Source organism: Allobosea thiooxidans (assembly GCF_900168195.1).
Lineage (GTDB): Bacteria > Pseudomonadota > Alphaproteobacteria > Rhizobiales > Beijerinckiaceae > Allobosea > Allobosea thiooxidans.
In genome coordinates, this window is record NZ_FUYX01000021.1 from 1 (window position 1) to 56,215 (window position 56,215).

Annotated in this window: 51 protein-coding genes (1 of these 51 cut by a window edge); 39 read left to right on the top strand and 12 right to left on the bottom strand. The window is 69.0% G+C overall.

Annotated elements, in window-relative coordinates; genetic code table 11:
* Positions 1 to 1,046 (bottom strand): HAMP domain-containing protein (locus B5Y19_RS23885; RefSeq protein ID WP_176168713.1); only part of this gene is annotated, 1,046 nt, incomplete at its 3' end.
* Between the two features lie 262 nt (positions 1,047 to 1,308).
* Between B5Y19_RS23885 and hslV the strand changes: the two genes are divergently transcribed.
* The 17 genes from hslV (at position 1,309) to trmB (ending at position 17,970) form a co-directional block, all read left to right on the top strand.
* Positions 1,309 to 1,878, top strand: a complete 570-nt coding sequence (hslV, locus tag B5Y19_RS23890) for an ATP-dependent protease subunit HslV (protein WP_176168714.1) — start codon at positions 1,309 to 1,311, stop codon at positions 1,876 to 1,878.
* A 39-nt stretch (positions 1,879 to 1,917) separates the two neighbouring features.
* Complete coding sequence (gene hslU, locus B5Y19_RS23895) at positions 1,918 to 3,228, top strand: ATP-dependent protease ATPase subunit HslU (protein WP_055730312.1); 1,311 nt, start codon at positions 1,918 to 1,920, stop codon at positions 3,226 to 3,228.
* Positions 3,228 to 4,799, top strand: coding sequence for a murein biosynthesis integral membrane protein MurJ (murJ, locus tag B5Y19_RS23900; RefSeq protein WP_055730313.1), 1,572 nt, complete (start codon positions 3,228 to 3,230; stop codon positions 4,797 to 4,799). The genes hslU and murJ overlap by 1 nt, the downstream gene beginning before the upstream one ends.
* Positions 4,800 to 4,845: 46 nt before the next feature.
* Positions 4,846 to 5,892: a tryptophan--tRNA ligase gene (trpS, locus tag B5Y19_RS23905; protein WP_055730314.1), complete on the top strand. Its 1,047-nt coding sequence runs from the start codon at positions 4,846 to 4,848 to the stop codon at positions 5,890 to 5,892.
* 81 nt (positions 5,893 to 5,973) lie between these two features.
* Positions 5,974 to 6,468, top strand: coding sequence for a universal stress protein (locus tag B5Y19_RS23910; RefSeq protein ID WP_055730315.1), 495 nt, complete (start codon positions 5,974 to 5,976; stop codon positions 6,466 to 6,468).
* 140 nt (positions 6,469 to 6,608) lie between these two features.
* Positions 6,609 to 7,169 carry a NifU family protein gene (locus tag B5Y19_RS23915; protein ID WP_079592245.1) on the top strand — a complete coding sequence of 187 codons (561 nt, stop codon included), beginning with the start codon at positions 6,609 to 6,611 and terminating at the stop codon, positions 7,167 to 7,169.
* Between the two features lie 55 nt (positions 7,170 to 7,224).
* Entirely contained in the window at positions 7,225 to 7,908 is a 684-nt protein-coding gene (gene tsaB, locus B5Y19_RS23920) for a tRNA (adenosine(37)-N6)-threonylcarbamoyltransferase complex dimerization subunit type 1 TsaB (protein WP_055730317.1), read from the top strand.
* Positions 7,909 to 7,961: 53 nt separating this feature from the next.
* Positions 7,962 to 8,456, top strand: coding sequence for a GNAT family N-acetyltransferase (locus tag B5Y19_RS23925; protein ID WP_079592247.1), 495 nt, complete (start codon positions 7,962 to 7,964; stop codon positions 8,454 to 8,456).
* Between the two features lie 80 nt (positions 8,457 to 8,536).
* Positions 8,537 to 9,337 carry a lysophospholipid acyltransferase family protein gene (locus B5Y19_RS23930; RefSeq protein WP_055730329.1) on the top strand — a complete coding sequence of 267 codons (801 nt, stop codon included), beginning with the start codon at positions 8,537 to 8,539 and terminating at the stop codon, positions 9,335 to 9,337.
* An 82-nt stretch (positions 9,338 to 9,419) separates the two neighbouring features.
* The gene (gene miaB / locus B5Y19_RS23935; protein ID WP_055730318.1) at positions 9,420 to 10,790 is read left to right on the top strand and encodes a tRNA (N6-isopentenyl adenosine(37)-C2)-methylthiotransferase MiaB; all 1,371 of its coding nucleotides are present in this window, start codon (positions 9,420 to 9,422) and stop codon (positions 10,788 to 10,790) included.
* A 196-nt stretch (positions 10,791 to 10,986) separates the two neighbouring features.
* Positions 10,987 to 12,105, top strand: a complete 1,119-nt coding sequence (locus B5Y19_RS23940; protein ID WP_079592249.1) for a PhoH family protein — start codon at positions 10,987 to 10,989, stop codon at positions 12,103 to 12,105.
* Positions 12,102 to 12,686 carry an rRNA maturation RNase YbeY gene (ybeY, locus tag B5Y19_RS23945; protein WP_055730319.1) on the top strand — a complete coding sequence of 195 codons (585 nt, stop codon included), beginning with the start codon at positions 12,102 to 12,104 and terminating at the stop codon, positions 12,684 to 12,686. Before B5Y19_RS23940 ends, ybeY begins: the two co-directional genes overlap by 4 nt.
* The gene (locus B5Y19_RS23950) at positions 12,683 to 13,672 is read left to right on the top strand and encodes a hemolysin family protein (RefSeq protein WP_055730320.1); all 990 of its coding nucleotides are present in this window, start codon (positions 12,683 to 12,685) and stop codon (positions 13,670 to 13,672) included. Before ybeY ends, B5Y19_RS23950 begins: the two co-directional genes overlap by 4 nt.
* Entirely contained in the window at positions 13,672 to 15,264 is a 1,593-nt protein-coding gene (gene lnt / locus B5Y19_RS23955; RefSeq protein ID WP_176168715.1) for an apolipoprotein N-acyltransferase, read from the top strand. Before B5Y19_RS23950 ends, lnt begins: the two co-directional genes overlap by 1 nt.
* 127 nt (positions 15,265 to 15,391) lie before the next feature.
* A complete protein-coding gene (locus tag B5Y19_RS23960; RefSeq protein WP_055730321.1) occupies positions 15,392 to 15,805 on the top strand; it encodes a helix-turn-helix domain-containing protein in 414 nt (137 codons plus the stop codon).
* Positions 15,806 to 15,959: 154 nt separating this feature from the next.
* Entirely contained in the window at positions 15,960 to 17,165 is a 1,206-nt protein-coding gene (gene metK / locus B5Y19_RS23965) for a methionine adenosyltransferase (RefSeq protein WP_055730322.1), read from the top strand.
* A 112-nt stretch (positions 17,166 to 17,277) separates the two neighbouring features.
* Positions 17,278 to 17,970 (top strand): tRNA (guanine(46)-N(7))-methyltransferase TrmB, encoded by a 693-nt coding sequence (trmB, locus tag B5Y19_RS23970; protein WP_055730323.1) that lies wholly within the window; start codon positions 17,278 to 17,280, stop codon positions 17,968 to 17,970.
* Here trmB and B5Y19_RS23975 read toward each other — a convergent pair.
* Positions 17,945 to 19,033, bottom strand: a complete 1,089-nt coding sequence (locus tag B5Y19_RS23975) for a DUF2336 domain-containing protein (protein WP_055730324.1) — start codon at positions 19,031 to 19,033, stop codon at positions 17,945 to 17,947. The two genes, trmB and B5Y19_RS23975, sit on opposite strands and share 26 nt — an antisense overlap.
* A gap of 219 nt (positions 19,034 to 19,252) precedes the next feature.
* Between B5Y19_RS23975 and rimP the strand changes: the two genes are divergently transcribed.
* From rimP to B5Y19_RS24010, 7 genes are all read left to right on the top strand, one after another.
* On the top strand, positions 19,253 to 19,948 hold the full coding sequence (rimP, locus tag B5Y19_RS23980) for a ribosome maturation factor RimP (protein ID WP_079592251.1): 696 nt from the start codon (positions 19,253 to 19,255) through the stop codon (positions 19,946 to 19,948).
* A 5-nt stretch (positions 19,949 to 19,953) separates the two neighbouring features.
* Positions 19,954 to 21,546 carry a transcription termination factor NusA gene (nusA, locus tag B5Y19_RS23985; protein ID WP_055730325.1) on the top strand — a complete coding sequence of 531 codons (1,593 nt, stop codon included), beginning with the start codon at positions 19,954 to 19,956 and terminating at the stop codon, positions 21,544 to 21,546.
* Between the two features lie 14 nt (positions 21,547 to 21,560).
* On the top strand, positions 21,561 to 22,253 hold the full coding sequence (locus tag B5Y19_RS23990) for an RNA-binding protein (protein WP_055730326.1): 693 nt from the start codon (positions 21,561 to 21,563) through the stop codon (positions 22,251 to 22,253).
* Positions 22,250 to 25,075, top strand: coding sequence for a translation initiation factor IF-2 (infB, locus tag B5Y19_RS23995; protein WP_079592255.1), 2,826 nt, complete (start codon positions 22,250 to 22,252; stop codon positions 25,073 to 25,075). Before B5Y19_RS23990 ends, infB begins: the two co-directional genes overlap by 4 nt.
* A gap of 152 nt (positions 25,076 to 25,227) precedes the next feature.
* Complete coding sequence (rbfA, locus tag B5Y19_RS24000; protein WP_055729149.1) at positions 25,228 to 25,662, top strand: 30S ribosome-binding factor RbfA; 435 nt, start codon at positions 25,228 to 25,230, stop codon at positions 25,660 to 25,662.
* The gene (truB, locus tag B5Y19_RS24005) at positions 25,652 to 26,599 is read left to right on the top strand and encodes a tRNA pseudouridine(55) synthase TruB (protein WP_055729150.1); all 948 of its coding nucleotides are present in this window, start codon (positions 25,652 to 25,654) and stop codon (positions 26,597 to 26,599) included. The genes rbfA and truB overlap by 11 nt, the downstream gene beginning before the upstream one ends.
* A gap of 6 nt (positions 26,600 to 26,605) precedes the next feature.
* Positions 26,606 to 27,067, top strand: a complete 462-nt coding sequence (locus B5Y19_RS24010) for a DUF3592 domain-containing protein (RefSeq protein WP_055729151.1) — start codon at positions 26,606 to 26,608, stop codon at positions 27,065 to 27,067.
* Between the two features lie 6 nt (positions 27,068 to 27,073).
* Here the strand turns inward: B5Y19_RS24010 and hemA are convergent, their stop codons facing one another.
* The 3 genes from hemA to B5Y19_RS24025 form a co-directional block, all read right to left on the bottom strand.
* A complete protein-coding gene (gene hemA, locus B5Y19_RS24015; RefSeq protein WP_055729152.1) occupies positions 27,074 to 28,285 on the bottom strand; it encodes a 5-aminolevulinate synthase in 1,212 nt (403 codons plus the stop codon).
* Between the two features lie 81 nt (positions 28,286 to 28,366).
* Entirely contained in the window at positions 28,367 to 29,626 is a 1,260-nt protein-coding gene (locus B5Y19_RS24020) for an allantoate amidohydrolase (RefSeq protein WP_055729153.1), read from the bottom strand.
* Positions 29,627 to 29,736: 110 nt separating this feature from the next.
* The gene (locus B5Y19_RS24025) at positions 29,737 to 30,483 is read right to left on the bottom strand and encodes an SDR family NAD(P)-dependent oxidoreductase (protein WP_055729154.1); all 747 of its coding nucleotides are present in this window, start codon (positions 30,481 to 30,483) and stop codon (positions 29,737 to 29,739) included.
* Between the two features lie 255 nt (positions 30,484 to 30,738).
* On the opposite strand from B5Y19_RS24025, the gene B5Y19_RS24030 reads away from it, so the two are divergent.
* Together B5Y19_RS24030 and B5Y19_RS24035 are read left to right on the top strand one after the other, a co-directional pair.
* Complete coding sequence (locus B5Y19_RS24030) at positions 30,739 to 31,530, top strand: WecB/TagA/CpsF family glycosyltransferase (protein WP_244555710.1); 792 nt, start codon at positions 30,739 to 30,741, stop codon at positions 31,528 to 31,530.
* 10 nt (positions 31,531 to 31,540) lie between these two features.
* Positions 31,541 to 32,443, top strand: a complete 903-nt coding sequence (locus B5Y19_RS24035) for a DUF6492 family protein (RefSeq protein WP_244555715.1) — start codon at positions 31,541 to 31,543, stop codon at positions 32,441 to 32,443.
* On the opposite strand, the gene B5Y19_RS24040 is transcribed toward B5Y19_RS24035, so the two are convergent.
* The gene (locus B5Y19_RS24040) at positions 32,435 to 33,679 is read right to left on the bottom strand and encodes a lipopolysaccharide biosynthesis protein (protein ID WP_055729156.1); all 1,245 of its coding nucleotides are present in this window, start codon (positions 33,677 to 33,679) and stop codon (positions 32,435 to 32,437) included. The genes B5Y19_RS24035 and B5Y19_RS24040 overlap by 9 nt on opposite strands.
* A gap of 108 nt (positions 33,680 to 33,787) precedes the next feature.
* Here B5Y19_RS24040 and B5Y19_RS24045 point away from each other — a divergent pair, with 108 nt between their 5' ends.
* Together B5Y19_RS24045 and B5Y19_RS24050 are read left to right on the top strand one after the other, a co-directional pair.
* Positions 33,788 to 34,882, top strand: a complete 1,095-nt coding sequence (locus B5Y19_RS24045) for an endo-1,4-beta-xylanase (protein WP_055729157.1) — start codon at positions 33,788 to 33,790, stop codon at positions 34,880 to 34,882.
* A gap of 24 nt (positions 34,883 to 34,906) precedes the next feature.
* Positions 34,907 to 37,282, top strand: a complete 2,376-nt coding sequence (locus B5Y19_RS24050) for an exopolysaccharide transport family protein (protein ID WP_055729158.1) — start codon at positions 34,907 to 34,909, stop codon at positions 37,280 to 37,282.
* Between the two features lie 2 nt (positions 37,283 to 37,284).
* On the opposite strand, the gene B5Y19_RS24055 is transcribed toward B5Y19_RS24050, so the two are convergent.
* Positions 37,285 to 38,337, bottom strand: coding sequence for a glycosyltransferase family 2 protein (locus B5Y19_RS24055; RefSeq protein WP_244555711.1), 1,053 nt, complete (start codon positions 38,335 to 38,337; stop codon positions 37,285 to 37,287).
* A 148-nt stretch (positions 38,338 to 38,485) separates the two neighbouring features.
* On the opposite strand from B5Y19_RS24055, the gene B5Y19_RS24060 reads away from it, so the two are divergent.
* On the top strand, positions 38,486 to 39,655 hold the full coding sequence (locus tag B5Y19_RS24060; protein ID WP_176168716.1) for a glycosyltransferase: 1,170 nt from the start codon (positions 38,486 to 38,488) through the stop codon (positions 39,653 to 39,655).
* Positions 39,656 to 39,662: 7 nt separating this feature from the next.
* Here the strand turns inward: B5Y19_RS24060 and B5Y19_RS24065 are convergent, their stop codons facing one another.
* A complete protein-coding gene (locus B5Y19_RS24065; protein ID WP_244555712.1) occupies positions 39,663 to 40,775 on the bottom strand; it encodes an AbrB family protein in 1,113 nt (370 codons plus the stop codon).
* Between the two features lie 328 nt (positions 40,776 to 41,103).
* Here B5Y19_RS24065 and B5Y19_RS24070 point away from each other — a divergent pair, with 328 nt between their 5' ends.
* Entirely contained in the window at positions 41,104 to 42,114 is a 1,011-nt protein-coding gene (locus B5Y19_RS24070; RefSeq protein ID WP_176168717.1) for a DMT family transporter, read from the top strand.
* A gap of 140 nt (positions 42,115 to 42,254) precedes the next feature.
* Complete coding sequence (locus B5Y19_RS24075) at positions 42,255 to 43,298, top strand: GMP reductase (protein ID WP_055729199.1); 1,044 nt, start codon at positions 42,255 to 42,257, stop codon at positions 43,296 to 43,298.
* Positions 43,299 to 43,319: 21 nt separating this feature from the next.
* On the opposite strand, the gene B5Y19_RS24080 is transcribed toward B5Y19_RS24075, so the two are convergent.
* A complete protein-coding gene (locus tag B5Y19_RS24080; protein WP_055729162.1) occupies positions 43,320 to 44,540 on the bottom strand; it encodes an MFS transporter in 1,221 nt (406 codons plus the stop codon).
* A 99-nt stretch (positions 44,541 to 44,639) separates the two neighbouring features.
* Between B5Y19_RS24080 and B5Y19_RS24085 the strand changes: the two genes are divergently transcribed.
* From B5Y19_RS24085 to B5Y19_RS24100, 4 genes are all read left to right on the top strand, one after another.
* Positions 44,640 to 45,515 (top strand): LysR substrate-binding domain-containing protein, encoded by an 876-nt coding sequence (locus B5Y19_RS24085; RefSeq protein WP_055729163.1) that lies wholly within the window; start codon positions 44,640 to 44,642, stop codon positions 45,513 to 45,515.
* A gap of 127 nt (positions 45,516 to 45,642) precedes the next feature.
* Positions 45,643 to 46,674, top strand: coding sequence for an amino acid ABC transporter substrate-binding protein (locus B5Y19_RS24090; RefSeq protein WP_079592257.1), 1,032 nt, complete (start codon positions 45,643 to 45,645; stop codon positions 46,672 to 46,674).
* Between the two features lie 119 nt (positions 46,675 to 46,793).
* Positions 46,794 to 47,957, top strand: a complete 1,164-nt coding sequence (locus B5Y19_RS24095; RefSeq protein ID WP_244555713.1) for an amino acid ABC transporter permease — start codon at positions 46,794 to 46,796, stop codon at positions 47,955 to 47,957.
* Positions 47,954 to 48,997 carry an amino acid ABC transporter permease gene (locus B5Y19_RS24100; protein WP_055729166.1) on the top strand — a complete coding sequence of 348 codons (1,044 nt, stop codon included), beginning with the start codon at positions 47,954 to 47,956 and terminating at the stop codon, positions 48,995 to 48,997. The genes B5Y19_RS24095 and B5Y19_RS24100 overlap by 4 nt, the downstream gene beginning before the upstream one ends.
* Positions 48,998 to 49,184: 187 nt before the next feature.
* Here B5Y19_RS24100 and B5Y19_RS24105 read toward each other — a convergent pair whose 3' ends face one another.
* Positions 49,185 to 49,727: a GcrA family cell cycle regulator gene (locus B5Y19_RS24105; RefSeq protein WP_055729200.1), complete on the bottom strand. Its 543-nt coding sequence runs from the start codon at positions 49,725 to 49,727 to the stop codon at positions 49,185 to 49,187.
* Between the two features lie 540 nt (positions 49,728 to 50,267).
* Between B5Y19_RS24105 and B5Y19_RS24110 the strand changes: the two genes are divergently transcribed.
* Genes B5Y19_RS24110 through B5Y19_RS24120 form a run of 3 tightly spaced genes read left to right on the top strand, consistent with a single transcriptional unit; the run spans position 50,268 to position 53,451 of the window.
* On the top strand, positions 50,268 to 51,488 hold the full coding sequence (locus B5Y19_RS24110; protein WP_055729167.1) for an aspartate aminotransferase family protein: 1,221 nt from the start codon (positions 50,268 to 50,270) through the stop codon (positions 51,486 to 51,488).
* Positions 51,489 to 51,526: 38 nt separating this feature from the next.
* On the top strand, positions 51,527 to 52,447 hold the full coding sequence (argF, locus tag B5Y19_RS24115; RefSeq protein ID WP_055729168.1) for an ornithine carbamoyltransferase: 921 nt from the start codon (positions 51,527 to 51,529) through the stop codon (positions 52,445 to 52,447).
* On the top strand, positions 52,447 to 53,451 hold the full coding sequence (locus B5Y19_RS24120) for an Hsp33 family molecular chaperone (protein WP_055729169.1): 1,005 nt from the start codon (positions 52,447 to 52,449) through the stop codon (positions 53,449 to 53,451). Before argF ends, B5Y19_RS24120 begins: the two co-directional genes overlap by 1 nt.
* Positions 53,452 to 53,639: 188 nt before the next feature.
* On the opposite strand, the gene argE is transcribed toward B5Y19_RS24120, so the two are convergent.
* The gene (argE, locus tag B5Y19_RS24125; protein ID WP_055729201.1) at positions 53,640 to 54,770 is read right to left on the bottom strand and encodes an acetylornithine deacetylase; all 1,131 of its coding nucleotides are present in this window, start codon (positions 54,768 to 54,770) and stop codon (positions 53,640 to 53,642) included.
* 41 nt (positions 54,771 to 54,811) lie between these two features.
* Entirely contained in the window at positions 54,812 to 55,204 is a 393-nt protein-coding gene (apaG, locus tag B5Y19_RS24130) for a Co2+/Mg2+ efflux facilitator ApaG/CorD (RefSeq protein ID WP_055729170.1), read from the bottom strand.
* 201 nt (positions 55,205 to 55,405) lie between these two features.
* On the opposite strand from apaG, the gene B5Y19_RS24135 reads away from it, so the two are divergent.
* Positions 55,406 to 56,215, top strand: partial view of a 2'-deoxycytidine 5'-triphosphate deaminase gene (locus B5Y19_RS24135; protein WP_055729202.1) — the 5' portion only. It continues 279 nt past the right edge of the window; only the first 810 of its 1,089 coding nucleotides appear in the window; its start codon is at positions 55,406 to 55,408; the stop codon falls past the right edge of the window.

Consider the following 56,215-nt stretch of genomic DNA (forward strand, 5'->3'; position numbering starts at 1 on the left):
ACCCGCCGCGTCAGGTCACCGCCCGCAATCGCCGACAGCGCCCCGGCAAACTCCGTCGTCGCCGTGTCCACAACAACGTTGATCTCGTTGATGCCGGCCACCAGGCGCTGCATCTGTTCGTCGGCGTCGTCGATCTGCAGACGGGCCGAGAAATCGCCGGAGGCGGCCGCCGCGACCACCTCGCCGACATCGGAGACGACCGCTTCCATCGACTGCGCCCGGGCGAGGCGCGCCGCGGCTGCGGCGCGCTCCTGCTCCTGCAGCAGCGCGACCTGCTCGGTGCTCTGGCGCAGCACCGCGACGGAACGCGCCATCGCGCCGATCTCGTCCTGCCGCTCGACATGCGGGACATCGATGTGCGTGTCACCCGCGGTAAGCTTCTCCATCACGCCGCTGAGATCGAGGATCGGGCTGGTGAGCGAGCGCCGGGAGAAGACGAGCGCGATACCGAAGGAAACAAGCAGGCTCGCGAGCAGCAGGACGGGCAGGAGCCACTGGATCTGGCGGGTGAAGGCGCTCGCCTCGTCGCCCGCATCGGCCGCAGCCTTCTCGATGCGCTGGCTGAAGCCGATGAGGAGGTCGTTCAAGGCCTTGCGGTTGGCGCGATTCTGCTCGTTGTTGCCCTGGTCATTGGCCGCGTCCGGCGACACCTCGCGCCCGAGGCGTGCCGTTTCGGTGCGGAAGACGATGAAATCCTCGACGCTCTTGGCGATCTTGCCGATGGTCTCGCGCTCCTCGGCCGGCGCGATCTTCTCGAGATCGGCGACGAAGCCGCGCAGGGTCGGGAAGCGGTCGACGATGCCCTTGGCGAAAGGCTCGGCCTCCTTGCTCGACTTCGCCATGTAGACCCCGCGCGAATCCATCACCACGGCGGTGACGACGCCGTTGATCCGCTGGGTCAGGAGCGCGATGTTCGCCTGGACATCGGAGCGTGCGTTCAGCGCATCGGTCCTGTACAGGCCGTAGAGACTGACGATCGCAGACAGTATGGCCCCGCCGGCGACGATGGCCAGCATGGCGAGAATCTTCAGGCGAATGGATTTCATGAGGATATGTCCGAGGCTGCTTCCGAACAATGGAAGCCGTTGCAGCATCGATCCTTTCGCCATTAACGATAAAGAACTGCTTAAAAGTTGAGCCGACCAAACGGAAGGTCGCTCGCAAACTCTGTGGGCAGCAACGCAGGCGGTCCGCCAGCCATGCCGGGCGGCCCCACCGCATTCGCCATCTTCGAGCTTGCCCCTTGATAGAGCGGCTTCGCCTGAACATCTTGGCATCTTCCGCCGTCAGTTTCCGGTTAGCCTGCCTATGTCCGAACAAAGCCAAGCTCCCGTCATGCACGCCACCACCATCCTGATGGTGCGCAAGGGCGGACGCGTCGTCATCGGCGGCGACGGCCAGGTCTCGCTCGGCCAGACCATCATGAAGGGCAATGCGAGGAAGGTCCGCCGCCTGGCGAAGGGCCAGGTCATCGCCGGTTTCGCCGGCGCGACCGCCGATGCCTTCACCCTGTTCGAACGGCTGGAGAGCAAGCTCGAGCAATATCCGACGCAGCTCCTGCGCGCCTGCGTCGAGCTCGCCAAGGACTGGCGCACCGACCGCTATCTGCGCCGGCTGGAGGCGATGCTGCTCGTCGCCGACAAGGAGGTCTCGCTGCTGATCTCGGGCACCGGCGACGTTCTGGAGCCCGAAGCGAGCGAGCATGGCGCGGTGATGGCGATCGGCTCCGGCGGTAACTATGCCCTGTCGGCCGCGCGCGCCCTGATCGATGTCGAGCCCGATGCCGAGGCGATCGTGCGCAAGGCGATGAAGATCGCCGGCGACATCTGCGTATACACCAATCATTCGCTTGTCATCGAGACGCTGGAAGCGGCCTGACCCCTGCCGCCGCCATTTCACCCGGAATACAGTAGGATCATGACCAGTTTCTCCCCCCGCGAGATTGTTTCCGAGCTCGACCGCTTCATCGTCGGCCAGAAGGACGCCAAGCGCGCCGTCGCCATCGCCCTGCGCAACCGCTGGCGCCGCCAGCAGCTCGAAGGGCCGCTGCGCGAGGAGGTCTCGCCGAAGAACATCCTGATGATCGGGCCGACCGGCTGCGGCAAGACCGAGATCGCGCGCCGCCTCGCCAAGCTCGCCAACGCGCCCTTCCTCAAGGTCGAGGCGACCAAGTTCACCGAGGTCGGCTATGTCGGCCGCGATGTCGAATCGATCGTGCGCGATCTCCTCGAGATCGCGATCGCGCTGGTGCGCGAGAGCCGCCGCAAGGACGTCGAGGCCAAGGCCCATCTCGCCGCCGAGGAACGGGTGCTCGATGCCCTGGTCGGCGTCAACGCCAGCCAGGCGACGCGCGATTCCTTCCGCCGCAAGCTGCGCAACAACGAGCTCGACGAGAAGGAGATCGAGGTCGAGATCGCCGCCGGCGCCGGGGCGGCCACGCCGATGTTCGAGCTGCCGGGCATGCCCGGCGCCTCGATCGGCGCGATCAATCTCGGCGACATGCTCGGCAAGGCCTTCGGCCAGAAGGGCAAGCCCAAGCGCGTGCTGGTCAAGGACGCCTATCAGCCGCTGCTGGCCGAGGAGAGCGACAAGCTGATCGACCAGGACGCGATCGTGCAGACCGCCATCCGCGAGGTCGAGAACAACGGCATCGTCTTCCTCGACGAGATCGACAAGATCTGCGCTCGTGAGGGCAAGGGCGGGGCCGACGTCTCGCGCGAGGGGGTTCAGCGCGACCTGCTGCCGCTGATCGAGGGCACGACGGTCGCCACCAAGCACGGCGCGGTGAAGAGCGACCATATCCTGTTCATCGCCTCGGGCGCCTTCCATGTCTCGCGCCCGTCCGATCTGCTGCCGGAGCTGCAGGGCCGCCTGCCGATCCGGGTCGAGCTCAACCCGCTCGACATCGAGGACTTCAAGCGCATCCTGACCGAGACGGAGGCGAGCCTGATCAAGCAGTCGGTCGCGCTAATGGCGACCGAGGAGGTCGCGATCGAGTTTCGGCCGGATGCGATCGACGCGATCGCGCGCATTGCGGTCGACGTGAACTCCACGGTCGAGAACATCGGCGCCCGCCGGCTCCAGACCGTGATCGAGCGCATCCTCGACGAGATCTCCTTCACCGCGCCCGACCGCTCGGGCGAGACCGTCGTCATCGATGCGGCCTATGTCGAGGCGCGCATCGGCGACCTCGCCAAGAATGCCGATCTGAGCCGGTTCATCCTCTGATGGGCGAACCGGCGGCAGCTGCCCCGGAAGCGTCCCGCCTCGCGCGCGATTCGGCCGTTGTCGGCGCCGCCACGGTCGCCTCGCGTCTGCTCGGCTTCGCCCGCGACGTGCTGATCGCGCGCCTCCTCGGCGGCGGGCCGGTCGCCGATGCCTTCCTCGCCGCGCTGCGCCTGCCGAATCTGGTCCGGCGCGTGCTCGGTGAGGGCGGCCTCAACGCACCTTTCGTGCCGCTTTACCTAGCCATCAAGAAGGACCGGGGCGAGGAGGCCGCGCTGCGCTTCGCCGGCGAGGCGGCCGGCCAACTCGGCCTGCTGCTGCTCGTCGTCGTCGCGCTCGGCGAGCTGTTCGCGCCTTGGCTGGTGCTCGGCCTGGCCGGCGGCTTCGCCGACGAGCCCGAAACGCTGGCCCTGGCGGCATCCTACACCCGGCTGATGCTGCCCTTCCTGCTGCTGACGACGCTCGCGGCCATGCTGGCGGCGCTCCTGAATGCCGAGAAGCGCTTCGCCGTGGCGGCGCTGGCGCCGGCGCTGATGAACGCGATCCTGCTCGCGCTGCTCCTGCTGCTGCATCTCGGCAGTGCGCAGCCGGAGGCGGGCGCGCGCTGGCTCGCGCTTTGCACCAGCCTGACCGGCCTCGCCCATCTCGCCATGATCCTGCTGGCGCTGCGCGGGCGCGGCCTGCCACGCCTCAGCCTGCGCTGGTCGCCGGACATGACCCGCCTCGTCCGCACCGGCGGAGCGACGCTGCTCGCCGCCTCCGCCGCGCAGCTTGTCCTGCTGGTCGCCACGCAGATCGCCTCGGCCGAAGCCGGGGCCGTCGCGGCGCTGTACTATGCCGACCGCGTCTTCCAGCTGCCGCTCGGCTTCGTCGGGGTCGCGATGGGGACCGTGGTGCTGTCCGACATGGCGGCGGCTGCGGATCGCAACGGCCCCGACGCCACACTGGGCCGTGCGCTGGCGCTCGGCCTCGCGCTCGCCTTGCCGGCTGCGGCGGCGCTCGTCGCTTTGGCCGAGCCGATCGTCTCGGTGCTGTTCGAGCATGGTCGCTTCGGCGCCGGGGACCGCGAACGCACCGCGGCGGCGCTGGCCGCCTTCGGCTGCGGCCTGCCCTTTGCCGTTGCGGCCAAGGTCTTCGGCCAGGTCTATTTCGCCCGCCGCCTGCCGCGCCTGCCGCTGGCCAGCGGCTGCCTCGCGGTGCTCGTCGCCGTGCTCGCGGGGCTTGCGCTCGCTGATGCGGGCGATGCCGCCCGGAATGCGGCGCTGGCGGCGACGCTCGCCTTCGGCGTCCAGGCGCTGCTGCTCGGCGCCATGCTGCTGCGCGACGGCATCTGGCGCCCCGGCTTCGGCAATCTCCGCCCGATTGCGGCGAGCCTCCTCGCCAGTGCGATCATGCTCGTCGTGCTGGGCCTGCTGCTGCGGTGGCTCGCCATGCCTCTGGCCCCGGACCAGCCGATCCTCCACCGCATCGGCGCGCTCGGCCTGCTCTGCTCCGGGGGGCTGGCGGCCTATGCTCTGGCGGGCTGGCCGCTCGGGGCTTTCGGCGCTCTCCCCTTGCGCAACCGGCGGGGTTGAGCCAGAAGCGCCGCTTCCTCCCTCCATCGTGACGACGGAGTGCCCCATGTCGGGTTTTCATCAGCGCGTATTCTCAGGCATGCAGCCGACCTCGACGCTGCATCTCGGCAACTATCTCGGCGCGCTGACCAACTGGGTGGCGATGCAGAAGACGCATGAATGCGTGTTCTGCGTCGTCGACATGCACGCGATCACGATGTGGCAGGACCCCGCCGACCTGAAGCGCGCCATCCGCGAGGTCACCGCCGCCTATATCGCCGCCGGCATCGATCCCAAGAAGAGCATCATCTTCAACCAGAGCCAGGTGCCGGGCCATGCCGAGCTCGCCTGGATCTGCAACTGCGTCGCGCGGCTGGGCTGGATGAACCGGATGACCCAGTTCAAGGAGAAGGCCGGCAAGGACCGCGAGAACGCCTCGCTCGGCCTCTACGCCTATCCGAGCCTGATGGCGGCCGATATCCTGCTCTACAAGGCGACGCATGTGCCAGTCGGCGAGGACCAGAAGCAGCATCTGGAGCTCACCCGCGACATCGCCCAGAAGTTCAACAACGACTTCGCGCCGCAGATCGCCGAGCTCGGCCTGGGCACCGGCGAGCTCGGCTTCTTCCCGCTGCCGGAACCGATGATCATGGGGCCGGCCCAGCGTGTGATGAGCCTGCGCGACGGCACCAAGAAGATGTCGAAGTCGGACGCCTCCGACTATTCGCGCATCAACCTGACCGACGATGCCGACGCCATCGCGCAGAAGATCCGCAAGGCGAAGACCGATCCCGAAGCGCTTCCCTCCGAGGCGAAGGGGCTCGAGGGCCGGCCGGAGGCCGAGAACCTCGTCGGCATCTATGCCGGGCTGTCAGGCATCGCGAAGGCGGAGGTGCTGCAGCAGTTCGGCGGCGGCCAGTTCTCCGGCTTCAAGGCCGCGCTGGTCGATCTCGCGGTCGAGAAGCTTGCTCCGATCGCCGGCGAGATGCGCCGCCTGCTGGCCGAGCCGAAGCATATCGACGCCATCCTCGGCGAGGGCGCGGCACAGGCCGACGCCATCGCCGCGCCGATCATGCGCGAGGTCAAGGACATCGTCGGCTTCGTCCGAAGCTGAGGCAGGACCGCAGGATGGGCTTGCGCCGGTGCGCCGGGACGGGCCACCATGCGCCTCCCTGAAGCGGCGGCAGGACAGTTCATGGTCAAGAGACGCCGGTCCTACGAGACAGGCCATCGCCCGAAATTTCTCGCGGTGGTCGATGACAGCGAGGAATGCGCCAAGGCGATTCGCTTCGCCGCGCGCCGTTGCGCGCGCGTCGGCGCCTCGATCGTGCTGCTCGGCGTCGCCACGCCGCCCGAGCACGAGACCTGGCTCGGCGTCGGCGAGGTGATGCAGGCGGAAGCCGAGGCCGAGGCCGAGAAGCGGCTCGACGTCGCGGCTGCCGCCGTGCGCTCGCTCGCCGGCCTCGAGCCCGAGAAGGTGGTACGCACCGGCGACAAGGCCGACGAACTGGTCAAGCTGATCGAGGAGGACGAGGACATCTCGCTTCTCGTTCTGGCCGCCGGCACCGGCCGTGAGGGCCCCGGCCCCCTGGTCAGCGCGCTCGCGGGCAAGTCCTCCGCCAGCTTCCCGATCCCCGTCGCCATCGTGCCGGGTCATCTCGAGGATGAGGAAATCGACGCGCTCGCCTGAACGGAAAGAGCGGCGTGGAGTCTGGGCCTGTCCCCGCGCAGCGGATGCCACGGCCGCGCTTCGCGCTGGAATGATTCCAGCGACGCGCCTATATCGAGACCAGGAACGGCGACCTTGAATCGCCGGTACCGGAGGTATCCATGTTCATCCAGACCGAAGCGACGCCGAATCCGGCGACCTTGAAATTCCTGCCGGGCCGCATCGTCATGGGCAGCGGCACGCTCGACCTGCGCGATGCCGACGACGCCGTGCGCTCGCCTCTAGCCCAGCGCCTGTTCGGCGTTTCCGGCGTTTCCGGCGTCTTTCTCGGCTCCGATTTCATCACCGTCACCAAATCGGACGGGGAATGGCCGCATCTGAAGCCGGCGATCCTCGGCGCGATCATGGAGCATTTCATGTCCGGCGCCCCGGTGCTGGCCGAGAATTCCGCCGCCGACCTGGAGGATGAGGGCGAGTTCTTCGCGCCCGAGGATGCCCAGACGGTGGAAACCATCAAGGATCTGCTCGAGACGCGGATCCGCCCGGCCGTGGCCGGAGACGGCGGCGACATCACCTTCCGTGGCTATCGCGACGGCACGGTCTATCTCGTGATGAAGGGCGCCTGCTCGGGCTGCCCGTCCTCGACCGCGACGCTGAAGCACGGCATCCAGAACCTGCTGCGCCACTTCCTGCCGGAAGTGCGCGAGGTCGAAGCGGTCTGAACCGGACGGAGGCTGTGGGTGACGACGGGCCGGGCTTTCGCGGAATGAAGACCTGATGCGCATTCTCGCGATCGATACCGCCCTCGGCGCCTGCTCGGCCTGCGTTCTGGAAGCCGGCGCAGCCGCGCCGCTCGCGCAGGAGCAGCTCGCCATGGAGCGCGGCCATGCCGAGGCGCTGATGCCGCTGGTCGAGCGCGTTATGAAGGGCGTCGAAGGCGGCTTCGGTTCGCTCGGTCGCGTCGCCGTCACCGTCGGTCCGGGCAGCTATACCGGCTTGCGTGTCGGGGTCAGCGCCGCCCGGGCGATCGCCTTCGCCGCCGGCATCCCCGCTGTCGGCGTCACCACCGTCGCCGCCTGCGCCGCCCCGTTGATCGGGCGCGAATCGGGGCGGGTCATCGCCGCGGCGCTCGACGCCCGCCACGGGCAGGTCTGGTTCCAGGCGCTGACGGCGGAGGGCAAGCCACTCGTCTCGCTGCGCCAGGTCAGCTATCGCGATGCCGCCCGCGCCATCGGCGCCGGGCCCGTCAGCCTCGTCGGCTCCGCCGCGCTGCCGGTCGCCAACGAGGCCTGGGCGATCGGGCTCGATGCGCTGGTCGTCGATGACGCGAAGGCACCGGACATCGCCTGGGTCGCGCGCCTCGGCCTCATCGCCGATCCGCAGAGCGCCCCGCCGCGCCCCCTCTACCTGAAGGCGCCGGAGACGACGCCGCAGGACAAAGCGCGCCTGCCGCGCCGGTGAGCGCCTCACCCAAATGGTGGTTGCCGCTGCCGGAATCCGTGCGAACAAGCGGAATGGACTGGCTTCGCAAGATCCTTCATCCCGACGCGGCGCCCGCCCGCACGATGCGGCTCGATACGAGCCATGCCCGCCATGTCGCCGGCCTGCATCACCAGGGCGGCTTCGCGCGCGGCTGGGAAGTGGCGGAATGCGGCGCGTTGATCGCCGATCGCGCGGTCGTTGCCGATGGCGTGTTCGGCAGCGCCCAGCATCCCCTCGGCTTCGCCATGTCTCGCAAGGCGGTCGACGAGGCCGAGGTTCTGAGCATCGTGGTCGCCCCCGGCAGCCGTGGTGGTGGCCTGGGCTGCGCGCTTCTGGCGGCGCATCTGGCCCGGCTCGCCGAGGAGGGCGTGGCCCGCGTCTTCCTCGAGGTCGAGGACGGCAATCTGCCGGCGGAGCGGCTCTATCGCCATTTCGGCTTCCGCGAGGTCGGCCGCCGCAAGGGCTATTACCCGAAGCCCGATGGCAGCCGTGCCGCGGCGATCGCGATGCGTCTCGATCTCGCGTGACATTGCCGCGCAATCGCGCCATTGACGGCATCCCCGAAGCCAGCGAGACACCCCGCCCCGATGTCCGGACCCGCCAGCGCATGAACGGATTACGCGTCGGCGCGGTGCTGCGCCTCGCCATGCTCATCGGTGGCACGCTCGGGCTCGTCCTGCTGCAGCTCGTGGTCATGCGGCTCGCGCCGAAACGGGGCGGCGCCATGCCGCTGCGCTTTCACCGCCTCACCTGCTGGTGCCTCGGCGTGCGGCGCCGAGTCAGGGGCGAGCCGCCTCCGGACGGAACCGGCGGGCTGATCGTCGCCAATCACGTCTCCTGGCTCGATATCGGCGTCATCGGCGCCGAGCGCTATCTCGCCTTCGTCGCCAAGAGCGAGGTCGCCCGCTGGCCCGTGGTCGGCTTCCTCGCCAACCTGCAGCGGACGCTCTACATCGACCGGCAGCGCCGCGGCGCGACGGCCGGGGTCGCGGCCACCATGGGCGCGCGCATTGCGGCCGGGGAGGCCGTCGTGCTCTTCGCCGAGGGCACGACCGGCGACGGCACGCACATCCTGCCCTTCCGCTCCTCCCTGCTCGGCGCGGCGCATCAGGCGATGGGCGATGCCGAGGCGGATGTGACGGTCTATCCGCTGACCATCACCTATACCGGCCTGCAGGGCCTGCCCGGCGGGCGCATCGAGCGGGCCGGGCTCGCCTGGTATGGCGACACCGAGCTCTGGCCGCATCTCAAGCATGTGCTGGCCTGCGGCGCCGTCGATGTCGAGCTGGTCTGGGGCGAGCCGATCGCGATGGGCCGGACGATGTCCCGCAAGGAGGCGACGCGGCGGGCCGAGGGCGCGGTCCGCGCCGCCCGGCGCGAGGCGGTCACCGGCCGTCCGGCCGGCTGAAGCGCGCGGCTGGATCGGGCTGCCGTTTTCAAGGCGCCCGATCCGCAGTAAAGGAAACGTTTTGGAGTTCCGACCCGCGACGATGAAGAAAGTCCACATCAAGTCCTTCGGCTGCCAGATGAACGTCTATGACGGGCAGCGCATGGCCGACATCCTGAGCCATCAGGGCTATGAGGAGACGGCGACGCCGGAGGGCGCGGACCTGATCCTGCTCAACACCTGCCATATTCGCGACCGGGCCGTGCAGAAGGTCTATACCGAGCTCGGCAAGATGCGCGACATCAAGAGGGCGCAGGGGGCGGAAGGGCAGGAGACGAAGATCGTCGTTGCCGGTTGCGTCGCCCAGGCCGAGGGCGGCGAGATCCAGCGCCGCCAGCCCGCCGTCGACCTCGTCGTCGGGCCGCAGGCCTATCATCGCCTGCCGGAGCTCCTGGCCGAGGCCGGCAAGCGCCGCATCGTCGACACCGACCTGCCGGTCGAGGACAAGTTCGGCTTCCTGCCGGCGCCGAAGCCGCAGGCCATCCGCGCGCGCGGCGTCTCCGCCTTCGTCACGGTCCAGGAAGGTTGCGACAAGTTCTGCGCCTTCTGCGTTGTGCCCTATACTCGCGGGGCGGAATTCTCGCGCCCGGTGGCGCAGGTCATGGCGGAGGTGGAGCGGCTGGCCGAGGCCGGCGTGCGCGACGTCACCCTGATCGGCCAGAACGTCAACGCCTATCACGGCGAAGGGCCGGACGGTGCGGTCTGGGGCCTGGCGCGGCTGATGCATCGCGTCGCCGAGGTGCCGGGCATCGCCCGCATCCGCTACACCACCAGCCATCCGCGCGACATGGACGAGGATCTCATCGCTGCCCATCGCGACCTGCCCCAGGCGATGCCCTTCCTGCATCTGCCGGTACAGGCGGGCTCCGACCGCATCCTGGCGGCGATGAACCGCAAGCACACCGGCGACGAGTATCGCCGCCTGATCGAGCGCATCCGCGCTGCCCGCCCCGACATCGCGCTGTCCTCCGATTTCATCGTCGGCTTCCCCGGCGAGACCGATGCCGATTTCGAGGACACGATCCGGCTCGTCGACGAGATCGGCTTCGCTTCGAGCTATTCTTTCAAATACTCGCCGCGTCCGGGCACGCCGGCTGCCGAGCTCGAGGCCCAGATCCCGCGCGCCGTGATGGACGAGCGGCTCTACCGGCTGCAGGAGCGCATCGAGCACCATCGCCAGGCCTTCAACGCCGCGACGGTCGGACGGACGGTGGATGTCCTGCTCGAAAGGACGGGCCGCCACCCCGGACAGCTTGCCGGAAAGTCGCCCTACCTGCAGGCTGTGCAGATCGAGGGCGGTACGAATCGGATCGGCGACATCGTGCCGGTGGTGATCGAGCGGGCGGGCTCGAACTCGCTCTTTGGCCGGCTGGCGGAGCCGGGTGAGACGGGCGGAGAGGACATGGCGGCTTGAGCGCGCCGCGGATCGTGCCCATCTCCTTCCGGAAGGCGACGGCCTGTCATCAGGCTGAGATCGTTGCGTTCGGTTATGCTGCGAGACGACCCGATCGGGCGCTCCTGCCCGGTGGGGACGGGGCGCCAGGGAGATGACGCATTTGCCACAGGCTGATTCGACGACGCCGAGACCCGACCGGACCCCGCGGCGCGAGATGCCGCCGGCGCGAACCGAGAGCGCGGCCCGTGACGGGCTGCCGGCTACCGAGGTTGTGTTGTCCTTCGACGACAACCGCCTCGCCAGCCTGGTGTTCGGTCAATACGACCAGAACCTTGCCCATCTCGAGCGGCGCCTCGGTGTCGTGATCAACCCCAACGGCAACCAGCTCACCGTGAAGGGGCCGCGCGAGACGGCCGAGCAGGCCGGGCGCGTGCTGAAGACGCTCTATGCCCGCGCCAAGGCGGGCGCGCCGGTGACGCTCGGCGAGGTCGATGGTGCGATCGAGGAGAGCAACGTCCAGCGCTCGCTGTTTCCGGCTGCCGATGTCGGCAAGGCCTCCTTCGATGCGGTGATCACCCGCAAGCGCGGCCCGGTCAGGGCCCGCAACGCCGCGCAGGACGCCTATCTGCGCCAGCTCAAGCGCCATGAGCTCGTGCTCGCCGAAGGCCCGGCCGGCACCGGCAAGACCTGGCTCGCCGTCGGCCATGCCGTCTCGCTGATCGAGCAGGGCGTGGTCGAGCGCATGATCCTGTCCCGTCCGGCGGTGGAGGCCGGCGAGCGGCTCGGCTTCCTGCCCGGCGACATGCGCGAGAAGGTCGATCCGTATCTGCGCCCGATCTACGACGCCCTCAACGACTTCATGGAGGCGCGCCATGTCGAGCGCGGCCTGCAGACCGGCATGATCGAGATCGCGCCGCTCGCCTTCATGCGCGGCCGCACGCTGACCAACGCCGTCGTGCTGCTCGACGAGGCGCAGAACGCCACCACGATGCAGATGAAGATGTTCCTCACCCGCCTGGGCGAGGGCTCGCGCATGATCATCACCGGCGATCCCTCCCAGATCGATCTGCCGCCCGGGCAGCGCTCGGGCCTCGTCGAGGCGGTGAAGCTGCTCAAGGATGTCGAGGGCGTCGGCTATGCGCGTTTCGAGGAGGGCGATGTCGTCCGCCACGAACTGGTGCGCCGCATCGTTCTGGCCTATGAGACCGCTGCGCGCCGCGAGCGCGAGGAGCGGGAGGAGCGCTTGCGCAATCCCGAAGCGCCTGCGGACCTGCACCGCGAGGGCGACAGCGAAGGGCTGAAGCGGATGTTGGCGCGGGAGCGGCCGCGATGAACGATCGACCTCGTGGGCGGCGCGGAGCGCCGCCACCCGAGACGTCCCCGGATCTCAGCCTCGACGTCAGGGCCCAGTCGCGCCGCTGGCACGAGCTGGGCACTCTCGCGCAGCTGCGCGGGCTGATCGGCGAGGCGCTGGCGGCCGGCCTGGCCGTCGCGCCGCGCAAGCCCTTGCCGGGCGCCGAACTCAGCCTCCTGCTGACCGACGACCGGCGCATCCGCGTCGTCAACCGCGACTGGCGCGGCTTCGACAAGGCGACGAACGTGCTCTCCTTCCCGGCCGCGCCGCCGGAACGGATCGCCGCAAGCCCGCTCCTCGGCGATATCGTCCTCGCCTACGAGACCGTGCTGCGCGAGGCCGAGGCCGAAGGCAAGGCCGCCTCCGACCATCTGCGCCATCTCGTCATCCATGGCCTGCTGCATCTGCTCGGCGAGGATCACGAGACCGAGGCCGAGGCCCGGCGCATGGAGGCGCTCGAAGTCGCCGCCCTGGCGAGCCTCGGCGTCGCCGACCCCTATGCCGACGGCGAACTCCTGGCCGCCGCACCCCTTTCCTCCGTACAGCCCTTGAAGCCATGAGCGACGACAGTCGACAATCATCCAGCGAAACCAACGGCCGTGGCCTGGGCCACTGGCTCGGCCAGTTCCTCGATCGCCTGGGCCTGCGCGGCGGCGGCACCGCCCGCGAAGAGATCGTCGAGGCCCTTGCCGAGGAAAACGGCGAGCTGGCCGATCTTTCGGCGCAGGAGCGCTCGATGCTCAGCAACGTGCTGAGCCTGCGCGAGCGCCGCGTCGGCGATGTCATGATCCCGCGTGCCGACATCGTCGCCGTTCCGGCCGAAGCCACGCTCGACGAGCTGCTCGCGCATTTCCGTACTGCGGGCCATTCGCGCCTGCCGGTCTTCGACGAGACGCTCGATGATCCGCGCGGCATGGTCCATATCCGCGACTTCCTCGAATACATCGCCGAGAAGGCGCGCCCCGGCGAGGAACAGGCTCCGGCGGAAACGGGCAAGCTCGCGGTGCCGCATGACCTCTCGGCGGTCGATCTCGCGACGCCGCTTTCGGCGACGAAGCTGCTGCGCCCCGTGCTCTATGTGCCGCCATCCATGCCGGCGGTCGATCTCCTCGTCCGGATGCAGGCGACGCGGACCCATATCGCGCTCGTGATCGACGAATATGGCGGCACCGACGGGCTGGTCTCGATCGAGGACCTGATCGAGATCGTCGTCGGCGACATCGAGGACGAGCATGATCTCGAGGAGACGCCGATCGCGCCCGCCGGTGAGGGCTGCTTCACCGCCGATGCCCGCGCCACCCTGGACGAGCTCAAGCAGGCGACGGGTGTCGACCTCTCCGGCAACGAGGTCGCGGACGATATCGACACCCTGGGCGGCCTGATCGTGACGCTCGCCGGCCGCGTTCCGGCCCAGGGCGAGGTCGTCGAGGGGCCGGAGGGCCTGTGGTTCGAGATCGTCGATGCCGATCCGCGGCGCGTGAAGCGCCTCACCATCCATCGCCGCAACCAGCCGGCATCCGAAGAGACGGCGATGGAGCACGGCTGATGCGGCTGGCTGCGCTGGCGGAGGCCGTCATCCTGGCCTGGGGGTGGCGGAAGCGGCTGATCGCGCTCGTCGCCGGCGCGAGCGGGGCGTTGGCTTTGCCGCCGCTCGATCTCTGGCCGCTGATCATCATCCCCATGACGGTTGCGGTCTGGCTCGTCGATGGCGCCGTCGGCACCGGCAGGGGCAGCCGCTTCCGCGCCGCCTTCGCCGCCGGCTGGTGGTGGGGCTTCGGCTTCTTCCTTGCCGGGCTGTGGTGGCTCGGCGCCGCCTTCCTGGTCGAGGCCGACAAATTCGCCTGGGCGATGCCGCTCGGCGTCGTCGCCCTGCCGGCCTTCCTGGCGCTTTTTCCCGCTCTCGCCTTCGGCGCAGCGCGGCTGGCCTGGCCGCAGGGCGCGGGCCGCATCCTGGTTCTGGCCGCGGCGCTGGCGGCCAGCGAATGGCTGCGCGGCCATGTGCTGACCGGCTTTCCCTGGAACGTCTACGGCATGATGCTGGCAGGCGAGATCCATCTCGCGCAGTTCGCCTCGCTGGCGGGGCTCTACGGCCTCACCCTGCTCGCCGTCGCGATCGGCGCCGCACCGGCGGTGCTGGGCACGGCGAAGACGCGGGCCGGTATCTGGACTGCGCCGCTGCTGGCGCTGGCGACGCTGGCGGGGCTGTTCGCCTTCGGGCTCTGGCGCGTTCCGGCCGGCCCCTCGCCGGTGGTGGCCGGGGTCGCGCTTCGGCTGATGCAGCCCAACCTGCCCCAGGACGCCAAGTTCAACGGGCGCAATGGCGAGGCCATCCTCAACCGCTATCTGGAGCTGAGCGACCGGGCGACCAGCCCGACGACGCCGGGGCTCCAGCGCGTGACGCATCTGATCTGGCCGGAATCCGCTTTCCCGTTCCTGCTCGGCCGCGAGCCGCGGGCGCTTGCGCGCATCGCCGCCGTGCTGCCGCCCGACGTCACCCTGATCACCGGCGCTGCCCGGGCCGGGGAGACGCTGCCGGGCGAGAGCCGGCCGCCGATCTACAACGCGATCCAGGTGGTCAACGACGAGGGCGTCATCGTCGCCAGCTACGACAAGGTCCACCTCGTTCCCTTCGGCGAATATCTGCCGCCCTTCCTCGAGAGGTTGATCCGCAGTGTCGGCCTGTCCGAATTCGTCTCGATCCCCGGCGGCTTTGCGGCGGGACGCGCGCGCCTGCCGCTGGCGATCAAGGGCCTGCCCGGCGCCGCGCCGCTGATCTGCTATGAGGCCGTCTTTCCCGGCGAGGTCGCCGTGCGCGGCCCGCGGGCCGGGTTCTTCCTCAACCTGACCAATGACGGCTGGTTCGGCCAGACCAGCGGTCCCTATCAGCACTTCGCCCAGGCGCGGCTTCGCAGCGTCGAGGAAGGGCTGCCTCTGGTGCGGGTGGCCAATACCGGCATCTCGGCGGTCGTGGACGCCTATGGCCGGACGGTCGCCAGCCTGCCGCTCGGCGTCGAAGGGGTGCTCGACGCGGCCCTTCCGCGCCCCGGCCCGACCACGTTCTACGCCTGGGCGGGAGACCTTGTCTTTGCCGGGATGCTGCTCGTTTTTCTGGCAATTTCGCGCCTGAGAGCCGCCTGATCATCCCATTTGGAACATTTTTCCCGGAAAGAGTGGACCGGTTGCGGGGCCTATAATAAAGGACGGCTTCCGCGCCGACCAGGATGGCGGCTCCTGGTCATGACACTGACGCAAGAGCAGGTGAATCATGATCAAGAAGGTCCCCAACCCGATCGACCGCCATGTCGGCAGTCGCGTCCGGATGCGCCGCATGCTGGCCGGGATCAGCCAGGAAAAGCTGGGCGATGCGCTGGGTCTGACCTTCCAGCAGGTGCAGAAATACGAGAAGGGCTCGAACCGCATCAGCGCGAGCCGGCTGCAGCAGATCGCCAAGATGCTGGACGTGCCGGTGGCGTTCTTCTTCGATGGCGCGCCGACGGCGGACATGCCGGCCGGAGGCTTCTCCGATTCCGCCGCGACGGCCTATATTTCCGACTTTCTCGCGACCAGCGAGGGTGTGCAGCTGACCAAGGCCTTCACGCGGATCAAGAGCAGCCGCGTGCGCCGTCGGATCATCGATCTGGTCGAGGCCCTGGCCGAGGAAGAGACCGGAACGGCCTGATTTTCGCCATCCTGCGTTCGGCCTGACGAACGATCCTCCCGATAAACGAATTATTCCGCTTGACGGCGAACGCGTCCGCTGCAATGACGGAGCGCTTCATGGGCTGGCGCGTGCGCCGGCCTTTTCCGTGTGCTGATTCAGGGGTCCCACGGCCGTGTCACGCCAGAATTATCTGTTCACCAGCGAGTCCGTCTCCGAGGGGCATCCCGACAAGGTCTGCGACCGCATCTCCGACGAAATCGTCGATCTGTTCTTCAAGGAAGCCGTCAAGGCCGGCTATGAGCCGTCTAAGGTGCGCGTCGCCGCCGAGACGCTGGCGACCACCAACCGCGTCGTCATCGCCGGCGAGGTCCGCACCCATCTCGACGAGAAGCAGATCAAGTCCAAGGTGAAGTCGGCCGCCCGCAAGGCGATCCGCAACATCGGCTACGAGCAGGACGGCTTCCACTGGAAGAAGTGCAAGATCGACGTGCTGCTGCACCCGCAGTCCGCCGACATCGCCCAGGGCGTCGACGAGGCCGGCAACAAGGATGTCGGCGCCGGCGACCAGGGCATCATGTTCGGCTATGCCAGCCGCGAGACGCCCGAGCTGCTGCCTGCCCCGATCTACTATGCCCACAAGATCCTCGAGACGCTGACGCTCGCCCGCAAGAAGGGTGAGGGCGATGCCGCCAAGCTCGGCCCTGACGCCAAGAGCCAGGTCACGGTCAAGTACGAGAACGGCAAGCCGGTCGGCGTCACCCAGATCGTGCTCTCGACCCAGCATCTCGACGAGAAGCTGAGCTCGGAAGACGTCCGCAAGATCGTCGAGCCCTATATCCGCGAGGCTCTGCCGGAAGGCTGGATCTCCAAGGACACCGTCTGGCACATCAATCCGACCGGCAAGTTCGTGATCGGCGGCCCCGACGGCGATGCCGGCCTCACCGGCCGCAAGATCATCGTCGACACCTATGGCGGCGCGGCTCCGCATGGCGGCGGCGCCTTCTCGGGCAAGGATCCGACCAAGGTCGACCGCTCGGCCGCCTATGCGGCGCGCTACCTCGCCAAGAACGTCGTCGCCGCCAAGCTCGCGGATCGCGCCACGATCCAGCTCTCCTACGCCATCGGCGTCGCCAAGCCGCTGTCGATCTATGTCGACCTGCACGGCACCGGCAAGGTCGACGAAGCCAAGCTGGAAGACGTGCTCGGCAAGATCGTCGATCTCTCGCCGAACGGCATCCGCACGCATCTCGGCCTCAACAAGCCGATCTATGCCAAGACCTCGGCCTATGGCCATTTCGGCCGCAAGGCTGGCCGCGACGGCAGCTTCTCTTGGGAGAAGACAGATCTCGTCGACGCGCTGAAGAAGGCCGTCGCCTGAGCGACGCGCGCCTGAATCGCATGCGGAAACCGGGGCGCGAGCCCCGGTTTTTCTTTGGGCCGCGGCGACTCGGGGCTTGATCCCGCCGCCTCGAGCGGCAAAGGCGAAGGCCATGAACGACGAGCACGACAACGACCGCGCCTTCTACGGCCGCCGCAAGGGCAAGGCGCTGCGCGACGGCCAGAGCCATCTGATCGCGGAAGCGCTGCCGCGCCTGCGCTTGCCGGAGGGCGAGATCGCCGATCTGAAGGCGCTGTTCCCGCAGCCGGTCGAAGCGGTCAGGCTGGAGATCGGCTTCGGCGGCGGCGAGCATCTGCTGATGCGGATGCGCGAAAGCCCGCAGATTGGCTTCATCGGCGTCGAGCCCTTCATCAACGGCATGGCCAAGTTCCTGGCCGTGGCCGAGCGCGAGGGGCTGACCAATATCCGCGTCTGGGACGACGATGCCGCGCTGCTGCTGCCGCGCCTGGCGGCGGGCGGCCTCGATGCCATCGATCTGCTCTATCCCGACCCGTGGCCGAAGCGCCGCCAGCGCAAGCGCCGCTTCGTTTCCGAGCACACGCTCGCCCTGTTCGCGCGTGCGCTGCGTCCCGGCGGACGCTTCCGCTTCGCCAGCGACATCGACGACTATGTCGGCTGGACGCTGTCGCGCCTGCTGGTCTCGCCGGATTTCGACTGGACCGACGAGCGGCCCGGCGACTGGCGCACGCCCTATCCCGGCTGGATCCGCACCCGCTACGAGGCGAAGGCGGTCCGCGAGGGGCGCATTTCCAGCTATCTCACGGCTTTGCGTCGCGCATCCTGAGGAAGCCGAGCACGCGTTGCGCGGTGCTCTGGGCAAGATTGCGGAAGTTCTCGCGGGCCCGCTCCAGGGCCGGCTGCGACTTGCCGAAATCCTTGCGCAGCGAGATCAGCGCCGCTGTCGTCTCCCATGACCAGCCGAGCGCGCGGGCGACGAGCAGGATCGCCTCCCGATCGGTGCCGAGGATGACCTGCTCGCTGGCCGGCAGGCTGAGCTGCGCCAGCACGGCGACGGCGCAGATCGCGTGCTCCGTCGCGCCGTCCCGGGCGAAGGACCGGACGCTCGCCTCGTCGAGCCGGCCGGTCTCGTTCAGCTCGCGGATCTCGACGAGGGCGGCGCTGATCGCGCCGAGCTCGCCCGGCATCTGCCCTCCGGCCGCGATCGCGTCTGCGCCGCGCTCCACCGCCCCGTCGACCTCCTTGGTCAGCGTTGGTTCCAGGCCTTCGTTCAGGCGACGGCGGGCGGAATTCTTGGCGGCGATCATCAGCTGGTCGACCAGCTCGGCCGGGACGTCGCGGCGCAGGCCGAGCGTCGCCTGGAGCGCGTCGTCCTGGGCTGCGCGCATCACCAGCACGCCCATGCCGTGCCGCGAGAACCGGGCGGTCTGGTTGGCGGCGACCGCATGGGTGACGACGCGTCCGCCGCGCAGGATCAGGAAGTCCGTGACGGGCTCGCCGAGATCGGCCCGTTCGGTGATGGCGAGCATGTGGTCGCGCCCTTTTGCGGCGGCGACGGCGACCAGGTCCTGGTCGGCCAGGCGCGGGGACTGCACCAGCACGGGCCGCGCCACTGCGATCTCGTCCAGCGCGAGCTGGCGCACCACGCCGCTCGGCGCGTTGGGGACAGGCGCGATCCGTTCCGACAGCTCGACGCGGGCCCGCAGTTCGATCGCGCGCGACAGGCGGCCGATCACCACGTCGAAGACGCCGATCTGCTCCTCGTCCATCTCGATCGCCGTGGCGAGGAAGAGATCGGTCAGGCGGGCGAGGATCACGGCGCGCTCGTCGCCGGAGCCGCGCGCCATCGTCGCTTCGAGGTCCCGCAGCAGCGTCGCGACCGCACTCATACTCTGTCCTCAACCGCTGTTCCCGCCTTCCAGACTGGCAGGCAAGGATGACCATCGGGTTAGCGCCATCGCTCGGAGCTTGCATATCGGGGCGATGCGGACTAAATAGCGCCCAACAGCTCTGGTATCGGTTAACGCCGATGATCAAGAGCGGGCCGACCGGCCCGCTCTTTTTTATTGGCCGCGACCCGCCGGAGGCAGACGGGGACGGCCCGGATCATGAGCGAACCGACAAGCGAACCGACAGCAGCGCCCGATCAGGAAGCGCGCCTCGTCGTCGAGAGCGGCGTGGCGGCGCGTGTCGCGACGATCGTCGAGCCGCCGATCGTCGATCTCGGCTACCGGCTGGTGCGCGTGCGCGTCACCGCCCAGAACGGCTGCACCGTGCAGATCATGGCCGAGCGGCCCGACGGCTCGATGACGGTCGAGGGGTGCGAGGAGATCAGCCAGGCGGTCTCGCCGGCGCTCGATGTCGACGATCCGGTCCAGGCGGCCTATCATCTCGAGATCTCGTCGCCGGGGATCGACCGGCCGCTGGTGCGCGCGAGCGATTTCGAGCGCTGGGCCGGCCATCTCGCCAAGATCGATACGAGCGAGCCGGTCGCCGGCCGCAAGCGCTTTCGTGGTATCCTGCGCGGCGTCGCCGGCCAGGATGCGCTGCTGACGCGCGACGACGCCAAGAGCGAGGAAGAGCGCGACGTCGCCATCCCGATGCGGCTGATCGCCGAGGCGCGGTTGGTCCTGACCGACGCGCTGGTCACCGAGTCGCTGCGCCGCGGCAAGTCCGGCCTGCCGCCGGAGATGCCGGCCGCCGAAGAGATCGCCAGCCCGAAGAAGGGCCGAGGAAAATCGCTGGGACCGCGGCCGACCAAGGCCGGCAAGACGGACCCGCAGGAAGACAACGAAGAGGAGTGAGCGTCATGGTCGTCAGCGCCAACAGGCTCGAACTGCTGCAGATCGCCGACGCGGTCGCCCGTGAGAAGTCGATCGATCGCCAGATCGTCGTCGACGCCATGCAGGACGCCATCGCCAAGGCCGCGCGCTCGCGCTACGGTGCCGAGACCGACGTCCATGCCGAGATCAACACCAAGACCGGTGAGCTGCGTCTCGCCCGCCATCTCCAGGTCGTCGAGACCGTCGAGAATCCTGCGGTCGAGATCACCGTCGACGAGGCCAAGCGCCACAACCCGGCCGCCCAGGTTGGCGACGTCATCGCCGATCCGCTGCCGCCCTTCGATTTCGGCCGCATCGCCGCCCAGTCGGCCAAGCAGGTCATCGTCCAGAAGGTGCGCGAGGCCGAGCGCGATCGCCAGTACGACGAGTACAAGGACCGCATCGGCGAGATCGTCAACGGCGCGGTCAAGCGCGTCGAATACGGCAATGTCTTCGTCGATCTCGGCCGTGGCGAAGCGATCATCCGCCGCGACGAGATGATCCCGCGCGAGACCTTCAAGGTCGGCGACCGGGCGCGCGCCTATGTCTACGACGTGCGTCGCGAGCCGCGTGGCCCGCAGATCTTCCTGTCGCGCACCCATCCGCAGTTCATGGCCAAGCTCTTCGGCCAGGAAGTGCCCGAGATCTATGACGGCATCGTCGAGGTGAAGGCCGTCGCTCGCGATCCGGGCTCGCGCGCCAAGATCGCCGTGATCAGCCGCGATTCCTCGATCGACCCGGTCGGCGCCTGCGTCGGCATGCGCGGCTCGCGCGTGCAGGCCGTCGTCGGCGAGCTGCAGGGCGAGAAGATCGACATCATTCCGTGGTCGCCGGATGTCGCGACCTTCGTCGTCAACGCGCTGCAGCCGGCGGAAGTCGCGAAGGTGGTGCTGGACGAGGAAGCCGACAAGATCGAGGTCGTGGTGCCGGACGAGCAGCTCTCGCTCGCCATCGGCCGCCGCGGCCAGAACGTCCGCCTCGCCTCGCAGCTCACCGGCTGGGACATCGACATCCTGACCGAGCAGGAGGAGTCCGAGCGCCGCCAGAAGGAATTCCTGCAGCGCACCGACCTGTTCATGAACGCGCTGAACGTCGACGAGACGGTCGGCCAGCTCCTGGCTTCGGAAGGCTTCCGCAATGTCGAGGAGGTCGCCTATGTCGACCTCTCCGAGCTCGCTTCGATCGAGGGCTTCGACGAGGACACGGCGTCCGAGATCCAGAGCCGTGCGCAGGAGCATCTCGCCGCCGTCGAGGCGGAGCTCGACGAGAAGCGCCGCGCGCTCGGCGTCGAGGACGACTTGCGCGAGGTCGAGGGCATCACCACCTCCATGATGGTCGCGCTCGGCGAGAACGACGTGAAGTCGGTCGAGGATCTCGCCGGCTGCGCCACCGATGACCTGATCGGCTGGACCGAGCGGAAGGACGGCGAGGCGACGCGCCATGCCGGCTATCTGGACGGTTTCGATCTCTCCCGTCAGGATGCCGAGGCCATCATCATGGCCGCCCGCATCCGCGCCGGCTGGGTCGAGGCCGCGGCCGAAGAGCCCGAAGCTGAAGCCGGCGAGGCGGCCGAGGCCTGAGCGGAGCTGTCGCGGTGAAGGCGGCGGCGCAGAAGGATGGTCCCGAGCGGAGCTGCGTCGTCACGCGGGTCGTGAAGGCCCCTGACGATCTGATCCGCTTCGTTGCGGGCCCGGATGGCGTGCTCGTGCCGGATCTGCGGCGCAAGCTGCCCGGGCGCGGCGTCTGGGCGAGCCTCAGCCGCAAGGCCGTCGTCGAGGCGATCAAGCGCAAGGCCTTCGAGCGTTCGCTGAAGGCGAAGGTCGCGGTTCCGGCGGATTTGCCGGATATGGTCGATCAGCTGATGCAGCGCGATGCGCTGCAGGCGCTGTCGATGGCGAACAAGGCGGGGCTCGTGACCGCCGGCTTTGCCAAGGTCGAGGCGCTGGTCGGCTCCGGTCGCTGTCTTGCCGTCATCGCGGCCAGCGATGGTGCCGAGGACGGCAAGCGCAAGATCGGCCAGGCCATCCGGCGGGCCGAGGCGGCGCGCGAGGCCGAAGGGCTCAAGGCCCGCATGCTGCCCGTCGTCGCGATTTTCACGGCGGCGGATTTGGAATTGGCGTTGGGGCGCGCACATGTGATACATGCCGCGCTTGCTCCGGGCCCGGCGGCCGAGGGAGTTCTCTCCCGCTGGCGTCGGCTCGTCCGTTACCGGACGGACGATACCGCCGCATCCGACCAGAACGACACCGAAGACACGACCGAACCGGCAGGACCGAACGCGGAATGACCGATACCAAGAACCCGGGCGACAAGACTCTGACCGTCAACCCGCCCAAGACCCTGTCGCTGAAGCGGCCTGTCGAGCAGAGCACTGTTCGCCAGAGCTTCTCGCATGGGCGCTCGAAGCAGGTCGTCGTCGAGGTCAAGCGCCGCGTCGCCGGGCACGAGACCAAGGAGCCGGTCGCGCCCCGTGCGCCGCAGGCGCCGGCTCAGCCCGCTCCGCGCCCGGCCGCTCCGGCTCCGCAGCCCGCCCAGCGTCCGGCTGGCGGCATGCTGCTGCGCACCCTCTCCGACGAGGAGAAGGATGCCCGCCAGCGCGCACTCTCCGAGGCTCGCAACAGCGAGGCGGAAGCCCGGCGCATCGCCGAGGAGGAGGCACGCCAGCGTGCCGCCGCCGCCGAGCGCGAGCGCCAGGAGCGTGAAGCCGCCGCTGCCCGCCAGCGCCAGGAAGAGGAGCGCAGGCGCCACGAGGACGAACAGAAGCGCCGTGCCGAGAGCGCCGCCCGCCAGCGCGACGACGTCGCGCGCCCGGCTGCGCCGCCTGTCGCGCCGCGCGAGCCCGCTCCCCCGGCCCAGGCGCAGGCCCCCGCGCCGCAGCCGACCCAGTATTATGGCCGCCCGGCGCCGTCCGGCCCGCGCGAGTTCACCTCGCGTCCGCCGATGCGCGACACCGGCGCCCGCCCGCCGCGCCTGGACTCGCGTCCGCCGCGTTCCGACTCGCCGCGCCCGCCGCGGATGGATGCGTCGGCTCCGGCCGAGCCCGCGATTGCGCGTCCCGTCCGTCAGGCGCCTTCGGCCAATACCACGCGTAACCGCTCGGACGATGTCGACGTCAAGGCCGCGTTCCGCCGTCCCGGCCTGAGCGCCGGCGCCGGTCGTGGCCCTGCTCCGGCTGCGCCCAAGGTTCCGAAGAGCCCCAACGACAAGCCGCGCGGCCGCCTGACGCTGGCCACCGCCACCGGCGGGGATGACGAGCGGACGCGTTCGGTCGCCTCCTTCCGCCGTCGCGTGCAGCGCATGACCGGCCATCGTGCTTCCGACGCTCAGAAGGAGCGCGTGATGCGTGAGGTGATCATCCCCGAGACGATCACCATCCAGGAACTCGCGAACCGCATGACGGAGCGCGGCGTCGACGTCATCCGCCTGCTGATGAAGCAGGGCGCGATGCACAAGATCACCGACGTGATCGACGCCGACACCGCCCAGCTCATCGCCGAGGAGATGGGCCACACCGTCAAGCGCGTCGCTGAATCCGACGTCGAGGAAGGCCTGTTCGACACGCCGGACACCGACGAGACCCTGGAGTCGCGCCCGTCGGTCGTGACGATCATGGGCCATGTCGACCACGGCAAGACCTCGCTGCTCGACGCGATCCGCAAGACCAAGGTCGTCACCGGCGAGGCCGGCGGCATCACCCAGCATATCGGCGCCTATCAGGTGACGACGCCGCTGGGCTCGAAGGTGACCTTCATCGACACGCCGGGCCACGCCGCCTTCACGGCGATGCGCGCCCGCGGCGCCAAGGTGACGGATATCGTCGTGCTGGTCGTGGCGGCCGATGACGGCGTCATGCCGCAGACGGCCGAGGCGATCCAGCACGCCAAGGCGGCCGGCGTGCCGCTGATTGTGGCGATCAACAAGGTCGACAAGGCCGACGCCAACCCGGACCGCGTGCGCGCCGAGCTGCTGCAGTACGAGATCCAGGTCGAGTCGCTCGGCGGCGAGACGCTCGAGGTCGAGGTGTCCGCCAAGACCGGTCACAACCTCGACAAGCTGCTCGAGGCGATCGCGCTGCAGGCCGAGGTGCTCGATCTCAAGGCCAATCCGGATCGCGCCGCCGAAGGCACCGTCATCGAAGCCAAGCTCGACCGCGGTCGTGGGCCGGTCGCGACCGTGCTCGTCCAGCGCGGCACGCTGCGCACCGGCGACATCGTCGTGGCGGGCGCCGAATGGGGCCGCGTCCGCGCCCTCATCGCCGACACCGGTGCCCAGGTGAAGGAGGCTCCGCCCTCCATGCCGGTCGAGGTGCTCGGCTTCAATGGCACGCCCGAGGCCGGCGACCGCGTCGCGGTCGTCGAGTCGGAAGCCCGCGCCCGCGAGATCACCGAGTATCGCGAGCGTCAGCGCCGCGATCGTCTGGCCGCCCGCGGTGCCGCTTCCGGCGCCGGCCGCTCGCTTGCCGAGATGATGCGCGAGCTCAAGGAAGGCGCCGGCCGCAAGGAGTTCCCGCTCGTCGTCAAGGGCGACGTGCAGGGCTCGGTCGAGGCTATCGTCGGGGCTCTGGAGAAGGTCGGCAACGACGAGGTGCGTGCCCGCGTGCTCGCCTCGGGTGTCGGAGCCATCACGGAGTCGGACGTCACGCTCGCCCAGGCTTCCGGCGCGGTCGTGGTCGGCTTCAACGTGCGCGCCCACAAGGAAGCGCGCGAGGCGGCCGACCGGGCCGGCGTCGAGATCCGCTACTACAACATCATCTACAACCTCATGGATGATGTGAAGGACGCGATGTCGGGCCTGCTGGCGCCGACTCTGCGCGAGACCATGCTGGGCAACGCGAGCATCCTCGAGATCTTCAACGTCTCGAAGGTCGGCAAGATCGCCGGCTGCCGCGTCACCGACGGCACGATCGAGCGCGGCGCCCATGTCCGCCTGATCCGCGACAACGTCGTGGTTCACGAGGGCAAGCTCGGCCAGCTCAAGCGCTTCAAGGACGACGCCAAGGAAGTGGTGGCCGGCCAGGAATGCGGCATGGCCTTCGAGAACTACCAGGACATGCGTGTCGGCGACGTGATCGAGTGCTATCGCGTCGAGGAGATCAAGCGCAGCCTGTAAGGCTGCGCTTCCCGAAGCAGCGCGTCATGGCCGGGCTCGTCCCGGCCATCTCGTGACGAGAAGAGCGCGTCAGGCGCCTCATCTTCGAAGAGACGGTCGGGTCGTGTCCGGCCGTGACGTTTGATCCGGTCCGATCCCGGAGAACGAGTATCATGGCCAAACCTGCAAAACCTTCCGGTCCGTCCCAGCGGCAGTTGCGCGTCGGCGAATTGATCCGCCACGCCCTGGCCGACATGCTCTCGCGCGGCGACATCCATGACGACGTGCTGGCGAAGCATGTCGTCACCGTGCCCGAGGTGCGCCTCTCGCCCGATCTCAAGCTCGCCACGGCCTACATCATGCCGCTCGGCGGGCAGGACGTCGCGCCCGTGCTCAAGGCCCTCGACAGCCACAAGCGCTATATCCGTGGCGAGATCGCCCATCGCGTGAACCTGAAATACGCGCCCGACATCCGCTTCCGTGCCGATGAGAGCTTCGCGGAGGCCGAGCGCATCGACGCGCTGCTCGACTCCGAGCAGGTCCGCCGCGACACGCTGCGCCAGCCCCTCAAGATCGACCAAGACGACGACCGTGACGATGACCGCTGAGAGCAAACCCGAAGCCGCCTCCAGCCCGGAGAATGCTCCTGCGCCGCGTCCGCGGAAGCGCGACGTCCATGGCTGGGTCGTGCTCGACAAGCCGGTCGGCATGACCTCGACCCACGCCGTCGCGGTGGTCAAGCGCGCCTTCTCGGCGAAGAAGGCCGGCCATGCCGGCACGCTCGATCCGCTGGCCTCGGGCCTGTTGCCGATCGCGCTCGGCGAGGCGACCAAGACCGTCCCCTTCGTCATGGACGGCCGCAAGGCCTATCAGTTCACCGTGGCCTGGGGCACGCAGACCAATACCGACGATACCGAGGGCAGCGTCATCGCGACCTCGGACAAGCGCCCCGACGAAGCCGCCATCGCGGCCCTGCTGCCGCGCTTCACCGGCACCATCCTGCAGACGCCGCCGAAGTTCTCCGCGATCAAGATCGCCGGCGAGCGCGCCTACGACCTCGCCCGTGACGGGGAGGACGTCGAGCTGGAGGCACGGCCGGTCGAGATCGACGCGCTTTCCATCGTCAGCCATGACGGCGACAGCACCACCTTCGAGGCCGAATGCGGCAAGGGCACCTATGTCCGCGCCATCGCCCGCGACCTCGGCCTGGCGCTCGGCTGCCTCGGCCATGTCGCGCATCTGCGCCGCACCCGCGTCGGGCCCTTCACGGTCGCCGAAGCGGCCGGCGTCGATGCCCTGCGGGAGAGCCCGGAGAGTGCGCTCGCGGCTCTCAGGCCGGTCGAGGCGGCGTTGTCGCTGATCCCCGAGATCGTGCTCCATCGCGATGCGGCGGCCCGTATCAAGCGTGGCCAGAGCGCGCTGCTGCGCGGCGCCGGTGCGCCGGTGCAGGCCGAGGCCGCCTATGCAACCTGCGGCGGCACGCTCGTAGCGACGGGCTCCGTCGAGAACGGCGAGTTCGTCCCCCACCGCGTCTTCAATCTCTGAGCCTGGATGGGCGAAAGCCGCAGGAAGCAGCGCTTCGGGGGCCTGGCCCAGGATGGCAGGCTTCTGTTCTGGCGCATCGGCTGCGTTTTCGGGATCGTCGCCGTCATCCTCGCGACGGCCTGCTATTTCAGCTACAGCCACGGCCGGAAGCTTCTGGCGCGGGCCGATCGCGCTGCCGGGACCGTGGTCGAGCTGCGGCATGGCGGTGGGAACTCGACCTATCGTCCGGTCGTGAGTTTTCAGACGGCGCAGGGACAGGCCGTCACCTTCGTGACCACATGGGGCACGAGCCCGCCGGCCTATCGCCGCGGTGACCGGGTGAGCGTCCTCTACGACGCTGCGGCGCCGGAAAAGGCCGAGATCGAGGGTTTCCTGTCCCTGTGGATGGGAACCCTGATCCTTGGCGGCCTGGCGAGCGTCTTCGCGCTGCTCTCGGCGACCTTGATGATCGTGGCCAAGCGCGGCTGATGGGCCTCAGGCCGCGCGCTGCAAGCCGTCCCTTGCCCAGATCGTGCCGAGCGCCGCCACCAGCCGGTCGATATCGGCGTCCGAGTGGAAGGGCGAGGGTGTGATCCGCAGGCGCTCCGTGCCGCGCGGCACGGTCGGGTAGTTGATCGGCTGGACATAGATGTCGAAGCGCGCGAGCAGCTCGTCGCTGATCGCCTTGCAGGCCTTCGCTTCGCCGACCATCACCGGCACGATATGGCTCGGATTGGGCAGGTGCGGAATGCCGGCGGCATCGAGCTTGCGCCGCAGCGCGTGGACGCGATCCTGCTGGCGCTCGCGCTCCGCCGAGCTTTCCTTGAGATGGCGGATCGCGGCGGTAGCGCCGGCCGCCACGGCCGGCGGCAGCGAGCTCGAGAAGATGAAGCCGGAGGCGAAGCTGCGGATGAAGTCGCACAGCGCGGCCGAGCCGGTGATGTAGCCGCCGATCACGCCGAAGGACTTCGCCAGCGTGCCCTGGATCAGGGTGAGGCGATCGGTCAGGCCGTCGCGCTCCGAGATGCCGCCGCCGCGCGGCCCGTAGAGCCCGACGGCGTGGACTTCATCGAGATAGGTCATCGCGCCGAACTCATCGGCGATGTCGCAGAATTCCCTGATCGGCGCGATGTCGCCATCCATCGAATAGACCGACTCGAAGGCGATCAGCTTCGGCGTGTTCGGATCGAGCGCTGCGAGCTTGCGGCGCAGATCGTCCGGGTCGTTATGCGCGAAGATGTGCTTCTCGGCGCGCGAATGCCGGATGCCCTCGATCATCGAGGCGTGGTTGAGGGCGTCCGTCAGGATGACGCAGCCGGGAAGCTTGGCCGCGAGCGTCGAGAGCGAGGCCCAGTTCGACATGTAGCCGGAGTTGAACAGCAGCGCCGCTTCCTTGCCGTGCAGATCGGCGAGCTCGCGCTCGAGCAGGACATGGTAGTGATTGGTACCGCCGATATTGCGCGTGCCGCCGGCGCCGGCGCCGCTGCCGTCGAGCGCCTGATGCATCGCGGCGAGCACCTTCGGATGCTGGCCCATGCCGAGATAGTCGTTCGAGCACCAGACGGTGACGTCGCGCGAACCGTTCTCGCCGTGATAGGTCGCGGTCGGGAAGCGGCCGGCCTGGCGCTCCAGGTCGGCGAAGACGCGATAGCGGCCCTCGCGGTGCAGCCCGTCCAGTTCCTTGCGGAAGAAAGTCTCGAAATCCATGGCCAGCCTCCTGCGGCGCGCCTCTCCTAGGCCCTTCGGGCCGGTTGCGGAATGGTGCGCGGTGTCGCGGCTGGAATTCTTCTACTTTGAGCTCCCGGCGAGTTCCAGAATCGTTTCGAGCAGGACCCGGATCGCGATGCCGGCATCTGCCTCGCTCATATTCTCCAGCGGCGAGTGGCTGATGCCCCTCTCGTTGCGCACGAAGAGCATGGCGACGGGCGCGGCCGCGGCGATCGCCATGGCGTCGTGCCCCGCGCCGGAAGGCAGGCGGCGCCCGGCGAGGTTGCTGCCGGTCCGGGCGATGCCGGCCGCCAGCGCGTCCTGGAGCTTCGGATCCATCGGCACGGCCGCGGCCTTGGCATAGGGAACGATCTCGAGCCCGACGCCGCGGCGCTCCGCGATCTCGGCGAAGCGGCTGGCGATCGCGGCTTCCATCGCGTCCAGCGTCTCGTTCTTCGGCGCGCGGAAATCGATGGTGAACTCGGCCGCGCCGGGGACGACATTGGTGGCGCCGGGCTCGGGTCTGAGCACGCCGACCGTACCGACGGCAAGCTCGTGCCCCGAGGCGATCTGCTCCAGCGCGAGCGCCATCTCGGCGGCGGCGGTCAGCGCGTCCCTGCGCAATGTCATCGGCACGGTGCCGGCATGGCCTGCCTCGCCGGTGACGCGCACGCGGGCCCGGCTCTGGGCGTTGATCGTGGTGACGATGCCGACCGGCTCGTTCTCCGCTTCCAGCACCGGCCCCTGCTCGATATGGACTTCGAGATAGGCCTGGATCGAACCGGGCTTGCGGGCGAGCGCGGCAATGCCGGAAGGGTCTCCGCCGAAGGCCTGCAGCGCATCGCCGAGCTTGACGCCCTCGCTGTCGCGCGCTTCTAGCCAGGCTGGATCATAGTGGCCCGCCAGCGCTTCCGAGGTCGACAGATGCGTTGGGAAGCGGACATTCTCCTCGTCGCCGAACGCGACGACCTCGAGCGGGAAGGGCAGGCTGATGCCGGCGTCGCGCAGCGCCTGCGCCGCGAGGATGCCGGCGACGACGCCGAGATTGCCGTCGAAGCGCCCGCCATCCTTGACCGTGTCGATATGCGAGCCGATCAGCACCGCCGGGGCACCCGGCACCGTGCCCTCGCGCCGGCCCTGCACCGAGCCGGCAGCGTCGATGGCGGCGTTGAGGCCTGCTACCTCCATCGCGCCCTTGACCCACTCCGCCGCCTGCCGATGCGCTGGCGAGAGATAGAGCCGGGTCAGCTTGCCCGGCTCGTCGCTGAAGCGGTTCAGGCCGGCAAGGGCCGCGAAGGCGCGGGCGCCGAGGACGGCGGCGGAAGGAAGCATCTGCGTCATGGGCGCGAGGTTAGGGCAAGCCCGGCGAAACTGCGACCGGCATTTTCGCCAAGACCCCTTGTCTCCGGCACGCCTTGTCTCCGGCCGCATGCCGGGCCGGGCGTCTCGCCTCAGTAGGTGGCGCGGCCGCCCGACAGGTCGAAGACGCCGGCCGTGGTGAAGCTGTTCTCCGCCGAGGCGAGGAACGCGACCATGGAAGCGACCTCGTCCGGCAGCAGGAAGCGCCCGCGCGGGATCTTCGCCAGCATGTAGCCGATATGCTCCTCGCTCATCTGGTCGAAGATGCGGGTGCGTGCGGCGGCCGGCGTGATGCAGTTCACCGCGATGTCCTTGTCGGCGAGCTCCTTGCCCAGCGACTTGGTCAGCGCGATCACTGCCGCCTTCGAGGCGGAATAGGCCGAGGCGTTGGGGTTGCCCTCCTTGCCGGCGATCGAGGCGACGAGGACGATGCGGCCATAGTTGCGCTTGACCATGCCCGGGATCACCGAGCGGCAGCAATGCAGCGTGCCGTCGACATTGAGCCGCATCACGCGGGCCCAATCCTCCAGCGGGTATTCCCAGGTCTTGTGGTTCGGGCCGGCGATGCCGGCGCTGGTGACGAGGATGTCGATGCTGCCATGCTGGGCTTCCAGCGCGTCGCTCGCCTTCTGGACGGCCGCTGCATCGGTCACGTCGACGCCGACACCGATGGCGCCATGGCCGATCTCGGCCGCGGCCTTGGCTGCGAGCGCCGCGTCGACATCCCAGATCGCGACGGTCGCGCCGCTTCGGGCGAAGCGTTCGGCCACGGCCCGGCCAATTCCCTGGGCGCCGCCGGTCACGATGGCGACGCGGTTCTTTAAATCGATTTGGTTCATGCCGGAGCCTCCCTAGCCTCGTCGAATCAGCCTAGCCGTGCCGCCGGGCGCCGGCCAGAGGCAAGCGATGCTTCGCGGCGTGGCGCAGGGCCGCCATGCGGTCCGGTGAGGGCCGAGGGCGCGAAGGCCGATCCGCGCGGCTCGCTGGAAGGCTCGATTTACTGTCCGACAGAGTTCGCCTTGACCTCGCCATGCATTCGTCCATGACATCCGGCCATCATGACACTCGCCGCCGCCTCAAGGATCGAGAATGCCGTGTCCCCGACCCGCTCGATGACGATCGCCGGGAACGGCGAGCGGCGGGGCTATGCGCGGCGTGACATCGGCGGCATCGGCGTCGCCGTGGTATCGCGGGAGGCGGCCTTTGCCGAGGTCCTGGCCGCGATCGCCGCCGGCCGCCACCTCAAGCTGGCCTTCTGCAACGCCAATCTCGTGAATGTCGTGGCGGGTGATCCCGCCCTGCAGCGCAGCCTCGCGGATTTCCTCGTGCTGGCCGACGGCATCGGCGTCGATCTCGGCAGCCGGCTGCTCCACGGCACGCCCTTCCCCGCCAATCTCAACGGCACCGATTTTTTCCCGGCCCTGCTCGGCCGCGCACTGCCGCTGCGCGTCGCCCTGCTGGGCGGCAGGCCCGGCGTCGCGGAGCAGGCCGCGGCGGAGCTGGCGCGGCGCTACCCGCTTCACCGCTTCACCGTCGTTTCCCACGGCTATTATGACGCTGCCGACGAGGAGAAACTGCTCGACGGCCTGCAGGCGCAACGCCCGGACCTGCTGCTGGTCGCGCTGGGCAACCCGCTGCAGGAGCGCCTCATCGCCGACAGGATCGGCCCCCGGCACGCCGCGGTCGCGGCCGGCGTCGGCGCGCTCTTCGATTTCCTGACCGGCGAGGTGCCGCGCGCGCCCGCGATCATTCGCAAGGCGCGGCTCGAATGGGTCTATCGGCTCTGGCTAGAGCCGGGCCGGCTCTGGCGGCGCTATCTGCTTGGCAACCCGGCCTTTCTGCTGCGCCTGCTGCGGCAATATGCGGGCGGCCGGCGAGGCCGGTGAGTTGGCGCGCGTGAGCCCGAGCTTCGCCCTCGCGACCCCGAGCTATCGCGGCGACGTCGAACGCTGCCGGCTGCTCTGCGCCAGCATCGACCGCTTCGTCAGCTCGCATGCGGTGCATTATCTCCTGGTCGAGGACCGCGACGTTCCGCTCTTCCGGGATCTGGAGGGGCCGCGGCGGCGCATCCTGCCCGAATCCGCGCTGCTGCCGAACTGGTTGAAGCCGCGCCCGGACCCGGTCAGCCTCGGCCGGCGCAGGGTCTGGACCGGGGCTCGTGCGCTGGCCCGCGGCCTCCCGCCGCTGCGCGGCTGGCATGCCCAGCAGCTGCGGAAATTCGCGGTCGCGAGAGCTTGCTCCGAAGACGTCATCCTCTTCGCCGATTCGGACATGCTCTTCGTCCGGCCCTTCGACCTGGCGAGCCTCGAGAAGGACGGCGCGATCCGCCTTTATCGCAAGCCGGACGGCATCCACGCTGATATGGCGCGCCACCGGCCCTGGTGCGAGAATGCCGCGCGCCTGCTCGGGCTTGGGGAGCCCTCCTATCCGGGGCCGGACTACATCAACAACATGGTGAGCTGGCGCCGCGACCACGTTCTGTCGCTGCTCGACCGGATCGAGCGGGAGAGCGGGCGCGACTGGGTGACGGCCATCGCGCGCGACCGCCGGTTCTCCGAATACATCATCTACGGCTACTACGCCGAGCGCGTGCTCGGTCTCGAGGCGGCCGGGCATTGGCCCGATGACCGCGAGCTCTGCAAGGTCTACTGGTTCAGCGAGGATGCCGCGGGGTTCGACCGGATCGCCTCCTTCGAAAGCATCCTCGAACCCTGGCAGGTCGCGGTCGGCGTCCAGTCCTTCATCGGCCAGCCGCTGGAGCGCATTCGTGCGCTGTTCGAGCAGCAGGCCTCAGCGTGAGGCCGCCGGTGCCCGTCCCGGCGCCAGCAGGCGGTAGGTGAATCCCGCCGAGACCAGATAGACGGCGCCGAAGACGAGGTTCATCCAGCCCGCCCAGGCGTTGCCCTCGGCGAAGCGCGTCATCACCACGGCGATCAGCCCGGCCTTGAGCGCGGTCAGCAGGCCGAGCAGCAGGATGCGCGCCCCGGTGCGCTCGCGCGCATAGAGCAGCTCGGCATGGTATTCGACGAGATTGCGGAAGGCGGGGACGAGCAGCATCGGCGCGAAGAGATGGGCGGCCTGCGCGACATTGCGGCCCAGCAGCGCCGGAAAGGGCTGGAGCGCGAGGATGACGGCGGCAAGCCCGGCGACCGAGACCAGCGCGATACCGGCCTCGAAGCCGATGAGCCGCCGCCAACTGCCGAGGCCGCGATCCTTCATGATCTTCTGCACCAGCATCTGGTTGAAGCTACGCACCGGCATCGCGGTCAGGTCGATCACCCGCATCGCGATGGCGTAGAGCCCGGCGGTGCGTTCGCCCGCTAGGCCCAGCACCAGCAGCTTGTCGAGCTCGGACTGCACGTAGAAGACGATGTCGGCCGTGCCGGCGAAGACCGCGTCGGCCATGCGGCGCGGGTAGAGATGGCGCACGAAGCGCCAGCGCGCCGCCGGCAGGAAAGCGAGAAGCGCGATGGCGGCGCCGGCCATGGTCGCGGCGCAATAGGCGAAGGCCCAGATCTCCAGGCTGGCATGGCCGAAGGCGACGAAGATCAGCGCCGCCACGGTCCGCAGCGCCGAGCCGATGATCACGAGCAGCGCCGCCTGCCGGAAGCGCCGCAGGCCGTTATTGACGATCAGCACGACCTCGACGATGCGCCAGCCCAGCACTTCGGCGACGATGATCACCGCGAAGGGCAGGGCCGCGAGGCGGCCGGCGAACAGCAGCAGATAGACCAGGGCGCCGGCGCCGGCGATCAGCGGCAGCGACAGGGCGGCGAGCCCGGCGAAGCCCGAAAGATAGGAGCCGAGCAGGCGCGGCTTGACGGTGGCGACGCGGTAGAGCGGCGAGATGAAGCCGAAGGCGAGCAGGCGCGACAGGATGAGGCCGGTCGAGGATGCCGCGGCGAACAGGCCGAACTCGCCGAGGGTCAACGTATTCGCAACGATGAGGAAGTAGACAAGGGAAATGAGGAGCCGGCCGGCCGAGCCGGTCAGGATGGTGAGGTAGGCGGTGATGGCGGCACGATCTGGGAGCATGGTCCGTTTTCGCGGCGGCTGGCCCGGCGCGTGCCTTTGCTGTTGCGGCATCTCCGGCCTCATAGCCGAGAGGCGTTGAACGACCCTAAACGAAGGCGCCTTTCTCTGATGCAGCAGTCCGGAACGGTTCTGACGGGTGCGATGCCGACGCGGCGCGAGCTGCTGCGCGGTGCGCTCGCTTGCGCCGTATCGGCCGCGACCGCTGCCTCCGGGACGGCACTGGCAGGGGAGCGGCCGATCCCGCTCGGCTCCGCCGCGGAGGTCGGTGCCTTCCGTACGGATCCGCGCTATCGCGACGCGCTGCGCCGCCATTGCGACGTCATCGTCCCGATGAACGACCTGAAATGGCAGGCCTTGCGGCACGACCGGGCGCGTTTCGATTTCTCGGGCGCCGACCAGATCGTCGCCTTCGCCCGCGAGCACGGGAAGGCGCTGCGCGGCCATGCGCTGCTCTGGGGCGAGGCGCTGCCGCCCTGGGCCAAGGAGATGACGACGAGGGCCGAGGCCGAGCGCGAGCTCGTCGGCCATATCGAGGTCGTCGTCGACCGTTACAAGGACAGGATCGCGACATGGGATGTGGTCAACGAGGTCATTGCCTATGATCCGCAGCCCGGCGCGCCTTATCGCGACACGATCTGGCAGCGCCTGCTCGGGCCCGAGCATGTCGAGATCGCCTACCGGACAGCGGCGCGGGTCGATCCCGCCGCACGCCTCGTCCTGAACGATTTCCATTTCGAGCAGCAGATTCCCGGCGCCGCGGCCCGCCGCAAGGTCGCGCTCGACATCTGCCGCCGGCTCAAGGACAAGGGCATCCCCATCCACGGCATCGGCATGCAGGCGCATCTCTACGCAGACAAGGATGTCGACGTGGACGGCGTGCACGGCTTCATGCGCGACCTCGATGCGCTCGGCCTGGATGTCGAGATCACCGAGCTCGACCTGATCGACTGGAAATTGCCGGCCGATGCTGCTGGACGCGACGCCACCGGGGCGGCGCTGGTCTCGCGCTTCCTCGCCGCGGTCGTCGCGGCCAAGCAGCCCAAGGCCATCGTCACCTGGGGGCTGACCGACCGCTATTCCTGGGTGCATGATACCTTCCCGCGTCAGGATCGCGCCCGGGCACGGCCCCTGCCGCTCGACGCCGACTACAGACCCAAGCCCATGCTGGCCGTGCTCGAGCGCTATCGGCGCGGCACCGCCTGATGTCGGAAAGTGAAGCGTAGCGTCATGTTCACAACCGAGCCGGCAGCAAGCGAAGGAGAGGCGGCGCCCGAGCGCGCCGATCGTCCCGCCGCGCCCGCTCCCGCCGGATTCGCGCGCCTCGCCGATCCGGCCTGGGTCGTGGCGACGCTGTGGGGGCGGCGCGGGCTGATCCTGCTGATGGCGCTGGCCGGCTTCTGCCTGGCGCTGCTCGCCAGCCTGTTCATCGCGCCCAAATACGTCTCGACGGCGCAGCTCTTCATCGATCCGCGCGATCTGCGCGTGCTGCAGAACGATGTTTCGCCCAACACCGTCGGCAGCGACCCGACCTCGATCACCAGCTATCTGGAAAGCCAGGCGCGGGTGATCGCCTCCGACAGCATCAAGACGCGCGTGGTCGAGCGGCTCGACCTCGACAAGGACCCCGATTTCGGCGGCGCGAGCAGGGGCGGCCTGCTCTCCTTCCTGTCCGGCAGCGACGCCACCGGCACGTCAGCGAAGGCCATGGCCTATGCGCTGGTGGCGCTCGACCGGAACGTCAGGGTGCATCGCGGCGAGCGCACCTTCGTGATCGACATCACGGCTACCGCGCAGGATCCGGGCAAGGCCGCGCGGATCGCCAATGCGCTGGCCGAGGCCTATCTCGAGGATCAGACGGCCGTGCGGGCCGAAGCCGCTCAGCGCGCCACCGCCGCCTTGACCGGGCGCCTCGAGGAGCTGCGCAACCGGCTGCGTCTCGCCGAGGAGAAGGCGCAGAAATACCGCGAGGCCAACAACATCGTCGGCATCAGCGGCAAGTCGCTCGGCGAGGAACAGCTCGCGCTCAACGCGGCCCAGCTCGTCGCCGCCCGCACCCGCGCCACCGAAGCCAAGGCGAAACTCGACCAGATCGCTGCGACCCGCGCCTCCAGCATCGAGGCCGGCGCCATCCCGGAGGCCGTCGCCTCCAACACCATGACCGCACTGCGGGCGCAGCTCGGCGCCGCCCTGGCCAAGGAGGCCGATCTCGTCGCTTCGCTCGGTGCGCGCCATCCCGCCCTGACGGCGGCGCAATCGCAGGTGCGCGATGCCCGGCGCCAGATTACCGAGGAGCTCGGCCGCATCGCCCGTTCCGCCAAGGCGGAATACGACCGAGCCAACGAGGCCGAGCGCCAGCTCGCCCGCCGCGTCGACCAGCTCACGGCGGCGCAGCATGCCGAGGGCCGCGCCTCGGTCCAGCTGCGCGAGCTGGAGCGCGAGGTCGAATCCTCACGCGCCGTCTACGACGCCTTCCTGCGCCGGGCCCGCGAGACCGGCGAGCTCGGCGGCATCGACACGACCAATGCCCGCATCATCAGCCCCGCCATGCCGCCGCTCGAGAAGAGCGGGGTCAGCTGGCGGGCGCTTGCGCTGCTCGGAGGCTTCGGCGGCGCTGCCGCGGGGGCAGCCCTGGCGCTCGGGCTCGCACTCTTTCCCATTCCACTCCGGCCAACGGGCGCGGCGACGATGCTGGCGCGCCGGCCGTTCTGGCGCCGGGCGCCGCAGCCGGCCCCTGAAGCCGAAACGGCGACAGCGCAGCCGCCGGCTCTGCCTCTCGCCGTAGCCCCGGTCGAGCCGCCTGTGCCTCCGACCCCACCGGTCGAGAAGGGTGGCAGCCGCGGCTGGCGCCGGCTGGTCGCGATCCCGGGCGGACAGGCCCCTCGCGCGGCAGAGGCGGCGCCGGCCGTTTCGGTGCCGCTGCTCGGTTCGGTCCCGGCGGTGCGCCATCGCCGCTGGCGCCGCGAAATCGCCGACGCTCGCTCGGTCTTCCAGTCGAAGGCCCATCTCGTCGACGTCATCGACAAGCCGCAATCCGGCTTCGCAAGGGCGGTGGCGGAGATCCGCAGCGAGCTCGCCGGTGTGGCGCAGGGGGAAACCCGGCGGCGCATCCTCGTGCTCGGCCAGCGCCCGCAATCGGGCGCGACCACGCTTGCCCTCAACCTGGCGCTCGATGCCGCCCGGTCCGGCCTACCGGCGCTGCTCGTCGACGCCGGCGACGGAACGCTTGGGCTGACCCGCGTCTTCGCATCCGAAGCTCCGGCCGGGCTCGGCGAGGTCCTGGGCGGCACCCTCTCGCTGGCGCGGGCCGTCCTCAAGGATGAGGGCACCGGCCTCGCCTTCCTGCCGCGCACCTCCGGTGAGGCCTCGGCGGATTCTGCGATTCAGGCCGCCCTGTTCGCGGGCCCGCGCCGCTTCGGCCCCGTGATCGTCGATGGGGGCAGCCTGCCGCCCAACGGGCTGACGCGGCATTTCGCCGAAGCGGTGGACGATATCGTGCTGGTGGTCGGCGAAGCCCGGCGCGGCAAGGCCGATCTCGAGCGCTTGCAGGCGGAGCTGGGGCCGCACGCCGCCAAGCTGCGCGGCCTCGTCGTCAACGCGAGCTGAGCCTAGTTCTTCTCAGGCTTGCGGTACTGTTCGTTCGCGACGCCGAATTCCGACATCAGCCGGCCGAGCGCGACCTTGGCATGGTAGAGGCCGATCAGGCCGGAGCGGGTCCGCAGGCCGAGCACGACGCCGCGCGGTAGCGAGGCGGCGAGCAGGGCGAGCGACTTCGCCAGCACCCGCAGCCGTCCTGACAGGCCGGGAGATTGCCGCCGCTCGATCATCGCCGAGATCGCGCCGTTGCGCAGTCCGCGCGCGGCGATCCAGCCGAATTCGCTGCGGCGGGCGGGCATGGTCTCGCGCTGCGCCGCCTCCTGCACCCACCAGAAGCGGAAGCCGGCCGCCCTGGCGCGTGTGAAGAAATCGGTGTCGCCGCCGCCGGTGAAGTCGAATCTCTCGTCGAGGAAGGGGAAGCCGAGCCGCTCCAGCACCTCGCGCCGGATCAGGTAGTTGGCGCTGGAATAGAGCATCGGGACCGGCCCCGAGCGGTCGTAATGCGAGCGGAAGACGGGATGCGCGGCAAGCCAGGCCCGTTCAGGATCGGCGAAGACCGGCGTGACCGAGCCGCCGAACAGCTCGGCCGGAGCGGAGGCGGCAGCCTTCAGGAAGGCGTCGAGCCAGCCCGGCTCGGCCTCCTCGTCGTCATCGATGCCCAAGACTTGCCGCAGGGCGGGAAAGCGCGTCAGCGCGCAACGCCATGCGGCGTTATAGGCCTTGCAGTTGCCCTGGCGCGGTTCGACGATCACGAAGCCCTTGAAGAGCCCGGCCGCGAGCAGAGCGCTGGCGCGGATGGCGCCCGCCCGCTCGAGGCCCTCATTCTCGACGACGATCACCGCGATATCATGCCCGCCCTGCTGGTGGGCCAGCGATCGCAGGGTGGCCTCGAGCATGTCCGGCCGCCTGAACGTCGGCACGCAGACCACGCTCGCGATGCCCGCGAGCGCCGCGGGCGGCGATTGCGCGATCACCTCGAAGCTTTCCGGCGTGCCGAAGCGCAGCGCGCATTTGCCCTGCTCGCCCGCTTTCGCTCGTTCGCCCGTATCGTCGGCCGTCATCATGGCCCGGAGGCTAGATGCTTGCGGCTTAAGGTTCGGTGTTCGCGCCGGCTGCGAGTGCCCGGAGCCGGCGTTGAGCATAGTTGGCGACGGCGCTTGACCCGCCGCGGCAATGAGGGGACTGAGAGGCATCGACCGACGAGTCCTGTCCTTGCGCCTCGCCTTCCTGACCTCGCTCATCCCCGTTGCCCGACCGGATACCGGTTTCGAGATCGCCAATGCCGCGATCCTCACGACCTTGCGCGATGCCGGGCACGATGTCACGGTGATCGGCTTCCTGCGTCCGGGCGAGCAGCCGGCGGACCCGCAGGGCGCTGTCGTCGTCGCGCAGGTTGATATCGAGAATGCCGCCGTCTCGCGCGGGACCAAGCTGCGCTGGCTGGCGGCGGCCTTCCGTTCCGGCCTGCCCGTCGCCTGCGCCAAGCTGCGCTCTCCCGGTGCCGCCGGATTGATCGAGGCCGTGCGGACGCACGGCCCCTTCGACGCCATCGTTCTGAACTCGGTGCTGTTGCCGGGGGCCTTCCCCGAGCTGCTGCAGCTCGCGCCCTGCATCCTGGTCGAGCACAATATCGAATATGTCTCGGCCCGGCAGAATGCCGAGCGGGCCGAAAACCCGGTCATGCGTCGGCTCTATGCGCGCGAGGCGCGGCTGCTCGAAGCGATCGAGCGCCGGCTCTGGCGCGAGGCGCGCTTCATCTGGACGCTGGCCGAGGAAGACCGCAAGGCCCTCGGTTCGGAGTATCGGGACAAGTCGAGCGCGCTGCCCCTGCTCGGCGGCGAGCCGGCCGATGCCGGGGCAGGGATGCCGGACGAGGCAGCCGCCTTCGATATCGGCCTGATCGGCACCTGGACCTGGGAACCCAACCGGGTCGGGCTGGAGTGGTTCCTGCGCGAGGTCTGCCCGCTGCTGCCGGACGATCTGCGCATCGCCGTGGCCGGTCGCGTGCCGCCGGAACTGCGCACGCCGCTCAATGTCACGCTGGTAGGCCGCGTGCCGGGCGCAGCCGCCTTCCTGCGCTCCTGCCGCATCGTCGCGCTGGCGAGCCGGGCGGGAACCGGCGTCCAGCTCAAGACGATCGAGGCCATGCAGCTCGGCCTCCCGGCCGTGGCGACCCCGCTCTCCTGCCGCGGCTTCAGCGAACTGCCGGCGAATTTCACCCTGGCGGACTCGCCGCAGGATTTCGCCGCGGCGCTGGTCTCGCGCCTTGCCGCGATCGGCCCTCGGGATCGGCAGCGCATCGACGGAACTGCTTTCCTGGCAGGGCAGCGCGCGGCGCTGTCGGACGGCATCGCACGCGGGCTCGCCGCCACGGCCGGCTGAGACGGCGCTATTCCGCCGGTGCGGCTTTGTCGCATCGGCGGCCGATCAGGCCGAAGATCGGCCCGGCCGAGACCATCACCAGGAAGACGCGGATGATGTGGTGCGCCGCGACGAACGCGACCTCGGTGTGCAGCGCCAGCGCGATCAGGCTCATCTCGGCGAGACCGCCCGGCGAATAGGCGAGGATCAGCGGTACATGGCCGTGGACCGAGACGAGGGCGACCAGCCAGGCGAAGCTCAGCGTCAGGGCGAGCAGGATCGCGGTCGAGCCGACCGAGAGCAGCAGCACGCGCAGGATGATGCGCGGCGGCGTGCCGACGAAGCGGCAGCCGATGGTGACGCCGAGGACGAGCTGGGCCGCATTGACGATCTCGGCCGGCGGCACGGCCGCGCTCAGGCCGGTGACATGGACGACGGCGCTGACCAGCATCGGGCCGAGCAGGTACTTCGCCGGCAGCCTGAGCCAATGGCCGGCGATCACGCCGAGAATGCCGCAGCCGATCAGCCAGAGTTCGGAGCCGAGCGGCGTCTGCGCCAGCGAAGGGCCGGCGACCCGGCCGCCGCCCAGGGAAACACCGCCGATCCATTGCACCAGGAAGGGCAGCGTCATCACCACCAGCAGGATGCGGGCGGAATGGATCAGGGCGATGATGCGGGCGTCCCCGCCCTTCTCCTCGCCGAGCGTCACCATCTCGACGAGCCCGCCCGGCATGCCGGAGAAGAAGGCGGTTACCGGGTCGAAGCCGGCGACGCGCCGGAAATAGCCGACGCAGCATAGCCCGCAGGCGACCATGAACAGCACGAGGCCGCCCAATGTCGGCAGCCAGTTCGGCAGCTGCGTCACGACCTCCGGCTTGAAGGAGGCGCCGAGCATCACGCCGATCACCGCCGTCATCGGCGGGCGGATCACCGGCGGCGCCGCGACCGGGAGCCGGATCAGGGCGGCCGCCGTGCAGAACACCATCGAGCCCAGCATCCAGGGCAGCGGCAGCCGCGCCTGCACGAACAGCCAGCCGCCGAGCCCGCCCAGCACCAGCGCCAGCGCGAAGCGCCGATAGGGGAAGCGGCTGGGCGCCAGCGCCCTTATCCCGTTCGTGAAATCCTCGAGCAGAACCCTCACGCGCATGCTCCGCGGCGTCGAATCGAAAGCCCGCGGGGCCCCGCGCGCCAGCGTTTTCTTTCCGTCCTCCTAGAGCGCGAACGCCTCGTTGCCCAGCCCGTGCGAGGTATGGCGACCCTGCAGCCGCGCCATCGGCACAACTCGGTCATGTGCCTTTCTCATTGGCCGAAATGACACGGTTCATCAATGATTTGCGGCAAAGGGGAAATGCGGGTGCCGGTCTTGCGGCTGTGCCCCGGCTCGAGGGGCTATGGACGAGGAGCGGCAGACCGGTCGGCTGAGCCGGGCGGATCGGGAAGGTGGGGCTCCTGCCTGGCAGGAGCCGGCCGTGCCGTCCCCTTCCCGCGGGCTCGGGCCGGGGGAAGCCCCCCTCCCGATCGTCCTCTCCGCGGCGCCGGACACCGCGGCCGCGGGCGTCGGCGGCTGGTTCGCCCATCGGCGGCGCCGGCTGCGGCATTGGTGGCGTGGCGCGAGCCCGAACCTGCGCGGCTCGGTCTTCATGCTCTCCTCACTGCTCGTCTATGCGGTGATGGTCGCCGGCATCAAGCATGTCGGCCAGGCGGTTCCGCTGGTGCAGATCCTGCTGATCCGGCAGGTGATCATGACCGCGATCCTGCTCGTCTTCGCCGCCGGCAGCTTGCGGCGGGCGCTGCACACGGATCGTCTCGGCCTGCAGGTCTTCCGCAGCGTGTTCACGCTGCTCTCGATGCTTTGCGGCTTCACCGCCGTGGTCAAGATACCGCTGGCCCAGGCGACCGCGATCGGCTTCAGCCAGGTCCTCTTCGTCACCATTGCGGCGGTTCTCGTGCTGAAGGAGACGGTCGATGGCCGCCGCTGGGCCGCGACCATCATCGGCTTCATCGGCGTGCTGATCATGCTGCGCCCTGGCACCGACGGCCTCGATATCTATGCGCTGCTCTCCGTCGCCGGCGCGATCTTCGGCGCCGGCATCACCGTCAGCGTGCGCAAGCTCGCTGCGAGCGAGCGCACCGACACCATCCTGCTCTACCAGGGCATCGTGCTCATCCTGCTGCTCGTCGTGCCGGGCCTGCTCTGGTGGCAGCCGCCGACGCCGAACCAGTGGTTCTGGCTCGTCACGCTCAGCCTGTTCGGCACCGCCGGGCAGTGGCTCATCACCCGCGCCTATCAGGTCGGCGAGGCGGCGGCCCTCGCCCCGCTCGATTTCAGCCGCCTCCTGCTGGCGAGCTTCACCGGCTTCGTCTTCTTCGCCGAGATTCCGGTGCTGACCACCTGGATCGGCGCGGCCATCGTGATCGGGGCGACGCTCTACACCATCCGCAAGAACGCGCGTGTGGCGTCGTCGCCGGCTTCGGCCTGAGCGGGCCCCGCCCGCGGGATTGCATCGGTGGCCGCCGGGGCGCTATGAATCGGCGCACGCCTCTCCCGCGTGCGCCGCCCCGCTTCGACCGGGGCGCTTCGGCCGCCCAGCCGGCCGGACCGACACCCAGAGGCCAGATCATGCGCATCGAAAACGACCCGAAGCTCGACTTCCGCGACGTCCTGATTCGCCCCAAGCGGTCGACGCTCGGCAGCCGCGCCCATGTCGACGTCGAGCGCAGCTTCCACTTCCCCCACACCGGCAAGGAGTGGAAGGGCTTTCCGCTGATCGCTGCCAATATGGACGTGGTCGGGACGATGGCGATGGCGCGCGCGCTCCTGAAGCACGGCGCCATGGTCGCGTTGCACAAGCATTACAGTGCCGAGGAGCTGATCGCCTTCTTCCGCGAGCCGGGCTCGGCCAACGCCTTCTATTCGCTCGGCACGACCGAGTCCGACCATGACAAGCTCAAGGCGGTCCATGCCCAGTCGCCGATCGGCAAGATCTGCCTCGACGTCGCCAATGGCTACACCGAGAAGTTCGTCGATACGGTCAAGGCGACCCGCGCCGCCTTCCCGGATGCGGCGATCATGGCCGGCAACGTCGTCACCGGCGACATGACCGAGGCGCTGCTGCTGGCCGGGGCCGACATCGTCAAGGTCGGCATCGGCCCGGGCTCGGTCTGCACCACCCGCAAGATGACCGGCGTCGGCTATCCGCAGCTCTCGGCGATCATCGAATGCTCGGACGCCGCCCATGGGCTCAAGGGACTGGTCTGCGGCGATGGCGGGCTGACCGTGCCGGGCGACGTCGCCAAGGCCTTCGGCGGCGGCTCCGATTTCGTGATGATGGGCGGCATGCTCGCCGGCCACGACGAATGCGAGGGTGAGATCCGCTACGAGGAGCGCGACGGCGAGAAGGTGGCGGTCGCCATGACCTTCTACGGCATGTCCTCCGACACGGCGATGAACAAGTACTCCGGCGGCGTCGCCAAATACCGTGCCTCGGAGGGCAAGACCGTCGAGGTGCCCTATCGCGGTCCGGTCGAGGCCACGATGCAGGAGATCATGGGCGGCGTGCGCTCGGCGATGACCTATATCGGCGCGGTGCGCCTGAAGGAGATGTCGAAGCGCACCACCTTCATCATGGTCGGCGCCCAGCTCAACACGGTGTTCGGCAACTGATCCGACCGGGCCCGTGCCGGCTCAGGCCGGCACGGGCTGCGCCTTCGGCTGTTCCCGCATCAGGAACACCATGGCCCCGGCCATCAGTGCGAGCGCGACCGCGCTGAGCCAGACCCAGTCATAGGCGGCGCTCAGATCGACGAGATAGCCGCCGAGGAAGGCGCCGGCGGCGGCGCCGACCGAATGGCCGGCCGAGATCAGCCCCATGCTGAGCCCCATCACGCGCAGGCCGAGATGGCTCGCCGCAAGGCTCGCCGTGACGGGGATCGTCGCATAGTCGACCGCGCCGAACAGCACGGCGAAGGCGACCAGCATCTCGTAATCGCCGCCGACGCGCATGAGCACGAGGAAGCTCAGGCCCCGCAGCAGGTAGATCGAGCCCAGCAGCGCCACCCGGTTGACGCGGTCGGTCAGCCAGCCGGCCGCGACCATGCCGGCGAGATTGACGGCGGAGAGCAGGCCGTAGGCCGTCGCGCTCGGCACCGGGCCGAAGCCGCAGAAGGCAGCATAGGGAATGAGGTGGGTCTCGATCACGCCGGCGGTGGTGTAGCCGCAGATCAGGAAGCTCCAGAACAGGATGTGGAAGGCAGGCTGGCGCAGCACGAAGCCGAGATCGGCCGAAAGCGTGTGCGCCTTGTCTGTGCCGGATCGAGCGGGCGTTGCGCCCTTTGCCGACAGGGTCCACCAGAGCAGCGGCGCAAGCGTCAGGCAGGCGATGCCGGCGGCCAGGAAGGCCCAGCGCCAGCTGAGGGTCGCCAGCAGGACGGCGATCAGCGGTACGATCAGGAACTGCCCGCCGGTCGCGCCCGAGGTCGCGATGCCGGTCGCCAGCCCGCGCCGGGCATCGAAGACCCGGGCGATCGCCGTCGAGACGACATGGGTCGCGACGAAGCCGAAGCCGATCGCGGCGAGCCCCGAGAAGCCGAGGAGAAAGACGATCGGGCTGCCGGTCGTCGCCACGACGAGGCAGCCTGTGCCGACCAGCAGCAGGCCGCCTGTCAACGTGGCGCGGACACCGTAGCGATCGGCCGCGTGCCCGGCGAAGGGTGCCGTCAGGGCCATGACCAGCAGGGTCGCGGCGGCGGCGCCCGAAATGAAGCTGCGCGACCAGCCGAATTCCTGCATCAGCAGCGGCATCACCAGCCCGAGCGTCGCCCGCGCCGAGAATGTGATCGCCAGGGCCAGGAAGCCGAAGCCCACGAGGAGCCAGGGCAGGAAGGCGGAACGGGAGGGGGATGGCATCGTCTGTCTCCGCGGAAAGCGCGCTAGCCATCCCGCAGCGCCCGGCTTTCGACAAACGACGGTTTCGCACCCCATGTTTAGCTGTGCTAAACATGGGGCATGAGCATTCGCCTCTCCCTGCTGCAGACCTTCGTCGTCGTGGCGCGCTCCGGCCGGATGCGCGACGCGGCCGAGGAGATGGCGCTGACGCCGGGCGCGATCAGCCAGCGCATCCGCGAGCTGGAGGAGAGCGCCGGGCGCCGGCTGTTCCTGCGCACCCAGGCCGGCGTCGAGCTGACGGCGACCGGCCGCAAGCTGCTGGCTTCGCTCGACGGTCCCTTTCGCCGGATCGAGGAGGTCAGCCGGGAACTCTCGGCTGCGCCGTCCCGCCGCGTGACGATCAGCACGATGGCCTCCTTCGCCGCGAACTGGCTGGTGCCGCGGCTGGCCGACTTCACCAGGCTCCACCCCGGTATCGACATCGCGCTGGAGACGGACAACCGCGTCGTCGACCTGAAGCGCGAGCCGATCGACCTCGCGATCCGCCACGGCCTCGGTGATTATCCCGGCCTCGAGACGACGTGGCTGATGGCGCCCGAGCTGATCGTGGTGGCGAGCCCGGCCTTGCTCGGCGCCCACCCTCCGATCGCCTCGCCGGCTGATTGCCTCGCCTTCCCGCTGTTGCACGACATCGACCGGGCCGATTGGCGGCTCTGGCTCGAAGTCCAGGGCGTGCCGGCGCCGCGGGAGCTCAAGGGCCCCTCCTTCTCCGACGACCATCTGCTGGTCAGGGCCGCCACGGCCGGGCAGGGAATCGCGCTCGTCCGGGATGTCTATGCCGATGACGAGTTGCGCAACGGGCGGCTCGTCCGGGCGATTTCCCTGCAATGGCCGACGCAGCTCGCCTATTACGCGGTCGGCACCTCGGAAGCCCTGCAGAAGCCGGCCGTGCGGCGCTTTCGGGACTGGCTGGTCGCCGCCGCCCGGACTCCCTGACAGCTCCCGGCAGGGGCCTGCATTGGCACTGAATCGACGTACTGCCGGCCGCTATCGCTTTCGGCGCACCTGTTGCATAGTCCGGTTTCCAGCACAGAAGGCCGCAAATGGCTTCGGGGAGACGGATATGACCATCAGAGTTTTGAGCGTGGTGGCGATGCTTGCCGCCGGAATCTCCTTCGCGCAGGCGCAGCAGCTCGCCCCGAGCCCGACGCTGGACGCCGTCAAGGCGCGCGGCAACCTCGAATGCGGCGTGCATCTCGGCCTGCCCGGCTTCTCCTTCGCCAATGACAAGGGCGAATGGAGCGGGCTCGATGTCGATTACTGCCGGGCGCTCGCCGCCGCCGTTCTCGGTGACGCGAACAAGGTCAAGTACACGCCGACCTCCGTGCAGCAGCGCTGGCCGATCCTGCAATCGGGCCAGGTCGACGTACTCTCGCGCAACTCGACCATCACCTTCTCGCGCAACGCCACGCTCGGCCTCAACTTCCAGGGCATCAACTTCTACGAAGGCCAGACCTTCATCGTCCGCAAGTCGACCGGCGTGAAGGACGCCGAGGGCCTCGACGGCGCCTCGGTCTGCGTCGCCGCCGGCTCGACCGAGGAGAAGAACGCCGCCGACTGGTTCCGCGAGCGCAATCTCAAGGTCACGATCACCAACTTCCAGAAGAACGACGACGCGATCACCGCCTATGATTCGGGCCGCTGCGACGCCTATACCGCCGGCGTCGGCGCCCTTGCCGGCCAGCGCGCCAAGCTCAAGGTTCCCGACGACCACATCATCCTGACCAAGCCCATCTCGAACGATCCGCAGGGGCCGGTGACGCGCTGGGGCGACGAGCGCTGGCAGCTCATCGTCCGCTGGGTGCTGAACGGCACGATCGCGGCCGAGATGCTCGGCGTCACCTCGAAGAATGTCGACGAGCTGAAGGCGAACTCCAAGAACTCGGAAGTGCGCCGCCTGCTCGGTGCCGAGGGCGGCTTCGGCGCGATGATGGGGCTCTCGAACGACTGGATGTACAACGCCATCAAGCAGGTCGGGAACTATGGCGAGAGCTATGAGCGCACCGTCGGCATGGGCTCGCCGCTGAAGCTCGAGCGCGGCCAGAACCAGCTCTGGACCAAGGGCGGCCTGCTCTTCACCCCGCCCTTCCAGTGAGAGCTGCAAGGGATCGTCATGGCCGGGCTTGACCCGGCCATCTCGGAAACCAGCCCAGCGTCACGAGATTCCCGGGCCAGCCCCGGGAATGACGTCCGCGAACCTCGATCGAGGTGGTCGTGAGCAGCTTTCTATCCCTCATCAATGACAAGCGCGTCCGCGACTGGATCTACCAGATCGCCGTGGTGGTCTTCCTCGTCGCTCTCACCGTCTTCTTCGTGCGCAACGCCTCGGAGAACATGGTCAAGGCCGGCATCGCCTCGGGCTTCGACTTCCTCTGGCGGACCTCCGGCATCGAGGTGCCCTTCGTCCTGACCGGCTATACCCAGGCCGACAACATTCTCGCCCTGTTCTGGGTCGGCGTCGCCAACACCATGCTGGTGACGGTGATCGCGATCGTACTGGCGACCGCACTCGGTTTCGTCGTCGGCATCGCCCGGCTGTCCTCGCATTGGCTGCTCTCGACCATCGCCGGCGCCTATATCGAGTTCGTCCGCAACATCCCGCTGCTGTTCTTCGTGCTGTTCTGGTATTTCGGCGTCATCGCCGCCCTGCCGGCCCCGCGTCAGAGCATCAGCCTGTTCGGCGTCGCCTTCCTGAACAATCGCGGCGTGACGATCCCGCTGCCCGACGGAATCGAGAATTTCCGTGTCGCGGGGCTCGTCATCCTCGCCTGCGCGCTCGTCTTCTGGGCCTTCTCGCTCTGGGCGCGGCGGCGGCGGGAACGCACCGGCCAGCAGGCGCCGACGCTGGTTGTCGGCCTTGCCCTGCTGGTCGCCGTGCCGCTCCTGATGCTGGCCTGGGCCACGCTCGCGACGCGCTGGGATGTGCCGGTGCTGCGTGGCTTCAACTATCGCGGCGGCTTCGCCGTCATCCCGGAGTTCGTCGCGCTGCTGGCGGCGCTCGTCACCTACACGGCCGGCTTCATCGCCGAGATCGTCCGCGGCGGCATCCAGTCGGTCTCGCATGGCCAGACCGAGGCCGGTTCGGCGCTGGGGCTGCGCTCCGGACAGATCCTGCGGCTCGTCACCATACCGCAGGCGCTGCGGGTGATGATCCCGCCGATGACCAGCCAATATCTCAACGTGCTGAAGAACTCCTCCTTCGGCGCGGCCATCGCCTATCCCGACGTCGTCAGCCTGTTCATGGGCTCGGCGCTCAACAATACCGGCCAGGCGATCGAGATCATCGCCATGACGCTCGCCGTCTATCTGGTCATCGGCCTTGCCGTCTCGGCCTTCATGAACTGGTACAACGCCCGCATCGCCCTGGTGACGCGATGAACCGCACGTCCGCCCTCTCCCTCTGGCGCGAGCGCCTGTTCGGCACGCCCTTCACCGGTTTCGTCACGCTGGCGCTGGCCTTCGGCATCGCCTGGGTGGCGGTGCCCATCATCCGCTGGGCGCTGATCGATGCGACCTGGAGCGGCACCACGCGGGCCGACTGCGCGCCCGGTGGCGCCTGCTGGGTCTTCATCCGGGCCCGCTTCGGCCAGTTCATGTACGGGCTCTATCCGGTCGACCAGCGCTGGCGCGTCGACCTGGCCGGCATCGCCTTCGTGCTCGGTATCGCCGCCGTCGTCTTCGCGCCGCAGCGGCTGAAGCTCAGGCTCGGCGTCTTCATGCTTGTGCTGCTGCCGCCGCTCGGCATCTGGCTGCTCTCCGGCGGCTTCGGGCTGGCTTACGTCGAGACGCGCGAATGGGGCGGGCTGATGCTCACCCTGTTCATCTCGATCTATGCCAGCCTGATCGCGATCCCGCTCGGAATCCTCTTCGCGCTCGGCCGCCAGTCCCAGCTGCGCGTCATCCGGCTGATCAGCGTCGTCTTCATCGAGTTCTGGCGCGGCGTGCCGATCATCGCCGTGATCTTCCTCGCCTCGCTGCTGTTGCCGCTGATCCTGCCCGGCGGCATCGGCATCGACCGGCTGGCGCGCGCCGTGATCGGGCTCGGCTTCGTCATCGCCGCCTATATGGCGGAAGCGGTGCGCGGCGGTCTCCAGGCGCTGCCCAAGGGCCAGCGCGAGGCGGCGACCGCGCTCGGCCTGAACTACTGGAAGGCGACGGGGCTGATCATCCTGCCGCAGGCGCTGCGGATCTCGCTGCCGGCGATGACCAACGAGTTCATCGCTCTGATCAAGAACACCACGCTCGTGCTGGTCGTCTCGATCCTCGATCTGCTCGGCATCGCCCAGGCCTCGCTCGCCGATCCCAACTGGGTCGGCATGAACATGGAGGCCTATGCCTTCTCCGGCGCGATCTACTGGCTGATCTGCTTCGCGCTCTCGCGCTGGAGCCGTTCGCTGGAGAACAAGCGCCGGCTGTGAGGTCGGCCTCCCGCCGTCATTCTCGGGCGGAGCGAAGCGCAGACCCGAGAATCTCCTTCCGAAGGAGGCTCTGGAGTCTCCTCGTCATGAGATGCTCGGGTCAAGCCCAAGCATGACGCGCCTTTCGAGCAGGCAACAAAAAACCGGCCTTTCGGCCGGTTTTCTTATTTCGATGATATCGGCCTAATCAGGCCCGCGCCTTGCTCCGGTCGCGCCGGCGGTCTGCGGCGGGCTGGTAGGCGATGCGCGAGTGATGGGCGCAATAGGGCAGGCCGGTCTGCGAGCGCGCGCCGCAGAAGCGGAAATCCGGGCTGGTCGGGTCGCCCATCGGCCAGCGGCACATATATTCGCGCAGGTCCATGATGGTGACGCGCTCCGAGAACGGGATGACCACGTCGTCGGAGGGCAGTGGCGCGGCTTCGACCTCCGCCTCGGGGGCGAAGTTGGGCGCCAGCGCGTTGGCGCCGCGCGTGGCGTGGGCCACCGGGCTCGCCATCGGATGGCTCGGCGAACGCGTCGGCGCCTTGCGGGGCGCGGCGTTGCGGGGCGCGGCCGGCTGGGCCGCGCTCTTGGCCCGGCCCGAAAGGCCGAGGCGGTGCACCTTACCGATCACCGCGTTGCGCGTGACATTGCCCAGCTCGGCGGCGATCTGGCTGGCGCTCAGCCCATCGCTCCAGAGCTTCTTGAGCAATTCGACGCGCTCGTCTGTCCATGCTCCGGCTTCGTTCATCCGCATCACCTGTCTTGTCCGGCCGGCTTCTGGCGAAGCCCGCCTTTAAGGGCGCTTCGTGACGGAATCCGGGACCGGCGGCTCCGTCGCAGGGACAAAGCCGTTGCTTCCGCAATTACGGTACAGGAGGCGCCGCACGAAATGTCGTATCTGACGAACCCGACCATACAAGCTGCGGTGACTCGCGAACAAGAGTCGGCGAATCTGAAAACAGCTTTTCCCCAGGCGATTCGTGTTTGCGCCGTCAAGCGAATCCTTTCGGCAACACTGTGGCTGCGGCTTTGAATTGACAGCCCCGGCCGCCTTAAGCATATTTATCCACAAGGTGACGCCGCCCGTTCGGGCGGCGCTTATGTTTGCGGATCAAGGCCCGAACGATGCGGATGACGGCGCGACGAGAGGTCGGGAGCTGGGTGCGACGATAACGTCGTCGCCGGGTCGCATCATGGCTGCAGCCTGCAGCATCAATCCCGGATCGTCGTTTTCTGTTCAGCGCCAATCCGTTCTCACCCCGTCCCCCTTCGCGAGGATTTTCGTTTCATGGCTCCCGCTCCCGTTTCCGCCAGCCAGTCCGTGCTCGTGCCGACCTATGCCCGTGCCCCCGTCGCCTTCGAGCGCGGCGAAGGCCCCTGGGCGATCACCGCCGACGGCACGCGCTATCTCGATTTCGGCGCCGGCATCGCCGTCAATGCGCTCGGCCACGCCCACCCGCATCTGGTCAAGACGCTGACCGAGCAGGCCGGCAAGATCTGGCACACCTCGAACCTCTACGGCGCGCCGGAGGGCGAGCGTCTCGGGCGCCGGCTCTGCGAGGCGACCTTCGCCGAGCGCGTCTTCTTCACCAATTCAGGCGCCGAGGCGAACGAGTGCGCCATCAAGATGGCGCGGAAGTACCATGCCGCGAAGGGCCATCCCGAGCGCTTCCGCATCATCACCTTCGAGGGCGCCTTCCATGGCCGGACGCTAGCGACCATCGCCGCCGGCGGCCAGCAGAAATACATCGACGGCTTCGGCCCCAAGGTCGAGGGTTTCGACCAGGTGCCGTTCGACGACGAGAAGGCGCTGCGCGCCGCGATCGGGCCCGAGACCGCCGCGCTGATGATCGAGCCGATCCAGGGCGAGGGCGGCCTGCGCTCGGTGCCGGCCCGCTTCCTCAAGCTGCTGCGCGAGCTCTGCGACGCGAACGGCCTGCTGCTGATCTTCGACGAGATCCAGACCGGCGTCGGCCGCACCGGCAAGTTCTTCGCCCATGAGATGTACGGCGTCACGCCCGACATCATGTCGATCGCCAAGGGCATCGGTGGCGGCTTCCCGATGGGCGCCTGCCTCGCCACCGAGGAGGCGGCCTCCGGCATGACCCTCGGCACCCACGGCACCACCTTCGGCGGCAATCCGCTGGCCATGGCCGTCGGCAACGCCGTGCTCGACGTCGTGCTGGCGCCCGGCTTCATCGAGCGCGTCGGCCAGATCGCGCTGCGCCTCAAGCAGTCGCTCGCCGAGCTCAAGGACAAGCATCCCAGCGTGATCGAGGAGATCCGCGGCGAGGGGTTGATGCTGGGCCTCAAGCTGCACACGCCGAACACCGATTTCGTCAACGAGGCCCGTGCGCAGGGCCTGCTGGTGGTCGGCGCCGGCGACAATGTCGTGCGCTTGCTGCCGCCGCTGATCATCACCGAGGCGGACGTCGCCGAGGCCGTCTCGCGTCTCGACAAGGCCGCGGGTGCCGTCGAGGCTTCGCTGAAGCGCCCGGCCGCCGAATAAGCTCAACCAACCCACCCCGCGAAGCGAAGGAAGCGCCCGTGACGCGCCATTTCCTCGATCTCTCCGATTTCTCCGGCAACGAGCTGCGCGCCATCCTGCGCGCCGGCGAGGAGATGAAATCGCGACGTCGCACGCCCGCCGCCGCCGGGGACCGCCTGCTCGAGGGCAAGGTCATCGCCATGATCTTCGAGCAGCCTTCCCTGCGCACGCGCGTCTCCTTCGACGTCGGCATCCGTGAGCTCGGTGGCTCGCCGATGATGGTCGCAGGCCATGAGATCGAGCTCGGTGAGCGCGAGACCATCGCCGATACGGCGCGCGTGCTCTCGCGCTATGTCGACGCGATCATGATCCGCATCCTCGACCACGATTCGCTGGTCGAAATGGCGAAATACGCCACCGTGCCGGTGATAAACGGGCTGACCAAGCGCCAGCATCCCTGCCAGGTCATGGCCGACGTCATGACCTTCGAGGAGCGCAAGGGCTCGATCGAGGGCAAGCGTATCGCCTGGACCGGTGACACCAACAACGTGCTGACCTCCTGGGTCCATGCCGCCGGCCGGCTCGATTTCGAGCTCACCGTCGCGACGCCCGAGGAGCTCGCGCCCCCGCCGGCCCTGATCGCCTGGGCGAAGAAGCAGGGCGCCAGGATCAAGCTGACCAACCGGCCCGAGGAGGCGGTCGAGGGCGCCGATTGCGTCATCACCGATTGCTGGGTCTCGATGGGCGACGAGGAAGGCACGCGCCACAACCTGCTGCGGCCCTATCAGGTCGATGACCGGCTGATGGAGCGCGCCGAGAAGGACGCCATCTTCATGCACTGCCTGCCGGCGTCGCGCGGGGAAGAGGTGACGGACAAGATCATGGACGGTCCGCAATCGGCAGTGTTCGACGAGGCCGAGAACCGGCTGCACGCCCAGAAGGGCATCCTGGCCTGGTGCTTCGGCGGAGTGGCGGCCTGATGGCCGCCGACGACGCAGCTGTTGTCGCTGGGCTCGACGATCGGGTCGTTCCCTTCGCCGTGCCCGATCTCGATGTGCGCGGCCGCGTCGTGCGGCTGGGCGCCTCGATCGACACGATCCTCGACCGGCACGGCTATCCCGCGCCGGTCTCCCGCGTCCTGGGCGAGGCGGCGGCGCTGACCGTGCTGCTCGGCACGGCTCTGAAGTTCGACGGCCGCTTCCAGCTCCAGACCAAGAGCGATGGCGCCATCCCGATGATGGTGGTCGACTTCAACGCGCCCGATAATTTCCGCGCCGTCGCCCATATCGACGAGGCGAAGCTCGCCCAGGCCATCGCGCTCGACCAGCTCTCGACCGGTCAGCTGCTCGGCACCGGCCATCTCGCCATGACCGTCGACCAGGGCACGACGACGACGCGCTATCAGGGCATCGTCGCCTTGAAGGGCCAGAGCCTCGAAGAGGCGGCGCATCAGTATTTCCGGCAATCGGAGCAGATCCCGACCCGGGTGCGGCTCGGCGTCGGCACGGTGACGACCGGCGGCCGGCCGCAATGGCGCGCCGGCGGCATCCTCGTCCAGTTCATGCCGCATTCGCCCGATCGCCTGCGCGCCGCCGACATCCATCCCGGCGATGCGCCCGAGGGGCACCAGATCCTCACCGGCAACGACCCTGACGGCATCAGCGACGATGCCTGGATGGAGGCGCGCTCGCTGGTCGAGACGGTGGAGGATCACGAGCTGCTCGATCCGATGCTGGAAAGCGAGCGCCTGCTCTACCGCCTGTTTCACGAGCGCGGCGCCCGCGTCTTCGAGCCGGTTCTGGTGCATGAGGCCTGCCGCTGCTCGCGCGAGCGCGTGCTGAGCATGCTGCGCGGCTTCGCGCCGGAGGACCGCAAGGCGATGATCGCCGATGACGGCCGGCTCGGCGTCACCTGCGAATTCTGCTCGCGGCGCTATTCCTTCGATCCGGCCGAGGTCGAGGACGGGCAGGCGGCAGGGTCGTAGGCCTTCCGCCCGTCATTCTCGGGCGTTGCGCGCCCAAGCCAAAGGTCTCCAGGCACGGTGCTTGCGTCATGGTCGGGCTTGTCCCGACCATTCGCGTCTTTGCTGGCCGAAGGCTGTGTTCAGGTCGTGGATGCTCGCCACAAGGGCGAGCATGACGAGCGGTGCCGGCGTGGGTCCCGCCGGTCGGCTCAGCTCCGGCACTCCGCCATCAGCTTGCGCATGAAGGCCTCGCCGGCCTGGAGCTGCTCCAGCGTGATGTATTCGTCCGGCTGGTGCGCCTGGTCGATCGAGCCGGGCCCGCAGACCACGGTCGGCAGCCCGGCGAGCTGGAAATGCCCGGCCTCGGTGGCATAGGCGACTGCGATGGTGTGGTTGCGACCCGACAGGCGCATGGCGAGCCGCTCCGCCTCCGAGCCGGGCTCGGGCGCCAGGCCCGGCACGTCCGAAGTCATCTGCGTCTCGATCGCCGCGCTCGGTGCGGTCCCGCGCATCCGCGCCAGCACCTTGTCCGAGATCGCCGCGAAGCGGGCCGGCCCGGCCTCGGGATCGGAGCTGGGCAGCGTCCGGATTTCCCAGAGGATCTCGCTGTGGTCGGCCAGGATGTTGCGGGCGATGCCGCCATGGAAGGAGCCGATATGGACGGTGTCGTAGGGTGGGTCGAAGCGCCCGCTCGCGTCCCGCCGCTGCTTCGCATCCTCGGCCATGTGGTCGAGCTCGGCGGCGAGCAGGGCGCCGGCATGGACGGCGCTGGCGCCGAGCTCCGGCTTGGAGGAATGCGCCGCGAAGCCCTTGATCACGGTCTGGAAGGTCCGGACGCCCTTATGCGCGTCGCAGATGTCGAGCGAGGTCGGCTCGCCGACGATGACGGCGCGCGGCCGCGGCAGCGTCTGGCCCATCGCCGCGATGCCGTCGATGACGCCGAGGCAGGTCACCTCCTCGTCATAGGACAGGAAGAGATGGATCGGCGTCTTCAGCGCGGCGGCGAGGAAATCCGGCACGAGCGCCAGCCCGAGCGCGAGGAAGGCCTTCATGTCGACGGCGCCGCGACCATAGGCGCGGCCGTCCTCGACATGCAGCGTGAACGGATCGCGGCTCCAGGCCTGCCCCGTCACCGGCACCACGTCGGTGTGGCCGGAGAGCACGATGCCGCCCCGGTCCTGCGGACCGACGGTGGCGAAAAGCGCCGCCTTGTCGCCCGTCGCATTGGGGAAGCGCACGGAAGCCACGCCCCAGCCGGCGAGGTAATCCTCGACGAAGGCGATCAGCGGCAGGTTGGACTTGTCGCTGACCGTGTCGAATGCGACGAGGCGGGCAAGCATTTCGAGCGGCGTATAGCGCTGCCCGGCGGTCTGGTTGGCGGTCAATGCAGAACCTTCTTCACATAGGGGGAATCGAGCGGGAAGAGCGGCACCTCGACGTCGAAGACCGTGCCGCTCTCGTCCTGCATGGCGTAGAAGCCGTGCATCGAGCCGTCCGGCGTCGTCAGCGGGCAGCCGGAGGTATAGTTGAAGCTCTCGCCCGGGCGCAGCACCGGCTGCTTGCCGACCACGCCCTCGCCGCGAACCTCGTGGACCTCGCCGCGCCCGTCGGTGATGAACCAGTGGCGTGTCATCAATTGCACGGTCTGCCGCGAGAGATTGACGATCTCGATCGCATAGGCCCAGAAATAGCGGCCCTGCGCATGCGAGGATTCCGCCTCCATGAAGGTCGGCGCCGCGGTCACGCGTACGCCATGCGTCTGTGCCTGGTACATCGCGAAGGCTCCGGCTGCAGCCCGAGGCGGCCTCGGCGCCGCCCTCGCTGTGTTATCGGCCTGCCTGCGGGAGCGTCAATGCCGCGGCTGCGGCGACTCGGGCGTGGACAACCCCGCCGCGCGCTCCTGCGCCGGGGCTGACGCGCTTGGCCTTTCGGGGGAGCTTCGCTAGTTATGGCCGATTATTCTCGCGGAGCGAGCATGCTGCCCTTCAAGTCCGGCATCCAGCCCGACAGCTCTATCCGCGCCTTCATCGAGCAGGGCGCGATCACGCTCGCGCGGCCGCCGGCCGAGGGGCAGATCCAGCCCGCGAGCCTCGATCTGCGCCTGGGCGAGCGGGCCTATCGCGTCCGCGCCAGCTTCCTGCCCGGGCCTGAGCGCAAGGTGCGCAGCCGGATCGAGGATCTCTCGCTGCATGAGATCGACCTGACGCGCGGCGCGGTGCTGGAGACCGACTGCGTCTATATCGCCGAGCTGATGGAAGGCCTGCGGCTGCCCAAGGGCCTGCGTGCGGCCGCTAATCCGAAGAGCTCGACCGGCCGTCTCGACGTCTTCACCCGCGTCATCACCGATCGCGCGCGCGAGTTCGATCTGGTCGAGGATGGCTATGAGGGGCCGCTCTTCATCGAGATCTCGCCGCGCACCTTCCCGGTGCTGGTGCGCTCAGGCTCGCGTCTCTCGCAGATCCGCTTCCGCGCCGGCGAGACCCGCCTCGACGACCGGGCGCTCGAGGAGATTCATGTCCGCGAGACGCTGGTCAGCGCCGCCGAGCCCTCCTTCCAGGGTGGCGTCGCGGTCAGCGTCGATCTCTCCGGTTTCGACGGGCTGCTGGGCTATCGCGGCAAGCATCACACGGCGCTGATCGACGTCGACCGCGTCGGCGCCTATCGCGCCGCCGATTTCTGGGAACCGATCCCGGACGACGGCTCGCGCAGCATGATCCTCGACCCCGGCCAGTTCTATATCCTCGCCTCGAAGGAAGCCGTGCATGTCCCGCCGGACTATGCCGCG

Excerpts from the sequence above, each read along its gene's own strand:
- hslV (WP_176168714.1), top strand. The coding sequence starts at position 1,309 with ATGTCCGAACAAAGCCAAGCTCCCGTCATGCACGCCACCACCATCCTG.
- hslU (WP_055730312.1), top strand. The coding sequence starts at position 1,918 with ATGACCAGTTTCTCCCCCCGCGAGATTGTTTCCGAGCTCGACCGCTTC.
- murJ (WP_055730313.1), top strand. The coding sequence starts at position 3,228 with ATGGGCGAACCGGCGGCAGCTGCCCCGGAAGCGTCCCGCCTCGCGCGC.
- trpS (WP_055730314.1), top strand. The coding sequence starts at position 4,846 with ATGTCGGGTTTTCATCAGCGCGTATTCTCAGGCATGCAGCCGACCTCG.
- B5Y19_RS23910 (WP_055730315.1), top strand. The coding sequence starts at position 5,974 with ATGGTCAAGAGACGCCGGTCCTACGAGACAGGCCATCGCCCGAAATTT.
- B5Y19_RS23915 (WP_079592245.1), top strand. The coding sequence starts at position 6,609 with ATGTTCATCCAGACCGAAGCGACGCCGAATCCGGCGACCTTGAAATTC.
- tsaB (WP_055730317.1), top strand. The coding sequence starts at position 7,225 with ATGCGCATTCTCGCGATCGATACCGCCCTCGGCGCCTGCTCGGCCTGC.
- B5Y19_RS23925 (WP_079592247.1), top strand. The coding sequence starts at position 7,962 with ATGGACTGGCTTCGCAAGATCCTTCATCCCGACGCGGCGCCCGCCCGC.
- B5Y19_RS23930 (WP_055730329.1), top strand. The coding sequence starts at position 8,537 with ATGAACGGATTACGCGTCGGCGCGGTGCTGCGCCTCGCCATGCTCATC.
- miaB (WP_055730318.1), top strand. The coding sequence starts at position 9,420 with ATGAAGAAAGTCCACATCAAGTCCTTCGGCTGCCAGATGAACGTCTAT.
- B5Y19_RS23940 (WP_079592249.1), top strand. The coding sequence starts at position 10,987 with ATGCCGCCGGCGCGAACCGAGAGCGCGGCCCGTGACGGGCTGCCGGCT.
- ybeY (WP_055730319.1), top strand. The coding sequence starts at position 12,102 with ATGAACGATCGACCTCGTGGGCGGCGCGGAGCGCCGCCACCCGAGACG.
- B5Y19_RS23950 (WP_055730320.1), top strand. The coding sequence starts at position 12,683 with ATGAGCGACGACAGTCGACAATCATCCAGCGAAACCAACGGCCGTGGC.
- lnt (WP_176168715.1), top strand. The coding sequence starts at position 13,672 with ATGCGGCTGGCTGCGCTGGCGGAGGCCGTCATCCTGGCCTGGGGGTGG.
- B5Y19_RS23960 (WP_055730321.1), top strand. The coding sequence starts at position 15,392 with ATGATCAAGAAGGTCCCCAACCCGATCGACCGCCATGTCGGCAGTCGC.
- trmB (WP_055730323.1), top strand. The coding sequence starts at position 17,278 with ATGAACGACGAGCACGACAACGACCGCGCCTTCTACGGCCGCCGCAAG.
- B5Y19_RS23975 (WP_055730324.1), bottom strand. The coding sequence starts at position 19,033 with ATGAGTGCGGTCGCGACGCTGCTGCGGGACCTCGAAGCGACGATGGCG.
- rimP (WP_079592251.1), top strand. The coding sequence starts at position 19,253 with ATGAGCGAACCGACAAGCGAACCGACAGCAGCGCCCGATCAGGAAGCG.
- nusA (WP_055730325.1), top strand. The coding sequence starts at position 19,954 with ATGGTCGTCAGCGCCAACAGGCTCGAACTGCTGCAGATCGCCGACGCG.
- infB (WP_079592255.1), top strand. The coding sequence starts at position 22,250 with ATGACCGATACCAAGAACCCGGGCGACAAGACTCTGACCGTCAACCCG.
- rbfA (WP_055729149.1), top strand. The coding sequence starts at position 25,228 with ATGGCCAAACCTGCAAAACCTTCCGGTCCGTCCCAGCGGCAGTTGCGC.
- truB (WP_055729150.1), top strand. The coding sequence starts at position 25,652 with ATGACCGCTGAGAGCAAACCCGAAGCCGCCTCCAGCCCGGAGAATGCT.
- B5Y19_RS24010 (WP_055729151.1), top strand. The coding sequence starts at position 26,606 with ATGGGCGAAAGCCGCAGGAAGCAGCGCTTCGGGGGCCTGGCCCAGGAT.
- hemA (WP_055729152.1), bottom strand. The coding sequence starts at position 28,285 with ATGGATTTCGAGACTTTCTTCCGCAAGGAACTGGACGGGCTGCACCGC.
- B5Y19_RS24020 (WP_055729153.1), bottom strand. The coding sequence starts at position 29,626 with ATGACGCAGATGCTTCCTTCCGCCGCCGTCCTCGGCGCCCGCGCCTTC.
- B5Y19_RS24025 (WP_055729154.1), bottom strand. The coding sequence starts at position 30,483 with ATGAACCAAATCGATTTAAAGAACCGCGTCGCCATCGTGACCGGCGGC.
- B5Y19_RS24040 (WP_055729156.1), bottom strand. The coding sequence starts at position 33,679 with ATGCTCCCAGATCGTGCCGCCATCACCGCCTACCTCACCATCCTGACC.
- B5Y19_RS24045 (WP_055729157.1), top strand. The coding sequence starts at position 33,788 with ATGCAGCAGTCCGGAACGGTTCTGACGGGTGCGATGCCGACGCGGCGC.
- B5Y19_RS24050 (WP_055729158.1), top strand. The coding sequence starts at position 34,907 with ATGTTCACAACCGAGCCGGCAGCAAGCGAAGGAGAGGCGGCGCCCGAG.
- B5Y19_RS24055 (WP_244555711.1), bottom strand. The coding sequence starts at position 38,337 with ATGATGACGGCCGACGATACGGGCGAACGAGCGAAAGCGGGCGAGCAG.
- B5Y19_RS24075 (WP_055729199.1), top strand. The coding sequence starts at position 42,255 with ATGCGCATCGAAAACGACCCGAAGCTCGACTTCCGCGACGTCCTGATT.
- B5Y19_RS24080 (WP_055729162.1), bottom strand. The coding sequence starts at position 44,540 with ATGCCATCCCCCTCCCGTTCCGCCTTCCTGCCCTGGCTCCTCGTGGGC.
- B5Y19_RS24085 (WP_055729163.1), top strand. The coding sequence starts at position 44,640 with ATGAGCATTCGCCTCTCCCTGCTGCAGACCTTCGTCGTCGTGGCGCGC.
- B5Y19_RS24090 (WP_079592257.1), top strand. The coding sequence starts at position 45,643 with ATGACCATCAGAGTTTTGAGCGTGGTGGCGATGCTTGCCGCCGGAATC.
- B5Y19_RS24100 (WP_055729166.1), top strand. The coding sequence starts at position 47,954 with ATGAACCGCACGTCCGCCCTCTCCCTCTGGCGCGAGCGCCTGTTCGGC.
- B5Y19_RS24105 (WP_055729200.1), bottom strand. The coding sequence starts at position 49,727 with ATGAACGAAGCCGGAGCATGGACAGACGAGCGCGTCGAATTGCTCAAG.
- B5Y19_RS24110 (WP_055729167.1), top strand. The coding sequence starts at position 50,268 with ATGGCTCCCGCTCCCGTTTCCGCCAGCCAGTCCGTGCTCGTGCCGACC.
- B5Y19_RS24120 (WP_055729169.1), top strand. The coding sequence starts at position 52,447 with ATGGCCGCCGACGACGCAGCTGTTGTCGCTGGGCTCGACGATCGGGTC.
- argE (WP_055729201.1), bottom strand. The coding sequence starts at position 54,770 with ATGCTTGCCCGCCTCGTCGCATTCGACACGGTCAGCGACAAGTCCAAC.
- apaG (WP_055729170.1), bottom strand. The coding sequence starts at position 55,204 with ATGTACCAGGCACAGACGCATGGCGTACGCGTGACCGCGGCGCCGACC.